General features: G+C 64.3%; 56 protein-coding genes and 1 pseudogene (1 of these 57 running past the window's edge). 24 read left to right on the top strand and 33 right to left on the bottom strand.

All coding sequences use genetic code 11. The features are described from left to right. Window positions 1-72, bottom strand: the 5' end (the start) of a protein-coding gene (locus tag G8O24_RS30495; RefSeq protein WP_188105856.1) for a hypothetical protein. The gene continues 1,500 nt to the left of window position 1, outside the view; 72 of the gene's 1,572 nt are visible here — the first part of the coding sequence; it begins with the start codon at window positions 70-72; its stop codon lies off the left edge, out of view. Between the two features lie 95 nt (window positions 73-167). Further along, window positions 168-1,613 (bottom strand): glycosyltransferase, encoded by a 1,446-nt coding sequence (locus G8O24_RS30490; protein WP_188105869.1) that lies wholly within the window; start codon window positions 1,611-1,613, stop codon window positions 168-170. A 782-nt stretch (window positions 1,614-2,395) separates the two neighbouring features. Between G8O24_RS30490 and G8O24_RS30485 the strand changes: the two genes are divergently transcribed. The 5 genes from G8O24_RS30485 (at window position 2,396) to G8O24_RS30465 (ending at window position 7,019) form a co-directional block, all read left to right on the top strand. Beyond that, a complete protein-coding gene (locus G8O24_RS30485; RefSeq protein WP_188105854.1) occupies window positions 2,396-3,022 on the top strand; it encodes a PilZ domain-containing protein in 627 nt (208 codons plus the stop codon). A 166-nt stretch (window positions 3,023-3,188) separates the two neighbouring features. Beyond that, window positions 3,189-3,431: a hypothetical protein gene (locus tag G8O24_RS30480; protein WP_188105852.1), complete on the top strand. Its 243-nt coding sequence runs from the start codon at window positions 3,189-3,191 to the stop codon at window positions 3,429-3,431. Between the two features lie 580 nt (window positions 3,432-4,011). Then, the gene (locus tag G8O24_RS30475) at window positions 4,012-5,052 is read left to right on the top strand and encodes a PrsW family glutamic-type intramembrane protease (RefSeq protein ID WP_188105850.1); all 1,041 of its coding nucleotides are present in this window, start codon (window positions 4,012-4,014) and stop codon (window positions 5,050-5,052) included. Window positions 5,053-5,121: 69 nt separating this feature from the next. Next, on the top strand, window positions 5,122-5,700 hold the full coding sequence (locus tag G8O24_RS30470; RefSeq protein WP_188105848.1) for an HdeD family acid-resistance protein: 579 nt from the start codon (window positions 5,122-5,124) through the stop codon (window positions 5,698-5,700). A 233-nt stretch (window positions 5,701-5,933) separates the two neighbouring features. Then, window positions 5,934-7,019, top strand: a complete 1,086-nt coding sequence (locus G8O24_RS30465; RefSeq protein ID WP_188105845.1) for a 3-deoxy-7-phosphoheptulonate synthase — start codon at window positions 5,934-5,936, stop codon at window positions 7,017-7,019. 57 nt (window positions 7,020-7,076) lie between these two features. On the opposite strand, the gene G8O24_RS30460 is transcribed toward G8O24_RS30465, so the two are convergent. From G8O24_RS30460 to epmA, 3 genes are read right to left on the bottom strand one after another with little or no spacing between them, the layout of a single operon-like run. Further along, entirely contained in the window at window positions 7,077-7,328 is a 252-nt protein-coding gene (locus G8O24_RS30460; RefSeq protein WP_188105843.1) for a hypothetical protein, read from the bottom strand. Between the two features lie 40 nt (window positions 7,329-7,368). After that, a complete protein-coding gene (locus tag G8O24_RS30455; protein WP_188105841.1) occupies window positions 7,369-8,463 on the bottom strand; it encodes a lysine-2,3-aminomutase-like protein in 1,095 nt (364 codons plus the stop codon). Continuing rightward, window positions 8,460-9,512: an EF-P lysine aminoacylase EpmA gene (gene epmA, locus G8O24_RS30450; RefSeq protein WP_188105839.1), complete on the bottom strand. Its 1,053-nt coding sequence runs from the start codon at window positions 9,510-9,512 to the stop codon at window positions 8,460-8,462. The genes G8O24_RS30455 and epmA overlap by 4 nt, the downstream gene beginning before the upstream one ends. Before the next feature lie 162 nt (window positions 9,513-9,674). Between epmA and efp the strand changes: the two genes are divergently transcribed. From efp to G8O24_RS30435, 3 genes are all read left to right on the top strand, one after another. Beyond that, window positions 9,675-10,241 carry an elongation factor P gene (gene efp / locus G8O24_RS30445; RefSeq protein WP_188105837.1) on the top strand — a complete coding sequence of 189 codons (567 nt, stop codon included), beginning with the start codon at window positions 9,675-9,677 and terminating at the stop codon, window positions 10,239-10,241. A gap of 16 nt (window positions 10,242-10,257) precedes the next feature. Continuing rightward, on the top strand, window positions 10,258-11,883 hold the full coding sequence (locus G8O24_RS30440; RefSeq protein ID WP_188105836.1) for a M23 family peptidase: 1,626 nt from the start codon (window positions 10,258-10,260) through the stop codon (window positions 11,881-11,883). Window positions 11,884-12,040: 157 nt separating this feature from the next. Further along, entirely contained in the window at window positions 12,041-12,949 is a 909-nt protein-coding gene (locus G8O24_RS30435) for an amino acid ABC transporter substrate-binding protein (RefSeq protein ID WP_188105834.1), read from the top strand. A 57-nt stretch (window positions 12,950-13,006) separates the two neighbouring features. On the opposite strand, the gene G8O24_RS30430 is transcribed toward G8O24_RS30435, so the two are convergent. Both G8O24_RS30430 and G8O24_RS30425 read right to left on the bottom strand, forming a co-directional pair. Continuing rightward, complete coding sequence (locus tag G8O24_RS30430; protein WP_188105832.1) at window positions 13,007-13,510, bottom strand: cupin domain-containing protein; 504 nt, start codon at window positions 13,508-13,510, stop codon at window positions 13,007-13,009. A 20-nt stretch (window positions 13,511-13,530) separates the two neighbouring features. Further along, window positions 13,531-14,010: a carboxymuconolactone decarboxylase family protein gene (locus G8O24_RS30425; RefSeq protein ID WP_188105830.1), complete on the bottom strand. Its 480-nt coding sequence runs from the start codon at window positions 14,008-14,010 to the stop codon at window positions 13,531-13,533. 54 nt (window positions 14,011-14,064) lie between these two features. On the opposite strand from G8O24_RS30425, the gene G8O24_RS30420 reads away from it, so the two are divergent. Next, window positions 14,065-14,589 (top strand): MarR family winged helix-turn-helix transcriptional regulator, encoded by a 525-nt coding sequence (locus tag G8O24_RS30420; RefSeq protein ID WP_188105867.1) that lies wholly within the window; start codon window positions 14,065-14,067, stop codon window positions 14,587-14,589. Between the two features lie 6 nt (window positions 14,590-14,595). Here the strand turns inward: G8O24_RS30420 and G8O24_RS30415 are convergent, their stop codons facing one another. The 3 genes from G8O24_RS30415 to G8O24_RS30405 all read right to left on the bottom strand — a co-directional run bounded on the left by G8O24_RS30415 (window position 14,596) and on the right by G8O24_RS30405 (window position 15,436). Then, complete coding sequence (locus tag G8O24_RS30415) at window positions 14,596-14,778, bottom strand: hypothetical protein (protein WP_188105828.1); 183 nt, start codon at window positions 14,776-14,778, stop codon at window positions 14,596-14,598. An 86-nt stretch (window positions 14,779-14,864) separates the two neighbouring features. Then, window positions 14,865-15,116 (bottom strand): hypothetical protein, encoded by a 252-nt coding sequence (locus G8O24_RS30410; protein ID WP_188105827.1) that lies wholly within the window; start codon window positions 15,114-15,116, stop codon window positions 14,865-14,867. A gap of 59 nt (window positions 15,117-15,175) precedes the next feature. Then, a complete protein-coding gene (locus tag G8O24_RS30405; RefSeq protein ID WP_188105825.1) occupies window positions 15,176-15,436 on the bottom strand; it encodes a hypothetical protein in 261 nt (86 codons plus the stop codon). A 125-nt stretch (window positions 15,437-15,561) separates the two neighbouring features. Between G8O24_RS30405 and G8O24_RS30400 the strand changes: the two genes are divergently transcribed. Further along, window positions 15,562-16,794 carry a lytic murein transglycosylase gene (locus tag G8O24_RS30400; protein WP_188105823.1) on the top strand — a complete coding sequence of 411 codons (1,233 nt, stop codon included), beginning with the start codon at window positions 15,562-15,564 and terminating at the stop codon, window positions 16,792-16,794. A 12-nt stretch (window positions 16,795-16,806) separates the two neighbouring features. Here the strand turns inward: G8O24_RS30400 and G8O24_RS30395 are convergent, their stop codons facing one another. From G8O24_RS30395 to recJ, 3 genes are all read right to left on the bottom strand, one after another. Beyond that, on the bottom strand, window positions 16,807-17,598 hold the full coding sequence (locus G8O24_RS30395) for an aldolase (RefSeq protein ID WP_188105821.1): 792 nt from the start codon (window positions 17,596-17,598) through the stop codon (window positions 16,807-16,809). Window positions 17,599-17,694: 96 nt separating this feature from the next. Next, the gene (locus G8O24_RS30390; protein ID WP_188105820.1) at window positions 17,695-18,504 is read right to left on the bottom strand and encodes an SDR family NAD(P)-dependent oxidoreductase; all 810 of its coding nucleotides are present in this window, start codon (window positions 18,502-18,504) and stop codon (window positions 17,695-17,697) included. Between the two features lie 101 nt (window positions 18,505-18,605). Beyond that, window positions 18,606-20,447: a single-stranded-DNA-specific exonuclease RecJ gene (gene recJ / locus G8O24_RS30385; protein WP_188105818.1), complete on the bottom strand. Its 1,842-nt coding sequence runs from the start codon at window positions 20,445-20,447 to the stop codon at window positions 18,606-18,608. A 277-nt stretch (window positions 20,448-20,724) separates the two neighbouring features. Between recJ and G8O24_RS30380 the strand changes: the two genes are divergently transcribed. Then, window positions 20,725-21,801 (top strand): methyl-accepting chemotaxis protein, encoded by a 1,077-nt coding sequence (locus tag G8O24_RS30380; protein ID WP_188105815.1) that lies wholly within the window; start codon window positions 20,725-20,727, stop codon window positions 21,799-21,801. Window positions 21,802-21,889: 88 nt separating this feature from the next. On the opposite strand, the gene G8O24_RS30375 is transcribed toward G8O24_RS30380, so the two are convergent. The 7 genes from G8O24_RS30375 to G8O24_RS30345 all read right to left on the bottom strand — a co-directional run bounded on the left by G8O24_RS30375 (window position 21,890) and on the right by G8O24_RS30345 (window position 29,371). Next, entirely contained in the window at window positions 21,890-22,903 is a 1,014-nt protein-coding gene (locus tag G8O24_RS30375; protein WP_188105813.1) for a L,D-transpeptidase family protein, read from the bottom strand. A 93-nt stretch (window positions 22,904-22,996) separates the two neighbouring features. Further along, on the bottom strand, window positions 22,997-24,004 hold the full coding sequence (locus tag G8O24_RS30370; RefSeq protein WP_188105811.1) for a 4-hydroxythreonine-4-phosphate dehydrogenase PdxA: 1,008 nt from the start codon (window positions 24,002-24,004) through the stop codon (window positions 22,997-22,999). Beyond that, complete coding sequence (locus tag G8O24_RS30365) at window positions 24,001-25,539, bottom strand: tripartite tricarboxylate transporter permease (RefSeq protein WP_188105809.1); 1,539 nt, start codon at window positions 25,537-25,539, stop codon at window positions 24,001-24,003. The genes G8O24_RS30370 and G8O24_RS30365 overlap by 4 nt, the downstream gene beginning before the upstream one ends. 11 nt (window positions 25,540-25,550) lie before the next feature. Then, a complete protein-coding gene (locus G8O24_RS30360; RefSeq protein ID WP_188105807.1) occupies window positions 25,551-26,033 on the bottom strand; it encodes a tripartite tricarboxylate transporter TctB family protein in 483 nt (160 codons plus the stop codon). A 229-nt stretch (window positions 26,034-26,262) separates the two neighbouring features. Beyond that, complete coding sequence (locus G8O24_RS30355) at window positions 26,263-27,252, bottom strand: Bug family tripartite tricarboxylate transporter substrate binding protein (protein ID WP_191093374.1); 990 nt, start codon at window positions 27,250-27,252, stop codon at window positions 26,263-26,265. 55 nt (window positions 27,253-27,307) lie between these two features. Beyond that, window positions 27,308-28,567: a CaiB/BaiF CoA transferase family protein gene (locus tag G8O24_RS30350; protein ID WP_188105806.1), complete on the bottom strand. Its 1,260-nt coding sequence runs from the start codon at window positions 28,565-28,567 to the stop codon at window positions 27,308-27,310. Window positions 28,568-28,576: 9 nt separating this feature from the next. Next, entirely contained in the window at window positions 28,577-29,371 is a 795-nt protein-coding gene (locus G8O24_RS30345; protein ID WP_188105863.1) for an enoyl-CoA hydratase/isomerase family protein, read from the bottom strand. Between the two features lie 117 nt (window positions 29,372-29,488). Between G8O24_RS30345 and G8O24_RS30340 the strand changes: the two genes are divergently transcribed. Continuing rightward, window positions 29,489-30,154 (top strand): GntR family transcriptional regulator, encoded by a 666-nt coding sequence (locus G8O24_RS30340; protein ID WP_188105805.1) that lies wholly within the window; start codon window positions 29,489-29,491, stop codon window positions 30,152-30,154. Window positions 30,155-30,167: 13 nt separating this feature from the next. Here G8O24_RS30340 and G8O24_RS30335 read toward each other — a convergent pair whose 3' ends face one another. The 5 genes from G8O24_RS30335 to G8O24_RS30315 form a co-directional block, all read right to left on the bottom strand. Then, on the bottom strand, window positions 30,168-30,887 hold the full coding sequence (locus G8O24_RS30335; protein ID WP_188105804.1) for a haloacid dehalogenase type II: 720 nt from the start codon (window positions 30,885-30,887) through the stop codon (window positions 30,168-30,170). Between the two features lie 135 nt (window positions 30,888-31,022). Then, entirely contained in the window at window positions 31,023-32,024 is a 1,002-nt protein-coding gene (glpX, locus tag G8O24_RS30330; protein ID WP_188105803.1) for a class II fructose-bisphosphatase, read from the bottom strand. Window positions 32,025-32,116: 92 nt separating this feature from the next. Beyond that, entirely contained in the window at window positions 32,117-33,433 is a 1,317-nt protein-coding gene (locus G8O24_RS30325; protein ID WP_188105802.1) for a homoserine dehydrogenase, read from the bottom strand. Between the two features lie 28 nt (window positions 33,434-33,461). Next, window positions 33,462-34,682 carry an LL-diaminopimelate aminotransferase gene (locus G8O24_RS30320; RefSeq protein WP_188105801.1) on the bottom strand — a complete coding sequence of 407 codons (1,221 nt, stop codon included), beginning with the start codon at window positions 34,680-34,682 and terminating at the stop codon, window positions 33,462-33,464. Window positions 34,683-34,926: 244 nt separating this feature from the next. Continuing rightward, window positions 34,927-35,199: a hypothetical protein gene (locus G8O24_RS30315; RefSeq protein WP_188105800.1), complete on the bottom strand. Its 273-nt coding sequence runs from the start codon at window positions 35,197-35,199 to the stop codon at window positions 34,927-34,929. 251 nt (window positions 35,200-35,450) lie between these two features. Between G8O24_RS30315 and G8O24_RS30310 the strand changes: the two genes are divergently transcribed. The 4 genes from G8O24_RS30310 to G8O24_RS30295 all read left to right on the top strand — a co-directional run bounded on the left by G8O24_RS30310 (window position 35,451) and on the right by G8O24_RS30295 (window position 39,159). Further along, window positions 35,451-37,280, top strand: a complete 1,830-nt coding sequence (locus G8O24_RS30310; RefSeq protein WP_188105798.1) for a PHA/PHB synthase family protein — start codon at window positions 35,451-35,453, stop codon at window positions 37,278-37,280. Window positions 37,281-37,338: 58 nt separating this feature from the next. Then, complete coding sequence (locus G8O24_RS30305; protein ID WP_188105796.1) at window positions 37,339-37,737, top strand: MAPEG family protein; 399 nt, start codon at window positions 37,339-37,341, stop codon at window positions 37,735-37,737. A 28-nt stretch (window positions 37,738-37,765) separates the two neighbouring features. Then, window positions 37,766-38,632, top strand: coding sequence for a Rossmann-fold NAD(P)-binding domain-containing protein (locus G8O24_RS30300; RefSeq protein ID WP_188105795.1), 867 nt, complete (start codon window positions 37,766-37,768; stop codon window positions 38,630-38,632). Between the two features lie 176 nt (window positions 38,633-38,808). Next, a complete protein-coding gene (locus G8O24_RS30295) occupies window positions 38,809-39,159 on the top strand; it encodes a hypothetical protein (protein WP_188105793.1) in 351 nt (116 codons plus the stop codon). A gap of 112 nt (window positions 39,160-39,271) precedes the next feature. On the opposite strand, the gene argC is transcribed toward G8O24_RS30295, so the two are convergent. The 3 genes from argC to G8O24_RS30280 form a co-directional block, all read right to left on the bottom strand. Continuing rightward, window positions 39,272-40,255: an N-acetyl-gamma-glutamyl-phosphate reductase gene (gene argC, locus G8O24_RS30290; protein WP_188105791.1), complete on the bottom strand. Its 984-nt coding sequence runs from the start codon at window positions 40,253-40,255 to the stop codon at window positions 39,272-39,274. Then, window positions 40,252-40,920 carry an FMN-binding negative transcriptional regulator gene (locus G8O24_RS30285; RefSeq protein ID WP_188105789.1) on the bottom strand — a complete coding sequence of 223 codons (669 nt, stop codon included), beginning with the start codon at window positions 40,918-40,920 and terminating at the stop codon, window positions 40,252-40,254. Before G8O24_RS30285 ends, argC begins: the two co-directional genes overlap by 4 nt. A gap of 225 nt (window positions 40,921-41,145) precedes the next feature. Further along, window positions 41,146-41,676: a DedA family protein gene (locus tag G8O24_RS30280; RefSeq protein ID WP_188105788.1), complete on the bottom strand. Its 531-nt coding sequence runs from the start codon at window positions 41,674-41,676 to the stop codon at window positions 41,146-41,148. Between the two features lie 273 nt (window positions 41,677-41,949). Here G8O24_RS30280 and parE point away from each other — a divergent pair, with 273 nt between their 5' ends. The 4 genes from parE to G8O24_RS30260 all read left to right on the top strand — a co-directional run bounded on the left by parE (window position 41,950) and on the right by G8O24_RS30260 (window position 46,516). Further along, window positions 41,950-43,998 carry a DNA topoisomerase IV subunit B gene (parE, locus tag G8O24_RS30275; RefSeq protein WP_188105786.1) on the top strand — a complete coding sequence of 683 codons (2,049 nt, stop codon included), beginning with the start codon at window positions 41,950-41,952 and terminating at the stop codon, window positions 43,996-43,998. Between the two features lie 430 nt (window positions 43,999-44,428). Continuing rightward, complete coding sequence (locus G8O24_RS30270) at window positions 44,429-45,217, top strand: outer membrane protein (RefSeq protein WP_188105784.1); 789 nt, start codon at window positions 44,429-44,431, stop codon at window positions 45,215-45,217. Window positions 45,218-45,539: 322 nt separating this feature from the next. Beyond that, window positions 45,540-45,725 (top strand): hypothetical protein, encoded by a 186-nt coding sequence (locus G8O24_RS30265; protein ID WP_027557870.1) that lies wholly within the window; start codon window positions 45,540-45,542, stop codon window positions 45,723-45,725. 20 nt (window positions 45,726-45,745) lie between these two features. Next, window positions 45,746-46,516, top strand: a complete 771-nt coding sequence (locus tag G8O24_RS30260; RefSeq protein ID WP_188105783.1) for an SDR family NAD(P)-dependent oxidoreductase — start codon at window positions 45,746-45,748, stop codon at window positions 46,514-46,516. Window positions 46,517-46,607: 91 nt separating this feature from the next. Here the strand turns inward: G8O24_RS30260 and G8O24_RS30255 are convergent, their stop codons facing one another. The 3 genes from G8O24_RS30255 to G8O24_RS30245 all read right to left on the bottom strand — a co-directional run bounded on the left by G8O24_RS30255 (window position 46,608) and on the right by G8O24_RS30245 (window position 50,418). Continuing rightward, on the bottom strand, window positions 46,608-47,375 hold the full coding sequence (locus tag G8O24_RS30255; RefSeq protein WP_188105781.1) for an outer membrane protein: 768 nt from the start codon (window positions 47,373-47,375) through the stop codon (window positions 46,608-46,610). A gap of 178 nt (window positions 47,376-47,553) precedes the next feature. After that, complete coding sequence (locus tag G8O24_RS30250; protein ID WP_188105780.1) at window positions 47,554-48,810, bottom strand: FAD-dependent oxidoreductase; 1,257 nt, start codon at window positions 48,808-48,810, stop codon at window positions 47,554-47,556. An 84-nt stretch (window positions 48,811-48,894) separates the two neighbouring features. Further along, entirely contained in the window at window positions 48,895-50,418 is a 1,524-nt protein-coding gene (locus G8O24_RS30245) for a caspase family protein (RefSeq protein ID WP_188105778.1), read from the bottom strand. Between the two features lie 186 nt (window positions 50,419-50,604). Here G8O24_RS30245 and G8O24_RS30240 point away from each other — a divergent pair, with 186 nt between their 5' ends. The 4 genes from G8O24_RS30240 (at window position 50,605) to fabA (ending at window position 55,158) form a co-directional block, all read left to right on the top strand. Then, window positions 50,605-51,567 carry a helix-turn-helix transcriptional regulator gene (locus G8O24_RS30240; RefSeq protein WP_188105777.1) on the top strand — a complete coding sequence of 321 codons (963 nt, stop codon included), beginning with the start codon at window positions 50,605-50,607 and terminating at the stop codon, window positions 51,565-51,567. A gap of 281 nt (window positions 51,568-51,848) precedes the next feature. Beyond that, on the top strand, window positions 51,849-53,345 hold the full coding sequence (locus tag G8O24_RS30235) for a DEAD/DEAH box helicase (protein ID WP_188105775.1): 1,497 nt from the start codon (window positions 51,849-51,851) through the stop codon (window positions 53,343-53,345). A gap of 129 nt (window positions 53,346-53,474) precedes the next feature. After that, window positions 53,475-54,542 carry a GGDEF domain-containing protein gene (locus tag G8O24_RS30230; protein WP_188105773.1) on the top strand — a complete coding sequence of 356 codons (1,068 nt, stop codon included), beginning with the start codon at window positions 53,475-53,477 and terminating at the stop codon, window positions 54,540-54,542. Between the two features lie 85 nt (window positions 54,543-54,627). Further along, the gene (gene fabA / locus G8O24_RS30225; RefSeq protein WP_188105771.1) at window positions 54,628-55,158 is read left to right on the top strand and encodes a bifunctional 3-hydroxydecanoyl-ACP dehydratase/trans-2-decenoyl-ACP isomerase; all 531 of its coding nucleotides are present in this window, start codon (window positions 54,628-54,630) and stop codon (window positions 55,156-55,158) included. A gap of 56 nt (window positions 55,159-55,214) precedes the next feature. Here the strand turns inward: fabA and G8O24_RS30220 are convergent, their stop codons facing one another. Beyond that, a complete protein-coding gene (locus G8O24_RS30220; RefSeq protein WP_188105769.1) occupies window positions 55,215-55,658 on the bottom strand; it encodes a TfoX/Sxy family protein in 444 nt (147 codons plus the stop codon). Window positions 55,659-55,841: 183 nt separating this feature from the next. Beyond that, window positions 55,842-55,913, bottom strand: a pseudogene (locus tag G8O24_RS44505) (Fe-S cluster assembly scaffold SufA); the annotation flags it as partial.

Below are 55,913 nucleotides of genomic sequence, written 5' to 3'. Positions count from 1 at the left end.
ATCGACCTGGACGCCCCAAACCGCTTGCTTCACCGAATAGAGCAGCGTCGCCGCCAGATACAGTGACGGCACGATGAGGATCAGCAGCGTTCTGATCCTAGCACTTGCGCCTGCGTCGGGAAAACACGAGGCAACCGGCATCATCGTCGAACCGCGACTGCCACGGCCTAGATCGCCTTGATCTTGAGGAAGGCGAAAGCCACCATCTTGAGCAGCATCCAGCCATGGCGAAATCTCGAGATCTGTGTTTCGCCATAGGTGCGTGCGGCGTAGCGGATCGGGAGATCCACTGATTTCAAGTTGAGCTTCGATGCGCCGAAGATCAGGTCGAAATCGCCGAACGGATCGAAATCGCCGAAATAGGCCTTGCCGGCCTTCAGGCGCTGATAGTCGCTGCGGCGCAGGACCTTCGTGCCGCACAGCGTGTCGGTGTAGCGCTGGTTGAGCAGCCAGGAGAACAGATAGGAGAAGATCTTGTTGGCGATCAGGTTGAGAAAGCGCATCGCGCCTTCGTCCATCGGATAGACCAGACGCGATCCATTGACGAACTCGCCCTTGCCCGACAGCAGCGCCTCGACGAACTTCGGAAGCTGCTCCGGCGGCATGGTCAAGTCGGCGTCGAGAATGATCAGCACGTCGCCACGCGCCGCGTCGAATGCGGTGAAGACGGCGTCGGCTTTGCCCTTGCCGGGTTGGCGCATCACCTTGATGTCCTTGGACGGATACGCCTGCTTGACGCGCTCCATTTCCTCGAAAGTCCCGTCCTGGCTGTGGCCTTCGATGAAGATGATCTCGATATCGCTGCAGAAGTCTGGAATGCGCGCGACCGCAGGCTCGATATTGCCGCGCTCGTTGCGCGCCGGGACGACGATGGTGACCGAAGCAAACTCTTCTCGTGCCCTGCGGCTCGAGCGTGCCACCAGATAGTGCCGCAGCGCCAGCTGCCGGATCCCCGGCAGCACGCTGACGAAGCGATTGAGAAAGCGGCCAAGCCCGAACATCGCGATCGGCGAAAGCACGCGTTGCTCCGATTTTACGGGATCGAAATCCGCGAGCCTGGCAAGGCTGCGCAAATCGGCCGGCGACAGCACGTTCTGCTCCGGCTGCGGCATCCGCAGGCCGACGAGTTCGGCGAATTTCAGCAGGGGATACCAGAGATGCGAGAAGTAACCGATCACCAGGCGCGTGTCCCGCGTACAGAACGGATGCAGCTGGGCGATGAACTTCTGACAGTCCTCCATCGACCCGATCGTATCGAGCACGAGGATGTAGTCGAACGGACCTTGCAGCGCCCCGAGTGTCACGACGTCCTCGGCATCGCCCTCGACGAAGGTAAGATCGGGGTGGCGCTGCCGCGCGATCGCGATTTGCCTGCCACAGAAATCGAGCCCGACGCCATGCGACGGCGCGAGGCTCGCAAGCGTATCGCCAATACCGCAGCCGATGTCGAGGACGCGACTTCCCGGTGGGATCAGAAAGCGGAGATAGCGCTCGTCCTCGTCGTGGAAAAAGCGGTTCTTCTCGCGCCATGCCACGCGATCCGGGGCGATACGGCCAGCGTGATCGAGAATGCCTGCTTTCCGCGGTGACAGGCAGCCGTCCGTCACGGTCATGTCCATGACAAGACACAGGCCACGTCGAGCCTGATCGCGCTGAAATTAACTGCAAAATCGAGCGCTGCGGCGCAAGACGCCGTAGCCATGAAAATAGACATCGATATGGTCCCCCCAGACCTTTTCGATACTCAAGCGCAACTGAGGAGCGAGATCAACAGGAAGATCGTCGACGAACGTCTGGCACATTCTCAGCGACCGACGGCTACGCCGTCCTGTCAGCCATCATCGCGTTCTTTTTTTCGATCGCCCGTGCCGATCTATGTCGGCGCATTCATCTTCCTGACTGATGGCGAGCGCATCGAAAGCGCGCTCGCCGTGATCGGGATCCGCTTTGATCCCGGAGCTGTTGGGCCCGATATCATCAGGGCTTCGTCTCGCTGTTCGGGTGGTTTGCTCTGCTTCTGGCGTTGCGAGGCTATCTTCCCACCTGGCTCGTGCCATGCATGCCTCCGGGCGACCCGCCCTGGTCTATCGTGGCCGGCTTGCCTTTGCATTTACCGTCCTCGAAACAGTGTCGGTCCGTGCGACCCGGCGCGTATTCTCAGGTTTCTCTGAGCATCGCCATTCAGGAAGCCTCGGTAGCGGCGCGCCACTGCAATGCCGTGCACGTGAACGCGCGCACCGGACACCAGGGACATTTTGCCGCCGGCCACCGGCACGCCACCGCGCCGTCCGTTTACCGGAAATTTACCCCTGCTCCTGAACGGCGGTATCATTTGCTTAGAGGTTGATTGGTACCGTGGAATTACGGAAACAATCAGAAACACGATTTGGCGCCCATGTCCGTCGCAGAGTTCCTCAGGCAGCGTGCAGTGGAAGTGAGCGTGACGGGCAGCTACTCTCTGCATCGCTGGTACGATTGTGAGGGCAAGCTGCGAAACTTCGCCTGCCGGACCAAGCGCGTGTCGCCGTTTCGCATGATCGTGGACGTGCCGGTCGTCGGCAAGATCGGCGAGCGCGTGACCTCCTATTTCCAGGACTTCGGCGAATTCCAGTGTACCATCAGCGCGACGATGAAGTCGGGTTTCCTGATGGAGCTCGACATGACGCGGGCACGTCGCGCCTGGATGTCGGAAAAGCTGACTTGGCTCGAAAAGAAGCAGAAGGACGACAGCATCAAGGAGCTGCGGCGCGACGCCCGCTTCGTCCCCCAGGCGTCGCACACAGTCCTGACCCTCGCCGACGGCAGCAGCCATCCCTGCTTCATCATCGACGTCTCCACGGCCGGCGTCGCCATCTCCTGCGAATACGACCCGGCGGTCGGAACCCCGCTTGCCGTCGGTGCGTGCGTCGGCCGCGTCATCCGCAAATTCGACAATGGCTTTGCGGTCAAATTCGCCGAAAAGCAGCAGCGGGACGATCTCGTCCGGCTGATCGTGCGCCAGGGCCTGCCGCAGCCGGCCTGAGGCCGGACCGGATCGCCCCGATGGCGGCCTGAAATGGGGACGCGGCACTAACGGGTCGTCTTGTCTCCGCATCGCTGCCCTATCGCCGCCCAATTGCCGGATCAGCTTTTGAATGTCCGTGCCTCAGGCCGGACATTGTTTTGCGGGCTTGCGATCGGGGGACCGGATGGCAGTCAACAAGATCACCTGGGACAGGGTTGGCCGGGTCACCGAGCCCGGGCGCTACATGTACACGTTCGGCTGGCTCACGATTACGGCCGGCGATCTCGATATCTGGAAGCAATATCCGCAAGCAGCATTCACGCTGCTCGCGCACCAGTCCGAGCCTGATCAGGCCGCCGGCGAGGAATTCCATCTCGGCGCATTCGACATCGCCCCCGACCGCCCGCCGCCGTTCACGACCCATTGAGGGCAAAGGGCGGCTGCCAGCCCTACGGTTGCAAGGCGCCATTGCGTGATGCAGAGGCCTTTTCGGGAACGCATGGCATGGGCGTTGCTTAATCAAGGGCATGATCCAGATGCCTCCCGCCGATCAGGCCTTTCTCCTGCTGCTCCTTGTCTCGTGCCTTGGCACGTGCCTTGTACGCGCCATCTGGGAGCTCGAGCAGTTGCGAGCCCGCCGGGGCGCGCTCTTGCCTCGCGAACGTATGACGAAGCGTGACTAGGCCATCCCGCCCGTCATGCGTTGTCCGAACGGGACCTGTCCCGTCTCTGGCCTCGCAGTCCGAGGATGCGCATCGTGAATTGAAGAAATCCGCACATCGCTCTGATCTAACTCATCAATCGCAGCCCGACGACACCTCGGAAACCGTTCTGATCGATGGCGAAATGATGCTGTCATGCAGTTGATTACACTCGCATTCTGCACGTTGCCGCCTTGATGAACGCCAGCTGTCGCGCTTGTTAAGCAACCAGACAGCGATCGCATGACAGAAGGTCGCATCGGGAAACGTGGATAAGCGGACCAAGGGAACCTATCTTCGGCGCGGATGTACCTGATTGAAGCGTTACCCACCGTCATCGGAACGGCTGCCATCGCTCCAGCGCTGCTGATGCTGTGGCTCGTCATAGCCGCCGAGGAACGCCCCGGACCTCCGGCCCAGGTCTGGACGGCCTTCCTGTTAGGGGCCGCCAGCATCTCACTGCTGGGTCTTGCCAGGGCCCCGTTCGCCAAGATGGTTGCTGCGCCTGACAATCCCTGGGCGGCGCTCGCCATGCATTCGGTCTTCAGCGTCGCGCTGCCCGAGGAGGCGGTGAAGGTGATCGCGATCGTGCTGGTGTCCTCGACCAAGCGGCGTACGTTCGCCAACCCCATGGACACCGTGGTCTATGGCGCTGCCGTCGGCCTCGGCTTCGCGGCGTACGAAAACCTCGCTTATCTGGTCCAGCATGCCGAGATGTGGCGGTCCCTTGCGGCGCTGCGCAGCGTGCTGACGGTACCGTTCCACGGTGCACTCGGCATCATCGCCGGCGCCTATCTGACGATCGCGCGGGCCGGTACGGCGCTTGGTGCAAACCGCCATCACCGCGACTGGGCCCGCCTCTCCAGCCGGCTGCTGATCTTCGCGGGCCCCCTGGCGCTGCACTCCGCCTTCGACTTCCCGCTGCTCACGCTGCAGCGCATGCCAGATCTCGATCCGACCTTGCGGATGTGGCTGGGCGGCGCGAGCCTGCTGGTCGGATTCAGTTCGATCGCCTTCGCAATTCGTCTGGTCCGCCGCGTCGCGCGTCACCACGCGCCCCGCACCGATATCGCGCGGGAACGGCTCAGTCAGTTGCGGCGGATGTGGGCGTTGCTGCTTGCCGGCGGCGGCGTCGGCTTCCTCGGCCTGGCGTTCGTGCTGACCTCGATCCACCACTGGCTCATCAACCCCGAGCGGAATCTGACGCTGGCCCTGATCCCGATCGGTTTCGTCTCGATCCTGCTCGGCCTCGCGCTTCTGATCGTCACAACCGCGATCTATATTCTCGGCCGCAACCGCATCCGCACCAGCGGCGACGGTTTTTCGTCTGCGCACGGCGGCGGTTGAGCCCCAGGATAGCAAGCGCGGTGTGGGCAGGCTAGATTGGGCGCATGCATTTCGATCCGGAGCCTGCCGATGACATCGCCTGAGGATTTTTCACAGCTGCAATCGGCGATGAGCCAGGCGGTGAAGGCACATTGGAAGGCCTTCCTGTTCGAAGGCATCTTGCTCGCCATTCTCGGCCTTGCGGCGCTGATCCTGCCACCGCTTGCAAGCCTCGCCACCGCGATCTTCCTCGGCTGGATGTTTTTGATCAGCGGTGTCGGCGGCTTGATTGCGACTTATTGGGCGCGCAGTTCGCCGGGCTTCTGGTGGTCGCTGATTTCGGCTGCGCTCGCAATCCTCGCCGGCATGATCCTGCTGGCGCGGCCGATGCAGGCCGTGCTGACACTCACCATCGTGCTCGGCGCCTATTTCCTCGCCGAGGGCGTCGCGACCATCATGTATGCATTGGAGCACCGCCGCGAGCTGAGCGGCCTCTGGTCCTGGCTCCTGATCTCGGGGCTCGTCGACATCGCGATTGCATTCATGGTGATCACGGGATTGCCGAGCTCGGCGGAATGGGCGATCGGCGTGCTCGTCGGCATCAACCTTCTGTTCGGCGGCGCGACCCTGATCGGCATGGCGCTGGCGGCGCGCAAAAGCAACAGTTGAGCCGCCTCGCAGCCTCGACGCCGATTGGGGGGTGACAATCCGCCATCGGCGCGCTATATCGCGTGCCATGATCACCGTCGCCACCAGCTATTTTTGGTACTTTAGCTACGACAGCTCGCTGGCGGCAGGAGGATCGCGCTCAATCTGAAATATTGAAGCAAACGTCCGAACAGCCGCCAGACCTGGCGGCTTTTTTATTGGCCGGCAGGTTCTGAAACAAACAGGAGCCCGCCGTGCTGAGCACGACTGACGATCTTCGTATCCGCGAACTGAAAGAGTTGAGCACGCCGGAAGAGGTGATGCGGGAGGTCCCGCGCACGCTCACAGCGACCCGTGTGGTCATGGCCGCGCGCAACGCCATCCACGCCATCCTCAACGGCCAGGACGACCGGCTTCTGGTCGTCGTCGGTCCCTGCTCGGTGCATGATCCCAAGGCCGCGCTCGACTATGCCGAGCGTCTCGCCAAACTTCGTGAGGACCTCGCCGATCAGCTCGAGATCGTGATGCGGGTCTATTTCGAGAAGCCGCGCACCACGGTCGGCTGGAAGGGCCTGATCAACGATCCCGATCTCGACGGCAGCTTCGACATCAACAAGGGCTTGCGGCTCGCACGCAACGTGCTCTCGGCCGTCAACAATCTCGGCCTGCCCGCCGGCACCGAATTCCTCGACATGACAACGCCCCAATACATCGCCGACCTCGTGTCCTGGGCCGCCATCGGCGCGCGCACGACCGAGAGCCAGATCCACCGCGAGCTGGCCTCGGGGCTGTCCTGCCCGGTCGGCTTCAAGAATGGCACCGATGGCAACGTACGCATCGCGGCAGACGCGGTGAAATCAGCGTCGCATCCGCATCATTTCATGGCGGTGACGAAGCTCGGCCGCTCAGCAATCGCCTCGACCGCGGGCAACGAGGATTGCCACATCATCCTGCGCGGCGGCACTCAGCCGAACTACGACGCGGCAAGCGTTGCGGCGGCCTGCAACGATCTGGCGAAGTCAGGCGTTGCCCCGCTGGTGATGGTGGACGCGAGCCACGCCAATTCGAGCAAGAAGCCGGAAAACCAGCCGCTGGTCACGGCCGACATCGCCGGCCAGATCGCCGGCGGCGAGAACCGCATCATGGGGGTGATGATCGAGAGCAATCTCGTGGCCGGTCGTCAGGATGTCGTGCCGGGCAAGCCGTTGACCTACGGCCAGAGCATCACCGACGGATGCATCGATTGGGCGACGACGGCAACCGTGCTCGAGCAACTCGCCGATGCGGTCGAGATCCGCCGCAACACCGCGCGGGCGGGACTGCACGAGCGCTCTGCGTAACGAGGGCCAGGGCGGGCGGGGCGATGCTGTTCGCGCCCTGCCCGCCGCAGTGAAGGCTCAGCAACCGCGGCAGATGCTCTTGATCTTCTTGTCGAGCAGAGCGTCTTCCTTGTTCACGGGATTGTTCGGATCGCTCAGATTCTTTTCGCTCGGCACGTCACCTGCGCGCGGCTGGCGATGGCCGACGGGCGCCTGCGGCAGAGATCCTGAGCTTGCGCCACCTGACGTCGATCCCTTGGTACCGGTCTGCGCGACCGCGGCGCCACCGAGCAAGACAACGAGCGACGCTGCCACCATGAGCTTCTTCATATCCGATCCTCCATTCCTCAAACCGGCGTCCCCTGACCGCTCACGTCTCGGGCGGATAAAGATGAACGTCGCCGCAATAGTCGACAATACGATAGCGCGTTTCTGTCTTCGCATCACGCGCATCGGCTGCGGTATTTTGCTCCGCCAATACATAATTCGGTCCGACCGGCGACTTGCCGGCGCCGCCGGGAATGTCGATCACGTATTCCGGTTGACATAGTCCTGACACCCGCCCACGCAGCTCACGCATCAAGTCCTGCCCCTGCACCAATGTGGTGCGCAGATGCGCCGTCCCCGGTGCGAGATCGCCATGGTGCAGATAGTACGGCTTGATCCGGCACTCAACGAAAGCCCGCATCAAATCCGACAGAGCAGCGACATTGTCATTGATCCCGCGCAAGAGCACCGACTGGCTCACCATGGGAATGCCGGCATCGACCAGCTTCGCGCAGGCGGCGCGGGCCGGTCCCGTCAGCTCGCGTGCATGGTTGGCATGCAGTGCGACCCAGGTCGTGGCGCCTTCGACCTTCAGCGCCGCGACCATCTCGTCGCTGATGCGCGCAGGATCAGCCACCGGCACGCGGGTGTGAAGACGGATGATTTTGACGTGATCGATCGCGGCGAGATCGGCCATGATCTCGCTCATTCGGCGCGGCGATAGCATCAAGGGATCGCCGCCGGTCAGAATCACCTCCCAGATCTCGCCATGCGCACGGATGTAGTCGATCGCGGCACGATAGGCGCCGTCGGAGAGCGCGTTCTCCTTGCCGGGACCGACCATCTCGCGGCGGAAACAGAAACGGCAGTAGACCGCGCAGACGTGAACGAGCTTGAACAGCACCCGGTCGGGATAGCGGTGCACGATGCCCGTCACCGGCGAATGCGGATGATCACCGATCGGATCGGCATTCTCGCCCGGCCGCATCTCGAGCTCCGCGGCCGTCGGAACGAACTGGCGCGCGATGGGATCGTCGGGATCGGAGCTATCGATCAGCTCGACCAGCGCCGGCGTGATCGCGACCGCGTAGCGCGCGGCGACCCGCTCAAGCGCCGGCAGCGCCGTAGCAGGCGCGAGGTCCGCCGCGACAAGTTCGGCCGGCTCGCGTAACGTCCGTGCAAGATTGGTCTTCGTCATGTCTCACCCGCAGGCGGTGTCCACACCACCTGATCAATCCGTGTTGCACCGCTCGCCAGCATCACCAGGCGGTCGAACCCGAGGGCAACGCCGCTCGCGTCAGGCATCTGGGCGACAGCAGCCAAAAAATCTTCGTCCAGCGGATAGGCCTCGCCGTAGCGGCGCTGCTTCTCCGCCATGGATTCGGTGAAGCGCTTGCGCTGCTCCGCGGCGTCGGTCAATTCGCCAAAGCCGTTGGCGAGCTCGACGCCGCAGGCATAGACCTCGAAGCGCTCCGCGACCCTGGGATCGTCGGCCTTCACCCGCGCCAGCGCCGCCTCGGGAGATGGGTATTCGAACAGAATGGTCAAACGTCCCTGCCCCAGATGCGGCTCCACGTGCTCGACCAGGACCTTGCTGAAGATGTCCGACCAGGTGTCGTCCTCGGCCACGCGAACCTTGCCAGCGGCCGCCCGGGCGAGCGCGGCACGGTTACCCTCGGCGCCCGCGATTGTCGACAGCAGGTCGATCCCCGCGTGGCGCTCGAAGGCGCCTGCCACGGTCAGCAGCTCCGGCTCAGCGAAAGGGTCGGCGGTCCGGCCCCGGAAGGCAAAGGTCCCGATTCCCGTCGCCTGCGCAGCGCGGGCAATGACCACAACCGTATCAGCCATGATGGCGTCGTAGGGGGCACCGGCCCGATACCATTCCAGCATGGTGAATTCGGGCAGATGCAGGTCGCCGCGTTCGCGGTCACGGAACACCCGGGCAAATTCGAAAATCTGCTCCTCGCCGGCGGCCAGCAGCTTCTTGCAGGCGAATTCGGGCGAAGTCCGCAAATATCGGCTGGCCCGGCTGCCATCGGGCCGGATGATCTCGGTCCGGGGGGCATGCAGGTGGGTCTCGTTGCCCGGGGAGACCTGGAGAATGGAGGTTTCGACCTCGACAAAGCCCTGCTCGGCGAAAAAGCCCCGTAAGGCTCCGGTAATGGCCCCCCTCGCCTGGAGGAACGGCCGCCGGTCGAGATGCCGGCTGGGTGTCCAGAACGGCGAAATCGGCTTGTCCCCAGCCATTAACCGACCGCCCCGCAGGTCAGCAAAGTGCTGGCATCCAACGGCAAAATCAGTATGTTGCGGCCCGAAACGGGCGCCGAGGTCCGATTTGAGGCCCCAAGTCCCCCATCGATTTGACCACGTCCTGGCCGGAGCCGGGCCAAGCAAGCAGGAAATATAGCTTTGAGAGTCATCGCCAGTTCTATTCGCAAGGGCAACGTGATCGAGCAAGACGGCAAGCTTTATGTCGTCGTGAGCGCCGAGAACATCCATCCCGGCAAGGGCACGCCGGTCAGCCAGATCGAAATGCGCCGAATCTCGGACGGGGTAAAGATCTCCGAGCGCTACAAGACCACCGACCAGGTCGAAAAGGCCACGATCGAAGAGCGCAACTACACCTTCCTGTATGAAGATGGCGACGGCTTCCACTTCATGAACCCCGAGACCTACGATCAGGTCCAGGTCCCCAAGGACGTCGTCGGCGACGCCGCCGCCTATCTTCAGCCGGACATGACCGTCAAGCTGTCGTTGCACGACGTCAACGTTGTCTCGCTCGCGCTGCCGCAGCGCGTGACGCTGGAAGTCGTCGAGACCGAGCCGGTGACCAAGGGCCAGACCGCCTCGTCGTCCTACAAGCCCGCGGTGCTCTCCAACGGCGTCCGCACGACCGTGCCGCCGCACATCTCGGTCGGCACCCGCATCGTGGTGATGACCGAAGACGGCTCCTACTCCGAGCGCGCAAAGGACTAAGCGAGGATCGAAACAAGTGCCGCCGGGGGGCGAGACAGTGGTTGGGAAGAGTTTCCGCTTCGTCTCGCTGCTTCTGGCGTCGCTCTCGCTCCTCACCGCCACGCCGGGCACCGCGGACGAGATCCGCAGCCCGTCGCTCACGGCCCTGCGCGTCGATTGGCGCGCGGCGCTTGACCAGTTCCGCACCGAGATCAACAGCCGACCACTGATCGCGGGCGATTTCATCTTCGTGCCGCGACGTTCGGTCTCGCGCTACGACCCTCGCGCCACGCCTGCGCTGGTGCAGCTCAACGCGGTCTCCTCGCAATTCTTCACCGGCATTGCCCGCAGCTCGGTTCCCGTGCTGCTGCCGTTCGATGCGGTCGCCTATCTCGAGGCGCAGCGCAACGGCGCGCCGGGCACGCCACTCGCGCTGTCGCGCTACCAGGCTGATTTCAATCCCGTCGACATGTTCGACGCCGGCCCTGCCGGCTACAGTGCGACGTTCTCACTCGAGCCCGGCGCCGGCGAGGGCATGCCCTCACGCACCTTCGCAAAGCCGGTCGAGGTCCAGATCACCGGCTCGGCGCTCGTTTACGACATCGCCGATCCCGCCAGCGGCAAGGGCGAGCCGGTCAAACCGCTTGCTACCATCTTTCCGGACCTGCGCAAGTTCATCCGCGAAGGCTATGTGCGCTACGCCTTCACGCGGTTCGGCGTCGCCTATGTGGTGTCGATCCCGTGCCTGGACAGCATCGCAAAGCCGCGGCGGCTTGCCTGTAAGGAGGCCTATCCCGTCGCCGAGCGATTCCTGAAGGCGCTGCGCGTCGCCGGCGGACAGCGCATGCGGCCCCTGATGGACGTTGCGTCCTACGTGACCGAACGTCCCGTCCCACGTTCGACGGATTTCAGCTACCGCCCAAGCGGCGACATCATCCCGAACACCGGCTATCGCAAACAGGGCGGCCATCCTGATGCGATGGCCTACGCACAGATCCGCTTCCCGCTCGAGAAGGCGCCGGCCTTCGTGCATTCGCAATCCTACGCCAAGCGCGACAAGGACGACGGGCCGACCGCCTATCCCTGGCGCGACAATTTCTGCGAGTCGCGCAGCTTCGAGGTCTGGCAGTGCGGTGGCGGCTACGGCCACCAGGGCGAGGACATCCGCGCCGCCAATTGCCCCTCGTCCGACGACAGCCACGAACCCTGCGATCCCAAGCAACGCGGGGTCGTTGCCGTGCGCGACGCCGTGGTGATCCGTGCGCCCAAGGACCAGGCGGTCACCCTCGAAGTGAACAGCCGCACCGAGCGCATCCGCTTCCGCTACATGCACATGAACCCGCAGGCCCTGAACGCCGACGGGGTGCTCAATGGCCGCATCGTCAGCGAAGGCGAAAAGATAGGCGTGATCTCCAATTTTCTTGACCATCCCGCGGGCACGTCGATGCATCTCCATTTCGACATCCAGGTGTTCACGCGCGATGGCTGGATCTGGGTCAGCCCCTACGTCACGCTGGTCTCGGCCTATGAGCGCCTGATCCGCGCCCGCGGCCGCGAGATCGGCCCGGAGATCGCAGGCACCCCGCAGCCTGTCGCACACGCGGCGCCCGAGGACGTGGTGAAGCCCGATCTGCGCGAGGGGACCAGCAGCGAGGAAAACTGATCCGCGGCCCGCGCCGCCAGCGGCTCCCCTTCGACCTTCGATTACAGCCAAATGACAGCGCTTCGGGTCTGGCTGGCCCTGGTCCGCCCAAGGCCTGACCTTCACTGGCCCCGGAATTGCTTTGCTTCCGGCAGGCAATCAGGATGAAGGGAAACACATGCGTCGTCTCACAATTGCGGCCGTTCTGGCGACAGCGCTCATCGTGCCGCTTCATGCGCAGGAATTGAGTGGCACGCTGAAAAAGATCAAGGATTCCGGCGCCATCACCCTCGGGATACGCGACAGCGCCGTGCCCTTCAGCTACATCGACGACAAGCAGAAGATCGTCGGCTACGCCGTCGACATTTGCATGAAGATCGTCGACGAGATCAAAACCGAGCTCAAGCTGGACAAGCTCGAAGTCAATGAGACGATCGTCACCTCATCCACCCGCATTCCGCTAATGGCGAACGGCACCGTCGATCTTGAATGCGGATCGACCACCAACAACGCCGACCGCCAGAAGCAGGTGTGGTTCACCAACACCCATTTCCTCACGGCGAGCCGTTTCGTGTCCAAGAAAGCGCTGAAGCTCGACCAGGTCGATGACCTCAAGGGCAAAGCCGTCGTCTCGGTCGCCGGCACGACCAACATCAACCAGCTCACCAAGGCCAATGTGGCCCGATCGCTCGGCATCACCATTATGAGCGCCAAGGATGTCCCAGAGGCTTTCCTGATGGTCGAAACCGACCGCGCGCAGGCCTTCGTCATGGATGACATCCAGCTTGCGGCCATGATCGCTTCCTCGAAGGATCCGTCGCTCTACGCCATCAGCAACGGCGCGTTCTCCGATCCGGAACCCTATGGCATCATGCTGCGCAAGGATGACACGCCCTTTAAAACGGTGGTGGATCGGGCGACCGCCAAGCTCTACCAAAGCCCCGAGATCGAAAAGATCTACAACAAATGGTTCAACGAGCCAGTGCCACCACGCGGCCTGAACTTCCACGTTCCAATGCCGGCCGCGCTGAAGAAGTCGTTCGAGCACCCGTCTGACAATCCCGATCCCGCCTCATACGCGGGCTGAGGGCAAATTGGGCTGCGTGGCTCCGGGTGAAGCATTAGGCATCATCCGAGCTGCGGATCAGTCCAGATATGTCGTCAGCGGCGCGCCCTCATCGGCTACGAACACGGCGATCAGTTCAGCCGGCTCCGCGATGCTGGCATTGGCCGAGACCAGATGCGTGGCGCCCGGCGGTTCGAAGAAGGACTGGCCGACGCCAAACGTCTCGACCGAACCGCCTCCAAGCTGCGAGCGGATCTCGCCCTTGGTAATATAAGCGGTCACCGAGCCGGCATGGCGGTGCGGCCGCGAAAACCCGCCCGGACCGTAGAATACGCGCACGATGGTGACACGCTTTCCCGGAACGTTGGGCAACGCGTAGGACCCGATCGGCTCCACCTTGTCGAGCGGCGAGCTCTCCGTCGCGGCGGCGCAGAGCGGCGCGAGTGCGCCCGATACCGTATCCATCGTGACCGGCAGTACTCTGCCAATCGCGAGCGCACAGGCAAGCCCGCCGACCACCGCCAGCCCCATCGAACGCAATGGCACGGGACGGTGCATGGTGGCCAGGTTCAGTGCAGTCATGACAACCTCCCCTCGCTCATTCAGGACGCCGCGGCATTAGCCGCGATCGGCCGCTTCGCTGGCGTCCATTGAAAGGCGGCGCCAAACCGGTTCCAGACATTGATCGACGCAATTGCCGATGTCAGGTACATCAGTTCGGTCTCGGAGAACTCGCGCTGCACTTCGGCATATACCTCGTCGCCAAAGCCGCCGGGCAGCAGGGTCAGAGCCTCGGCCCAAGCCAGCGCAGCGCGCTCGCGCGCCGAATAGATCGGCGCCTCGCGCCAGACGGCGACGAGATGCAGCTTGTCGACCGGCACCCCAAGCCGCTCCGAGAGCAGGACATGATGCTGCACGCAGAAGGCGCAGCCGTTGATCTGCGAGGCACGCAGCTTCACGAGCTCGAGCAGCTGCTTGTCGAGCCCGGCCTTGGCCGCGACCTGGCCCAGAGCCAGCACCAGATCATACGCATCCGGCGCAGTTCTCTTGAAATCCTCATATTCGCTGCGGGCGTGTGACATTGCCGTTCACCTCGTGCTATTATAAGACCGCTTACATATTATAAGGGCTCTTATATCATGCGCAAGCCGGCCGGCATCACGAAATCGAAACCGGCGCAGAGGGCCTCCAGTGGGGGCGCTGCGGTGCACGTCCCCGCCCCCGGCGAGGGCAAGCGAGGCGAGCAAGGCTATCTCGGCTATCTTCTGCGTCAGGCCCACGCCGCGGTCCGGCTAAAGATGGAACGCTCGCTGGCCGATCTCGGCGTAACCTCGCCGCAATTCGCCGTACTGACCATGCTGAATGCCTATCCGGGACTGTCAGGGGCCGACGTTGCCCGCCTCACCTTCCTGACGCCGCAGACCGTCGGCGTGATCATCCGCAACCTCGAGCGCGACGGTGCGATCGTGATGACGCCGCATCCCGTCCACGGCCGCATCCAGCAATGGACGCTGACGCCGCGCGGATCGACACTGCTGAAGGCCTGCAGGGAACGCGTGATCGAGTTGGAGAAGCGGCTGGCCAGTGGCCTCGATGCCAAGGCGGAGGCAAGCATTCGCCGCTGGCTCGCCAATGTCGCGAGGGAGTTGCAAGAGGACTAGGCAGAGTTAATCGCCGCCTCCTCCGTCGCCGCCATCGCACCCGCTGGCATCGAAGAAGTCGCCGCCCGCGGAGCCGTCACCCTGAATGCCGCGGCCAAAGTTCTCTGCGATGATCCCCAGGACCACCACGAGCAGCCCGGCGCCAAACGGCCAGGGATTGGCTCGGATGATATCGAACAGCTCGCGCATCGGCGCATTCTGCCCAGACGTAAGCAAACCGAGCGTAAAGCGACGCGCTCAAAAATGTGGATATCCCGCCCCGGCGCCGATGCGGCCTACTCGCCTTTCAACACTTTCTTAACTTCGCCGTCGGACCAGCTTTCGCCCGCGGCGATCACGCGGACGCGGCTATGATCGGTGCCGTTGACCAGCACATGTGAACTCACGCGGCTGCTGCTCGGCTCCAGGTGCAAGTTTGTTTCCGGTTTCCAGCTCAGTGTCGTCGCGAGATCGCCGGGGAAAATCTGCCAACACGATCCGTCGTCGAGTTCGACGATATGGCTTTCCGCATGCGCATGTATCTTCATTCCACCCCAAAGTCTCGTTGAAGAGGTTGGCCCCGGCGATCGGCCGGGGCCCTGCGCCGTCAATCGTTGTCGTGATGAATCACGGTCTTGCTACGGTTGCCGAACTCATCTTCCTTCTTGATGACAGTGGTGCGATCGGCGGGCTCTCGCTCCTTGATGACGGTGGTCCGATCACGATCGCGATCGCGGTCACGATATTCGTGGGACTCGCCGACCGTCACACCTGCGCCGACCGGCCCAACGTGAACGCCGACGTCATCCGCGAACGCAGGAGCCGCGATGGCCGTCACCATGGCGGCGGCAAACAGATATTTCCTCATCATGTCCTCCTCAATTGTGGTGCGAAAGGAATGCGGGAATGCGACATTTTGTTCCGGGGGAACGCGCTATTCCCGGCGTTCTGGAACCGGCTCGCAGGAGCTCGGTTTCCCGCTACAATGGCGCCATGAAACAAGCTGATTCCTCGACCATTCGCATCGCCCGCCGCGCCCTGCTCAGATCCGCATTCGGCGCAGCCACGCTGATCGCAACTCCGGCGCACGTCCTTGCCTCGCCCCCGGGCTTCGACGAATGGCGCGAAGAATTTCGCGCGCGCGCCATGGCGAAGGGCATTACGCCCGCGACCTGGCAGCGCGCGATGGCGCGGGTCGAGCCCGACATGAGCGTGTTCAAGCAGATGCGCAACCAACCGGAGTTTCACGAGCAGGTCTGGCAATACATCAACCGCCGCGTCTCCGATTGGCGCATCATCAACGGCAAGATCGCGCTCAAGAACAATGAAGCGTTGTTCGCGCGCATCGAGCGCGATTTCGGCGTCGAGCGCGGCACATTGCTGGCGCTGTGGGGCGTCGAATCCGCTTACGGTGATCCGCTGGTGCAACAGAACCACATGACGCCGGTGTTTCCCTCGCTCGCCGCGCTGGCCTGGAACGAGCCGCGGCGAAAGGCCTATTGGGAGGCCGAGCTGATCAATGCGCTGCGCATTGTCGACAAGGGCTGGAGCACGCCCGAGGAAATGCGTGGCTCATGGGCCGGTGCGATGGGGAATTCGCAATGGATGCCGGAGGTCTGGCTCAATGTCGGCATCGACTATGACGGCGACGGCAAAGTCTCGCCGTTCGGCAAGCCCGACGACGCGCTGGGATCGACCGCAAAATATCTCGTCAATCGCGGCAAGTGGCGCCGCGGCGAGCATTGGGGCTATGAGGTGCGGGCGTCCAGCGAGATGAGCGGCAGCCGCACCTATGCGGCGTGGCAGGCGGCAGGCGTCGCCCGCGTCGATGGCCAGCCGTTTCCACAGCCGAGTGCCTCCGCGCAGATGTGGACGCCTGTTGCGGGCGGACCAACGTTCCTGCTGGGGCCCAACTTCTACTCGGTGAAGAGCTACAACCCTTCCATGAACTATGCGCTGGCGATCTGCCATCTTGGCGATCGTTGCCTGGGCGCGCCGCCCTTTATCCAGCCCTTCCCTGGGTCTGAGCGCATCTTGACGCTCGCCGAGGTGCAGGAGATGCAGACTCGGCTGACCAAGGCCGGTTTCGATACCGGCGGCACCGACGGCCGCGTCGGCAACGACACGATGAAGGCGATCAAGGATTTTCAGCTGCGTGCCGGCATCACGCCCGCCGATGGGTATGGCGGGCTGAAGGTGCTGGCGAAGCTGCGGCAAGGACTGTAGTCGTAGACGGCCTCAGTGCCGGTACTGCGGCTCTTCGGCGTCGAGCTGCCGACGGATTGCAGCGAGATGGAGCCGTGCGGATTCGGAATCGCCTTCGCGCATCTGCTTGTAGGTCGCGGCCGCAATCGCGGGATCGACCGGCAGCACCTTGCGCCCGGTCGACATCGCCAGCACCTGCACCTCGGCGGCGCGTTCGAGGTAATAGAGATCGTCCCAGGCTTCCGCAATGGTCGGCGCCAGCACCATCACGCCGTGATGCTTCATGAAGATGATATCGGCGTCACCTACGGCGGACGCGATGCGCGCGCCCTCGCGGCTGTCGAGCGCGAGGCCGTTGTAGTCACGGTCGACCGCCGTGCGGCCGTAAAATTTCAGCGCGGTCTGGCCGGCCCAGATCAACGGATCGCCCTCGGTCATCGACAAGGCGGTGGCATAGGGCATGTGGGTGTGGAAGGCGACCTTGGCGCGCGGCAAGCGCTTGTGCATCTCGGCGTGGATGTAGAACGCCGTCGCCTCGGGCTCACCGTCACCGTCGAGCACATGGCCGTGGAAATCGCAGATCAGGAGCTTTGACGCCGTCAGCTCGCGGAAGGCATAGCCGTAGGGGTTGACCAGGAAGAGATCGTCATGGCCAGGCACGACAGCCGAGAAATGGTTGCAGATGCCCTCCTCGAAGCCGTTGCGTGCAGCCATGCGGAAGCAAGCGGCAAGGTCCTCGCGCGCGGTGCGGATCGCATCGGTCGCAAGATCCGGCCGGTTCGAGCGGACCGGTGCGGGTGAGGAAGCGTGAAGGCTGTGCGCCATGGCGAAGGAGACCTCTTTCGGGCAATAGACGACTGCGTTCTACAGGGCCCACGCCCGCGCGTCAGCCCCTGCGACCGCCGCCCTGCCCTGCGCGTCTCACGCCCGCCGCGGCACCCCGCCGGCATTCATGCCACCATCGATGACGAGCTCACTGCCGGTAACATAGCGCGAGGCGTCCGAGGCCAGATACAACACGCCCGAGGCAATCTCCGCGGCCTGGCCGGCGCGGCCGAGCGGCGTTGCGACCTTGGCACGCTCCTCTGGATCGATCGGCGCGTTCTGGCCTGCGCCGGCAGCACCGGTCGGGATCTTGCCCCAGATCGGCGTGTCGATGATCCCTGGGTGGACGGAGTTGACGCGAATACCGTCGCCGGCCGCGGCGCACTCCATCGCGATCGATTTCGCGAACAGCCGCACGCCGCCTTTGGTCGCCGAATAGGCCGAGAGCCCCGGCGCGCCGCGCAGTCCCGCGAGCGAGGACATCATGACGATCGAGCCGCCGCCATGCTGGCGCATCAAGGGCAGGCAATGCTTGACCGAGAGAAAGACGCCGTCGAGATTGATCGCGTTCTGCTTGCGCCAATCAGAGAGCGACATGTCGACGATCGAAGGCACGGCAATGCCGATGCCGGCGTTGGAAACCAGGATGTCGAGGCGGCCGTATCGCTTGGCGATCTCGGCTGTGATCTCGATCCAGCGCTCCTCGCTGGTGACGTCCTGCTCGAGAAAGATTGCCTTGCCGCCAGCCTTCGTTACGCGCTTGGCGAGTTCGGGCCCGCGCAGCTCATCGATATCGGTGATGACGACCGCCGCGCCTTCGCGCGCAAATAATTCGACGATCGCCTCGCCAATTCCGGAGGCGCCGCCCGTCACCAGTGCGACCTTGCCCTCAACCTGCCCTGCCATGTTCACTCCCTTTCTTTTTGTTGTTTGAGTTTCTTGTCTGAGACGATTCTTTTGCGCATGATCTTGTCGGAAAACCGCTGCGCACTTTTCCGGATCATGCGCTACCTAATCACGGAAGGCCCCTGATCCGGAAGTGCGATATCGATGACCCGAAACTGCACGCGCTCGGCGCCCTGGTAGCGATCGACCGACAGCGATCCCGCGACATGGAGTTGCTGGCCGCGATTGGCGAGAAGCGCATTGCCGAGCTTTTGCCCGACCGAACGGAACGCGATGCCGTTGACGATGGCGCCGTCGCCGGACTTGAAGCGCAGGCGCAAATGCGCCTGCCCGACCTCGTCGGCAAACACCAGCTGATGTGCCGGCAGCGCCAGCACGGGCTCCGGATTGCCGCTGCCGAAGGGCCCTGCGCGATTGAGCGTGGTCGCAAGCTCCGTCGTCACCGCGCGCGCCGAGACCGCGCCGTCGATATAAAGTTCGTTGACGTGGCGCGCCTCGGCGACGTCCTGTGCCAGCGCGTTCTCCAGATACGCGCGGAATTCGGCGAGCTTCTCCTTCCGCAGCGTAACGCCCGCCGCCATGGCATGGCCGCCGCCCTTGAGCAGAACGCCATCAGCGACCGCCTGCCGCACCGCCTTGCCGAGATCGACGCCGGCGATCGAGCGGCCCGAGCCGGTGCCGATGCCGCCGGGCTCGAGCGCAATCGCGAAAGCCGGCCGCGAAAACTTCTCCTTCAGGCGGGAGGCGACGAGGCCGACCACGCCGGGATGCCAGCCTTCGGACGCGGTGACGATGACGCTGAGCTTGTCCTCGAGACCGATCGAGGCCAGCGCCTCGGCTTCGGCCTGCGCTTCGGCCGCCTGCTCGATCACACGGCGCTCGCTGTTGAGGCGATCGAGCTCGGCAGCGATCCGCGCGGCCTCGACGCTGTCGCCTTCCAGCAAGAGCCGCACGCCGAGATCGGCGCGGCCGATGCGGCCGCCGGCGTTGACGCGCGGGCCCAGCATGAATCCGAGATGCCAGGCCTCCGGCGGGCCATTGAGCCGCGCCACGTCCATCAGCGCGGTGTGGCCGACATGGTCGCGCCGCCGCATCGCGATAAGCCCTTTCGCGACGAAGGCACGGTTCAGGCCGATCAATGGCGCGACGTCCGCGACCGTGCCGAGCGCGACGTGATGCAGCATGCCGAGCAGATCGGGCTCGGGCATCTCCGCGCTCCAGAACCCGCGCTGGCGCAGCTCCCTGTTGACCGCGACCAGCGTCACCAGCACGAGGCCGACGGCCGCAAGGTGGCCGAGGCCCGAGAGATCGTCGAGCCGGTTCGGATTGACCAGCGCATCGACCTCGGGGAGCACATCGCCGGCCTGGTGATGGTCGATCACGACCACGGACTGGCCGAGCCGTTTCGCCTCCGCCAGCGGCTCGATGCTGGTGGTGCCGCAATCGACGGTGACGAGCAGCGTGGCGCCCTTGGCCGAAAGTCCGCGCACGGCTTCGACGTTGGGGCCATAGCCCTCGAAGATGCGGTCGGGAATATGGATCAGCGGATCGAGCCCGCAATGGCGCAAGTGCCAGGCCAGCAGCGCTGCCGAGGTCGCGCCGTCGACATCGTAGTCGCCGAAGATCGCAACCTGTTCGCCCTTCTCCGCCGCATCCGCGATGCGCTTGGCGGCGGCTTCCATCTCCGTCACCGTGAACGGATCGGGCATCAGCTTCCGGATGGTCGGATCGAGGAAGTCGGGCACGGCGTCGATATCGACGCCGCGGCCGGCCAGCACCCGCGCCAGCAATTCCGGCAGCTGGTGGCGTTGCACAATGGCGAGCGCCGTGGCGGCACCGCGGGCATCAAGCCGGCTCCGCCAGAGCTTGTCGGTGAGCGAACGCGCCACGCCCAGGAACGCCTGGGGCATTTCGACGGGTAAGGCGGTGGCGGGCGGCGTCATGATGCGGGGGGTTCGAGTGGGCCGAGCATAGTCGGCGGCGGATTGGCCGCGTCCGACCGGGGGATTCGGCGGCAATCCACGGCCATTTGCAATGTCAGCGGCCCACAAAGCGGTGGATTGCTGACATGCCCTGCCGACTGGCTATCATTTAGGCATTCCGCAAAACAGCAAATTAAGCAGGCGTTAGGCGGAATCTTCGAAAAAGAGTCTTATTCGATCTGTATGCATTGTTCCGGGTTCATTGCAGATCAGGCCTCATTGCCAAGGGAAGCCCCCGATGTCTGCTGCGCTGGGTCTGGAAACCAAGCCTGATACCACCGACCCCACCGATGACGATTCCGACATCTCCGCGCTGATCAATCGCCTGACCGCGGAGGTCAACCAGATCGCGGTCGACAAGACCAAGTCGATCCAGCAGATCACCAACCAGATGAAGATGCTGGCGCTGAACGCGCTGATCGAGAGTTCCCGCGCGGGGGCACAAGGTGCGGGCTTCGCGGTGGTGGCCCAGGAGGTGCGCGGCGTCGGCCAGCAGGTCGAGACCATCGCCCGCGAGCTCGAGACCCAGCTGACCAAACGGACCGGTGACCTCGTCTCCTCGATCGAGCGCATGAGCCAGCGCTCGCGTGGCGAGCGCATGATGGATCTGTCGCTGAATGCCGTGGAGCTGATCGACCGCAATCTCTATGAGCGCACCTGCGACGTGCGCTGGTGGGCGACCGATTCCGCCGTGGTGGACTGCGCCGCCTCGCCGGCGCCGGCGGCGGTCAGCTATGCCTCGCAGCGGCTCGGCGTCATCCTCGGGGCCTACACCGTCTATCTCGACCTCTGGCTCTGCGATCTCGACGGCAACGTGATCGCCAACGGCCGCGCCGACCGCTTTCGCGTCGTCGGCCAGAACGTCGCCCACACCAAATGGTTTCGCGAGGCGAAGAGCTTGCGCTCCGGCGACGACTACGTCGCCGGTGACATCGAGAACCAGGCACTGCTAGGCAACGCCCAGGTTGCGACCTATTGCGCCAGCGTCCGCGCCGGCGGCCAGGCCAACGGCGCGCCGATCGGCGTGCTCGCCATCCATTTCGACTGGGAGCCGCAGGCGCGCGCCATCGTGCAGGGCGTGCGCGTCGGCGACAGCGACAAGGCGCGCGTGCTGCTGGTCGATTCGAATTTCCGCGTCATCGCCGCCTCCGACGGCCAGGGCATCCTCAGCGAGCGGATCTCGCTGTCGCTCAACGGCCAGCGCTCCGGCTTCTACCAGGACCGGACGGGCACGATGATCGCCTTCCATGCGACGCCGGGCTACGAGACCTATCGCGGGCTCGGCTGGTACGGGGTGATCGTCTGCGGCGCGTAACGCCGGGGCCACTCCCCAGAGGGCGAAAACAACCCCATGCACAGTAGCGGGTGGGCTGTTTTCTCAAGGATTTTACGCCCCGCCCCCGTCATGCGCCGCCCTCCCCGAATACGACAGGCGTACCTTTCGCGACGCTGGCTGCGACGCGTTCAGCGTCCCAATTGGTCAGCCGCACGCAGCCGTGCGACTGTCCCTTGGAGATGTTTTGCGGCGACGGCGTGCCATGGATGCCGTAGCCGTCGGCGGACAAATTGATCCACATCGTGCCGACCGGATTGTTCGGGCCGGGCCCGATCTTGAAGGGTTTGCGAGCATGCACGCCCTTGAAATGATAGGCGGGATTGTAGCGGTAGGTGGGGTTTGGATCGATCTCGGTGACCTTCAGCGTGCCGGAAGGCGACGGCTTTTCTTCGCTGCCGACGCTCGCGGGGTAGAATCCGATCAGCGCATTCGCCTTGTCGAACAGTTTGACGGTTTGCCTGACCTTGTCGATCTCCACCCTGTCGGCCTTGGCAGGTGCGACGCCCGCCCCGTCACTGGTATCGACGACGGCAATGGTTTCGCCGGCGTGGTCGAAATGGCGGCCGGGGTTCAGCATCGCCAGCAGCTGCTCGCTCATGTGAAACTTCTCGGCCAATTCCTCGCGTGGGCTGGTGTAGCCCAGCTTCGGAATGTCTTTCATGTCTTCCATCTTGGCGGGAAGCTTGCGCAGGAAGGGTCCCGCGACGTCCTTGTCAGTAATGGTGTAGGTGGTCGTCGGCGGCCGATCGTCTGCCTGCAGAGCCTTCCAGACATCATCCGTCAGTTCATCCGACGCAGGCAATTGCCGCGCTTCCGCGTAGGCGCGCAGCGCCTTCCTGGCGTTCTCTCCGAACTTGCCGTCAATCTCACCGGGCGAGAAGTGGGCCCGGTCGAGCAGAACCTGGAGCCGCACGCCTGCCGGGCTCGGCTTGTCGTTCGAGAGGGTCTTCTTCGAAGGCTGAGCGGAGGCAATGGCGGTGGGATCCATCCCGGCGGCGCGCGTCGGCGTCGCCGCCAGGGCCAGCAGAGTGGCCGCAAATGCGATCTGCACGGCCGCGCGCAGCGGCCTCGCCTCGACCATGGTCCAGCTCCGACGTGGGCAGGTTCGTCGCGTTGGCAACGCGGCTCGGCGCTGGAAGTTTCCGGTTTTTCCTGATGGGCGAAAGGCAGCCGACTACCAGACGGCGCGCCGCGCGGCCATCTCCGCCGCGAGCAGCACCGCAGCGCGACTGGCGCCAATCGAAGCGATCCCTTGCCCTGCGATATCGTAGGCGGTGCCGTGCGCCGGCGTGCAGATCGGGAACGGGAAGCCACCGAGCAAGGTGACGCCGCGATCGAACCCCATCAGCTTCATCGCAATCTGCCCCTGGTCGTGATACATGGTCAGCACCGCATCGAAGGCACCGGCCTTGGCGCGCAGGAACACGGTGTCGGCGGGAAACGGGCCGTCCACGGCAATGCCGTCTCGCTTGCCAGCTTCGACGACGGGAGCGATGACGTCGATCTCCTCGCGGCCGAAATTGCCACCATCACCGGCGTGGGGATTGAGGCCTGCCACCGCAATGCGAGGCCGCGCAAAGCCCGCTTTGCGCATGCAGGCATCGGTCAGCATGAGCGCGCGCTGGATGCGCTCGCCGGACAGTTTTGCAGCGACGTCCCGCAGCGGAATGTGCGAGGTCACCCGCGCGTTCCAGAGTTCTCCGAGCACGTTGAACTCACTGGCCGGCGTCCTCAGTCCCGCGACCTCCGCGGAAAATGCAATCTCATCGTCATAGTCGGCGCGCGCCAGGCGCATCGCCTGCTTGTTGAAAGGCGTGAAGCAGACGGCATCGACGCGCCGGTCGCGTGCGAGCTCGAGCGCGTTCCCATAGTTCGTCAGGGCGAACTTGCCGCCGGCGAGGCTTGCAGTCTTCGGTTCGACGTCCCTGGGATCGAGATGGCCGAGATCGAGGAACAGCGCATCGCCCTGCGCTGCGTGGAAGTCGGCGCCCTGCTCCACCCTCGTCAGTCCCGGCGCGACGCCGGCGACACGTGCTCCCTCGCCGAAAATACGGCGGTCGCCGATCACGACCAGGCGGCACCGCGCACGGATCTCGTCGAGCGCCACAAGCTTTGCGGTCAGCTCGGGGCTGATGCCGGCGGGGTCTCCCATCGCCAGCGCAATGAGCGGCTTTGCGGTCATATGATCACCTTTTCCTGGGCTGGCGTCTCGGTGGCCGGCGCGGCGTTCTTGCGGAAGGGGCGCGCCAGCTGCAACACCAGCGGAAGCAGCAGCAGCGCGATTCCAGCGACCACGAGGCACGTCACCAATTTGTTGGCAAAGAAGATGCCGAGCGATCCTTTCGACATCAGCATCGATTGCCGGAACGCATCCTCGGCCTTGTCGCCGATCACGATCGCGAGCACCAGCGGCGCCAGCGGATAGAACAGCTTCTTGAAGAGATAGCCGACGATGCCGAAGCCGAGCATTATGACGACGTCGAGATAGGAGTTCGAGACCGAATAGGCGCCGACGACGCAGATGATCACGATCAGCGGTGCGATGACCACGAAGGGAATCCGCATCAGGGCGGCGAAGACAGGAACGGTCAGCAGCACCAGCGCGACCGCGACGATATTGCCCACATACATCGAGGCGATCAGGCCCCAGACGAAGTCTTTCTGGTCGACGAACAGCATCGGTCCGGGATTGAGGCCCCAGATCATCAGCCCGCCCATCATGACGGCAGCGGTCGCGGAGCCGGGAATGCCGAGCGAGAGCATCGGCAGCAATGCGCTGGTCCCGGCAGCGTGATCGGCCGTCTCCGGTGAGATGATGCCTTCGACCTCACCCGTGCCGAAATAGCGGCCGCGGCGCGAAAAGCGGCGCGCGATGCCATAGCTCATGAAGGACGCCGCGGTCGGGCCGCCCGGCGTGATCCCCATCCAGCAACCGATCGCCGCGCTTCGCAGCAGCGCAACGCCATGGCGCGGCAGGCGGCCGACCGCGCGGAACACCTCGCGCCAGTCGATCTTCGACGACACGGCACGGGCGTGAAACTCCTCCTCGACCGCAACCAGCAGCTCGCCGATGCCGAACAGGCCCATGACAGCGACGACGAAATTGACGCCCTTGACCAGCTCGTCGATCCCCATGGTGAGGCGGACGCTGCCGGAGACGGTATCGATGCCGATCGCCGCGATGGCAAAGCCGATCGCGAGCGCCACCACGGTCTTGATCGGCGCCGCACCGCCCATGCCGACAAAGCTCGCGAAGGCCAGGAAATAGACCGCGAAATACTCGGGCGGGCCGAAGGCCAGCGCGACCTGCGCCACCCAGGACGCCAGGAAGGTGATCAGGATGACGCCGACAAGCGCGCCGAACGCGGCCGAGCCGAAGGCGGTGGCAAGCGCCGTGGTCGGCCTTCCGTCGCGCGCCATCGGATAGCCGTCGAAGGTGGTCGCGACCGAGGACGGCTCGCCCGGAATGTTGAACAGGATCGACGTCACCGAGCCGCCGAACAGCGCGCCCCAATACATGCTGGAAAGCAGGATGATCGCCGATACCGGCTGCATGCCGAAGGTCAGCGGCAGCAACAGCGACACCCCGTTCGGTGCGCCCAACCCCGGCAACACGCCGACGAGAATGCCGAGCAGCACGCCTGTCGCCATCAAGGCCAGATGCGGCACGGTGACCGCGATGGTGAAGCCGTGCAGGAGTTCCGAGAGGTTGTCCATCGCGCTCTCCCTCAGAAGCCGAGGGCTGCGGCGAGCGCGCCGTGCGGCAGGCTGACCTGGAACATGCGCTCGAACACCACATAGAGCGCGAGCGCCGTTGCCGCCGCCGTCACCGCTGAATGCAGCAGGGATTGATGCCGGGGGATCGCGAGCACGGCGAAGACGTAAGCTGCGGAGGCGACATACATCCCCAGTAGCGGAATCGCCGCGACGAAGATCGCAGCCGGCACAAACAGGCCCGCCAGCCGCCGCAGTTCAATCGACGTGATAGCGACGGGAACGTTCGCCAGCGAGGCGGTCGGCACGACGCCACGGACCAGATTGTAGAGGCTTCCGGCGACGATGATGACGCCGGTCAGGAACGGAAACGTGCCTGCCTCGACGCCCGCGCTCGACCAGCCGATGCCGTTGTCCAGGCTCTGGACGACGACCGCGACACCGAAGCTGCCGGTGAGGATTGCAGTCGCAAGTTCGAGGGCGCGGCGCGAGATCATGAGAGGCTCCGGTCACGGGCCACATTCAGTGGCCGGTTATCACGCACGCAAGATCCCCGCGTCTGGTGTCGTCCCGGCGAAGGTCGGGACCCATAACCCCAGGGAGAAGTTTGGCGAAGACCCGAAATTAAACCTGCCTCGGTACGACGACTGCCGACCATCGAGAGATCACGCGGTATGGGTCCCGACCTTCGCCGGGACGACGGCGAGCATTGAGGCCCGTGCTGCCTCACTTGACCAGCCAGCCCTGCTCGCTTGCGACCTGCCTGACGTGATCGAGATCCTCCTTGATGAACTTGTCGAACTCGGCGCCGGTCAGGAACGTGTCCACCTGGGAGGTCTTCTCGATGTAGTCCTTCCATTCCGGTGTCGCCTGCACCTTCTTCATGAGGTCGACATAGTAGGCGGCCTGCTCGGGCGAGACCTTGCCGGGCAGCCAGACCGTGCGCGGCTGCTCGTATTGCTTGATGTCGAGGCCCTGCTCGACGCAGGTCGGAACGTCGCTCCAGCCCTCGGTTGCCGTGATCTTTGGACCTTGCGGCAGGTGCTTCGGGCTGAACACGCAGAGCGGGCGCTGCGTGCCGCCGCGCCACTGCCCGAGGCTTTCACTGGGATTGTTGACGTGGGAATCGAGATGCCCGCCGGCGAGCTGCACGGCCGCCTCGGCGCCGCTCTTGAAGGGGATGTAGGTCAGCTTGACGTGGCCGACCTTCTCGATCATGCGGGTCAGCACCTCGTCGGTGTCCTTGGACTGCGCGCCGCCCATCTTGAACTCGCCTGATGCGGCCGCTTTCAGGTAGTCGCCCGCGGTCTTGTAGGGCGCGTCCTGCTTGACCCAGAGCAGGAACTCGTCCTGCGCCATCGCCGCGATCGGGGTGAGATCGGTGTAGTTGAAGGCGACCTTGGAAACGAGCGGCTGCTGCCAGGCGTTCGAGGTGCCGAAGATCACCTTGTAGGGATCGCCGGCGGAAGCCTTGCCGTAGACATAGCCTTCCGCGCCGCTGCCGCCGCCCTTGTTGACGACGACGATCGGCTGCTCGGTCAGCTTGTACTTGGTGATGATGTTCTGCACCGCGCGGGCGAGATTGTCGGTGCCGCCGCCGGGGCCTGCGGTCGCGACGAACTCGATCGGCTTCTGTGGCTGCCAGGCAGCATACGCCGGCGCGCTGCCTGCGAGCACGGCTGCACCGACAGACAACAAGAGAGACATCCCACGCATGATTTCCTCCAACTGATTTTTTCTGTTTTGTTAGATCAGTCGTCTCGACGTCCGCTCAGGCGACGCGTTCCCTGCGCTCCCTTGCTGCCGAAACAATCGCGCCTTCTTGCTCCAGCGCTTCGATTTGCGCCCTGTCGAACCCGTGCTCGGCCAGCACCTCGCGCGTATGCTCGCCATAGACGGGCGCGCCTGATGCGACCTTGCCCGGTGTCTCCGAGAATTTGACAGGCAGGCCGATGGTCTTGACCGGGCCGAGGGTGGAATGCTCGACCTCGACGACCATCTTGCGCGCCAGCGTCTGCGGATCGCTCAGCGCCTCCAGCATGTCGTGGACGGGACCGCAGGGCACGCCCTTCTCGTCGAGCGCTGCGAGCCAATGCGCGCGCGTCCGGGTGCGGAAGCGCTCGCTCAGGACGACTTCGAGCTCCTTCAGATTCGCCATGCGATCGGCGCCTGTGACAAAGCGCGGATCGGCCGCAAGCTCGCTGGCGCCAAGCGCCTCCAGCATCAGCAGCCAGTGTTTCTTGTTGGCGCCGCCGACCACGAGCCAGCCGTCAGAGGCCTCGAAGGCCTGGTACGGCGCATTGAGCGGATGCGCCGAGCCCATCGCACGCGGCGCGGTGCCGGCGGCGAGTGCGATGGTGGATTGCCAATAGGTCTGCACCAGCGCCGCCTCGTAAAGCGAGGTCTCGACCCACTGCCCTTCGCCAGTCTTGAGGCGATGGGTGTAGGCGGCGAGGATGCCCATGCTCGCAAGCAAGCCTGCGGTGATGTCAGACAGCGGCGGGCCGCATTTCACCGGCGGGCCATCAGGACGCTCGCCCGTGAAGCTCATGATGCCGCTCATGGCCTGCGCGACGAGGTCAAAACCGCGGCGGTGCTTGTATGGGCCGGTGCGGCCGAAGCCCGATAGCGAGCAATAGATCAGCGCCGGGAATTTCTTGTGCAGCTCCTCGTAGCCAAACCCTAGGCGTTCCATGGCGCCCGGCGCGAAATTCTCGACCAGCACGTCGGCACCAGCGATCAGCCGCCGCAGCACCTCCTTGCCGCCCTCGGTCTTCAGATCCAGCACGATGCCGCGCTTGTTGCGGTTCATCATCAGGAACGAGGCGGCCTCGTCGCCGATCTTCGGCGGGACCGAATGGCGGGTGTCGTCGCCGCCAGGCGATTTCTCGATCTTGATGACGTCGGCGCCCATGTCGGCGAGCATCAGGGTGCAGGTCGGCCCCGCCATGACATGGGTGAGGTCGATGACCTTGAGGCCGGCGAGCGGACCTGCACGATTTGAGGTGGATTGCGATTGATCGCTTGGCATCGGGGCGTCCTATTGACCGCGCCACTGCGGGGCGCGCTTGCTGAGGAAAGCATCGAGCCCTTCGCGAAAATCCTGGCTCGTGTAGCACATCAGGATGAGGTCTTCGCCCTCGTCCCGGGTCAGCCGCCGCTGCAGGCGGGCGACCGCCTGCTTGGTCGCATTCAGCGTCAGCGGCGCATGGCTGGCAACGAGGCGCGCGACCTCGTCCGCGCGGTTATCGAGCGCGGCGAGGTCCTCGACGACCTCGCCCAGCAGCCCTACGCTCGCCGCTTCCGCGGCGTCGACGAGGCGCGCGGTGAAGATCAGATCCTTGACCCGGGCTGCACCGATCAGCGCGGTGAGACGGCTGACATTGGACATCGACAGGCAATTGCCGAGCGTCCGCGCGATGGGAAAGCCGATCTTGGTACTGCGGGTCCCGATGCGCAGGTCGCAGGCCGCGGCGATACCCGCGCCGCCGCCGGTGCAGAAGCCGTTGATCGCGGCGATGGTCGGCACGCGGCATTGCTCGAGCGTGGTCAGCACCCGATCGATGCGGTTCTCGTAGTCGATGGCGTCCTGCGGCGTCTTGAATTCGCGGAACTGGTTGATGTCGGTGCCCGAGGCGAAGGCCTTGTCGCCGGCCCCGCGAAGCACCAGCACCTTGATGGACCTGTCGTCATTGGCCAACTCGCAAATGGCGGCGAGGCGCTCATACATGGCGAAGGTGAAAGCGTTCCGCGCCTGCGGACGGTTGAAGGTGATCCGCCCGATCCCATCCTTGCATTCAAACACGAGGTCGTCCGCCGCTACGGCCTGGTCCATTTCCGCGATCCCCCGATTGTTTTTTGCATTTTTGAATGCAAAATGCGCAATTTTCAAGATATAATTACCTAACTTTCGTCTACTGTCGCTATTTTGCATTCAAATTTGAGGGCGCCCATGCTGCATGAGGAGGTCGTCGGCCGCATCCGCGACATTCTGCTCGACGGCGAAATCCCGCCGGGCGCGCGAATCCCAGAGCGCGAGCTGTGCGAACGGCTCGAGATTTCACGCACACCGCTGCGCGAGGCGCTCAAGGTGCTGGCCGCCGAGGGCCTGGTGCAGCTCCTGCCGCATCGCGGCTCGCGTGCGGCAAAGCTGACCGACAAGGACATGCGCGACCTGTTCGAGGTCTGCCAGGGCCTCGAAGCGCTGGCGGGCGAGCTCGCCTGCGAGCGCATCAGCGACGCTGGCATCGCTGACATCGCGGCGGCCCACGCCGCGATGGTGCAGCATTATCGCGAAGGCGATCTGATCCAGTATTATCGCGGCAACCGCGCCATTCACGAGGGAATCGTCAACGCGGCCGGCAACCCCGCGCTGTCAGCGCTGTACGCCTCCGTCACCGCGCGCATCCGCCGCGCCCGCTACGTCACGCCGATGACGCCGCAGCGCTGGGCGCTCGCCGTGAAAGAGCACGAGGCGATCCTGAACGCGCTCGAGCGCCGCGACGGCGCCGGCCTCTCCCACATCCTGCGTGCGCATCTGCGCCACAAGCGCGAGGAGGTGCTGCAGGCGGGCTTTGCGGAGACGGAGACGAGCGAGCTCACGCTGAAGATCGCGTGAGGCGGCAGCTCGGTTAGCAGCCGAGCTTGTCGGCGATCCCGCCAAAATCCTTCGCGACGATGTCCCAGGCGCCGGTGGCTTCGAAATCGACTTTCTGGTGCGGCCCATACTCGGTCGGCCGCGCCACGAAGGCGGTCTTCAAGCCGTTCTTCTGCGCGGCGGCGAGATCGCCATTGTGGGCGGCGACCATCATCACTTCACCGGGCTTGAGACAAAGCAGCTTTGCGGCGCCGAGATAGGTTTCGGGATCGGGCTTATAGTGCTCGAACAGTTCGGCCGACATGATGAGGTCCCAGGGCAGGCCGGCGAACTTCGCCATGTTGGTGAGCAGCGCGACGTTGCCGTTCGACAGCGGCGAGATCACGAACTTCGTCTTCAGCCGGGTCAGGCCGGCGACGCTGTCGGGCCAGGGATTGAGGCGGTGCCAGCCCTTGGTCAGGTAGTCGAGATCGGCATCGGTGAGGCCCTTGATCGCGAACTGCTCGACCAGCTTCTCGAGCGAGCGGCGATGCAGATCGTCGAGCATGACATAGCCGCGCTCGGGATGCTTGCGCACATCGTCCATCGAGGCCGAGTACACCGCGCGCCAGCCGTCGACGAGCGCGGTCCAGTCGGCGCTGATGCCGCGCTGTCTGCTCCACCACATGAAGTCGGTGATCAGGCTGGTGCGCCAGTCGACGACCGTGCCGAACACGTCGAAGATGAGGGCTTTGACGGCGGAGAGATCGGACATGGCGCGTCCCCTGTTGTTCTTGTTGTCATTCCGGGGCGATGCGCAGCATCGAGCCCGGAATCCATTTCGCCTCAGACTTTGCCGCCCGACGGATTTCCGGGCTCTCGCTTCGCGAGACCCGGAATGACGGGCGCGTCAATCCAGGTGGAACTTGGCGAGCTCGCGGTGCTCGGCCTTGATGTAGCGCACGGTGCCGGTAACGGAGCGCATCACCACCGTCTCGGTCTCGATCACGCCGTCCTTGCGGAATTTGACGCCTGACAGCAGTGACCCGGTCGTAACGCCGGTGGCGGCGAACAGGCAGTCGCCGCGCGCCATGTCCTCGATGCCGTAAATCATCTTGGGATCGTTGACGCCCATCTTGGCGGCGCGCTCGATCTTCTCGCCGGAATCGAGGATCAGCCGGCACTGCATCTGGCCGCCGATGCAGCGCAGCGCCACGGCCGCGAGCACGCCTTCCGGCGCGCCGCCGGTGCCGAGATACATGTCGACGCCAGTGTTGTCGGGGTCGGCGGTGTGGATCACGCCGGCGACGTCGCCGTCGGTGATGAGACGCACCGCAGCGCCGGTCGAGCGCACGCTCTCGATGATGCTGGCATGGCGCGGACGATCGAGCACCAGCACGGTGATGCCCTCGGGCTTGACGCCCTTGGCCTTGGCGAGGCGGCGGACGTTGTCGGCGGGAGAAGCATCGAGATCGACGACGCCCTTGTCGTAGCCGGGGCCGATTGCGAGCTTCTGCATGTAGACGTCGGGCGCGTGCAGCAGCGTGCCGCCATCGGCCATCGCCATGGTGGCGATCGAGCCCGGCATGTTCTTGGCGCACAGCGTGGTGCCTTCGAGCGGATCGACCGCGATATCGACCTCGGGACCGGCGTTCACGCCGACCTTCTCGCCGATGAAGAGCATCGGCGCCTCGTCACGCTCGCCCTCGCCGATCACGATGGTGCCCTGGATCGGCAGCTTGTTGAGCTCGCGCCGCATGGCATCGACGGCGGCCTGGTCGGCGGCCTTCTCCTGCCCGTGGCCGCGCAGCCGCGCCGACGACACCGCCGCCCGCTCCGTCACGCGCACGATCTCCAGCGTGAGGATACGCTCGAGCAAGGCATGCGGGGGGACTTCAATATGGGTCGACATCGGCTAACTCCTTCGAAACGGTTTGGGCGGAAGTCTCCGCTCGCATCAACTCGTAACACCCACAGTTCGTTCGAACCGTGTCATTGCATGCCCTAGTTCTTTTCAATCCTGATGACCTGCGGCCGTCCGCTGATCACCTTGTCCTTCTGCACGGCGGCGAGCGCGCGGCGCACCGCGTCCTCATGCGTGGCATAGGTGATCAGGATTACGGGCACCGGCACCGCCTTGCCATTGGCCGCTGCGGCGCCGCCATTGGGATGGCGCTGCACGATCGACTCGATCGAAATCTTCTGCTCCGCGAGCCGGGTCGCGATCGCAGCCGCGGTGCCCGGAAAATCGCGCGCCAAGAGGCGGATGTAATAGCCGCCTTCGTGACGCTCCATCGGCGCCTTCGTGGTGTCGCGCAACTGCGCGATCGGCCGGCCGAACGGATTGGCGCGGATGCCGCGCGCGACGTCGGCGATGTCGGCGACGACGGCGGATGCGGTCGCCGCACCGCCGGCGCCCGGGCCGACCAGCGTGATCGGCGGAATGCCCTCGCCATCAATCGTGACCGCATTGGTGACACCCATCACCTGCGCGATCGAGGATGTCTTGGGAACCATGGTCGGGTGCACGCGCTGCTCGATGCCCTTGGCGGTGCGCACGGCGACGCCGAGCAGCTTGACGCGGTAGCCGAGATCGGCGGCGGCGCGAAGATCTTCCGGCGCAATGGAGGAGATGCCTTCGACATACACCGCGCTTTGAGCAACTTTCGTGCCGAAAGCGAGGCTGGCGAGAATGGCGAGCTTCTGCGCGGTGTCGTGGCCATCGACGTCGAAGGACGGATCGGCCTCGGCATAGCCGAGCCGCTGTGCATCCTTGAGGCACTCGGCGAACGACAGGCCTTCCTGCTCCATCCGCGTCAGGATGTAATTGCAGGTGCCGTTGAGAATACCGTAGACGCGATCGATTCCGGTTCCCGCAAGACCTTCACGCAGCGTCTTGATGACGGGGATCGCGGCGCCGACGGCTGCCTCGAAATTCAGCGCGCCGCCATGCTTTTCGGCGGCCTTTGCCAGCTTGATGCCGTGCTTGGCGAGCAGCGCCTTGTTCGCGGTGACGACCGACTTGCCGGCGTCGAGCGCGGCTTCGACCGCCGACAGCGCGGGATCGCCGGCGCCGCCCATCAGTTCGACGAAGCAATCGACCTCGGGATGCGTTGCGAGCGCAACCGGATCCTTGACCCATTCGACGCCGCGCAGATCGATGTCGCGCTTCTTGGCTTTCGACCGTGCCGTGACCGCAACGACGCGAATACCGCGGCCGCTGCGGCCGGCGAGCACGCGCGCCTGCGTTTCAATCAGACGGACGACTTCGGCACCCACGGTGCCGAGCCCCGCTATGCCCACTTTCAGGGGTGCAACCATGATGCTTGAGTGAACCTGCAGAAGAGAATTAGCGCCTGTTGGCGAGCGGAACGACGTTGTGCAACGTTTCGATGCCGCTTTCAAGGAAGCGACGCACGCCGCGCGCGGCCTGCCTGATCCGTTGCTCGTTTTCCACCATGGCGATGCGGACATATCCTTCACCATGCTCGCCGAAGCCGACGCCGGGCGAGACGGCGACGCCTGACTTCTCCACCATCAGGGTCGCGAACTGCATGCTGCCGACGCTGCGGAAAGCCTCCGGCAGCGGCACCCAGGCAAACATCGAGGCCTCCGGCGGCGGGATCTCCCACCCCGCACGGCCGAATGATTCCACCAGCGCATCGCGGCGCTTGCGGTAGGTGTCGCGCATCTCCTTGATGCAATCGTCGGGGCCGTTCAGCGCCGCGGTCGCCGCGACCTGCACCGGCGTGAACGCGCCGTAGTCGAGATAGGATTTGACGCGGGCGAGCGCTGCGATCACGCGCTCATTGCCGACCGCAAAGCCCATGCGCCAGCCGGCCATCGAATAGGTCTTCGACATCGAGGTGAATTCGACGGTGACGTCCATCGCGCCGGGCACCTGGAGCACCGAGGGCGGCGGGCTGTTCTCGTCGAAATAGACCTCGGCATAAGCGAGATCCGACAGGATCAGGATCTCGTGCTTCTTCGCAAACGCCACGAGGTCCTTGTAGAAGTCGAGGCTCGCGACATAGGCGGTCGGGTTGGAGGGATAGCAGACCACGAGCGCCAGCGGCTTCGGGATCGAATGCACGATGGCGCGCTCCACCGCTTCGAAGAATTGCGGCGTCGGCTCCGAGGGCACCGAGCGGATCACGCCGCCCGCCATCAAAAAGCCGAAGGCGTGAATCGGATAGCTCGGGTTCGGGCAGAGGATGACGTCGCCCGGCGCGGTGATCGCCTGCGCCACGTTGGCAAAGCCCTCCTTCGAGCCGAGCGTCGCCACCACCTGGGTGTCGGGGTTGAGCTTCACGCCGAAGCGGCGGGCGTAGTAGCCGGCCTGGGCCCGGCGCAGGCCCGGAATGCCGCGGGACGCCGAATAGCGGTCGGTGCGCGGCTTGCCCAGCGTCTCCTTCAGCTTCTCCAGGACATGCGGCGGAGCCGGCAGATCCGGATTGCCCATGCCGAGATCGATGATGTCGGCGCCGGCATTCCGCGCGGCCGCCTTGGCCCGGTTGACCTGCTCGAACACGTAAGGCGGAAGGCGGCGGATGCGGTAAAATTCTTCCATGGCTCTCTGGGCTCCGGGCAACCGGTCAGGACAGAATCGAGGGGCGCTGGCCAGCCTTCGAAAGAACCCCGCCCCGCGCGCAAAAATCACTCAAGATCAAAGACTTGGAGTGAATTTTGGCGACAAGGACTAAACTCCTTCGCCCTGACTCTCGGCTGAATTGAAGTCTTTTTAGCACGGCGCGGCGGGGGCGCCAGCGATACCTTGCGCCCCGCGATGGCCGTCCTCTCCCACTTCAGCGCGGCTACTTGGCGTCCTTGGCGGCGACGGCCTGGCGATCGCGCGCGGCCGCCAGCTCCGCCTCGATCTTGGCGCGCTGGTCGGGGGGGATGACGGCCTGATCACGGTCTGGCGGCAAATCGTGAACCGGGAGATAGCTGCCGGGCTCCTTGGGATGGGCCGGCGTGTCCGCGGCCGACATATCCGCGAGCTGGCTGGAGCAGCCGCCGAGCGCGAACGCCATCAGGAGCGCGCAGCAAGCGAGCCGCGTCTTTTGCAGGTCCCACAACGCCAACACCTGGGAAATCCCCTACTCGTCCCATGCAAGGCTGCCGATAGCTTAACCAACAACCTGCCCAAGCTCAAACCATTGCTGCCCACAAATGGTACGAGCGAGAAATCATCCAAGGCCCACACGACAAGACGTGCACCGTGATTGTGACAAAAGCAAGAAGCCTTGTCGCAGTGCAGCACATCTTCGCCCCTGTTTAGCGTGAAACCAGCGAGCTTCGCGGTGACGAATACGGAATGAATCGTTACTGTTGCCTCATGAGTATCGCCACGACCGACACGCCCAAGCCCGGCTCAACGTCAGGGACAAAGTCCGAAACGAAGTTCGATGCGGAAGCCTTCGCGATGAATGTCGCGCGGGCGATGGAGAGCGGCGGCAAGGCGCTTGCCGCATATCTGAAGCCGCGCGAAAGCGGTGAGGTTCAAGACCGTCCGCCGGCCGAGCTTGCGGAGGTCGTCAAGACCTTCACGTCGGTCGCCGAGTACTGGCTGTCGGACCAGTCGCGTTCGTCGGACCTCCAGACCAAACTTGCCAAGGACTATCTCGATCTCTGGGGCTCGGCGGCGCGGCGGATGGCCGGCCAGGACGCCCAGCCCGCGATTGCGCCCTCGCCGCGCGACAAGCGCTTTGCCGATCCGGAATGGAAGTCGAACCAGTTTTTCGACTTCGTGATGCAGCTCTATCTGCTCACCAGCAAATGGGCGCAGGACCTCGTGCAAGATGCCGAACTCGATCCGGCGACCCGCCGCAAGGCCGAGTTCTACGTGCAGCAGGTCACCAACGCGATCTCGCCGTCGAATTTCGTGCTGACAAATCCCGAGGTGCTGCGCGAGACCGTTGCCAGCAGCGGCGAGAACCTCGCGCGCGGGCTGACCATGCTGGCCGAGGACATCGCCGCCGGCAAGGGCATGCTGAAGATCCGCCAGTCCAACCCGGACAACCTCGTCGTCGGCGTCAACATGGCGACGACGCCAGGCAAGGTGATCTACCAGAACGAGATGATGCAGCTGATCCAGTATGCGCCGACCACGGAGAAGGTGCTGCGCACGCCGCTTCTGATCGTGCCGCCCTGGATCAACAAGTTCTACATCCTCGATCTCAAGCCGGAGAAATCCTACATCAAGTGGTGCGTCGACCAGGGCATCACCGTGTTCGTGATCTCATGGGTCAATCCAGACAAGCGCCTGGGCGCCAAGAGCTGGGAAGACTACATGAAGGAGGGCCCGCTCACGGCGATGGACGTGATCGAGAAGATCACCGGCGAGATGAAGGTGCACACCGCCGGCTATTGCGTCGGCGGCACCATGCTCGCGACCACGCTGGCCTGGCTCGCCGAGAAGCGGCGACAGCGCGTGACGTCGGCGACGTTCTTTGCCGCCCAGGTCGATTTCACCCATGCTGGCGATCTCCTCGTCTTCGTCGACGAGGAGCAGATCGCAGCGCTCGAGCAGGACATGAAGGCGTCAGGCGTGCTCGAAGGCTCCAAGATGGCGATGGCGTTCAACATGCTGCGCTCCAACGACCTGATCTGGTCCTACGTGGTCAGCAACTATCTGAAGGGCCAGCAGCCGAGCGCGTTCGACCTGTTGCACTGGAATTCCGACGCGACGCGGATGACCCAGGCCAACCATTCCTACTATCTGCGCAACTGCTATCTGGAGAACCGCCTCTCGACCGGCACCATGGTGCTCGACAACACCCTGCTCGACCTGTCCAAGGTCAAGGTGCCCGTCTACAACCTCGCCACGCGCGAGGATCACATTGCGCCGGCGGAATCGGTGCTGTACGGCTCGCAGTTCTTCGGCGGGCCGGTGAAGTACGTGCTGTCAGGCTCCGGCCATATCGCCGGCGTCGTCAATCCGCCGGCCGCGGGCAAGTACCAGTACTGGACCAACGACAACATCAAGGCTGCCAACGTCGCCGAGTGGATGAAGGGCGCGGTGGAGCACAAGGGCTCGTGGTGGCCGGACTGGCGCGAATGGCTTGGCGGGCTCGACCCGGAGGAAGTGCCGGCGCGCAGTGTCGGCACCGAGGCGTTCCCGCCCATCGAGGACGCTCCCGGCAGCTATGTCAGGGTTCGCGCATAGCGCAGGGCCGCGCGTTTTCGTATAAGCTCACGGCATCGATTTTGGAGGGGACCGGGTTATGACGCGTGAATTGTTCTGGCTGACCTGCACGGTGATCCTGACCGGGATCCTCTGGATTCCCTACACCATCAACCGCTGCCAGATTCGCGGGCTCAGCGGCGCCATGGCCAACCCCTCGCGCGGCGACAAGCCTCAGGCCGAATGGGCGAACCGGCTGATGTTCGCGCACGACAATGCCGTCGAGAACCTCGTGCTGTTCGCGCCGCTGGTGCTGATCCTGAACGCGATCGACTATTCGTCAAAATGGACCGTGCTCGCCTGCGTGGTCTATTTCTGGGCGCGGGTCGCGCATCTGATCGTCTACGCGCTCGGCATCCCGGTGTTCCGCACCCTCGCCTTCACCGTCGGCTTCCTGGCACAGGCCGTGCTGGCGCTGGCGATCTTCAAGGTGCTTTGATCAGACGTCCGGACGTGTCGCTTGCGCAATGCATAACGAGTCCAGCCGGGATTTCCTCCAGTTCCACGATCTGCGGCCGGATGTGCTTCTGTCGATCATCGATCGCGCGCTGATCCTGGCGGCGGCGTGGAACAGCCGTTCCATGCCTCAGAGCCTCGCTGGAAAGCGCGTGGCCGTCATCGCGGACGATAGTGGATGGCGGAATACGACGGCTTTCGAACTTGGCGTCCAGGCCATGGGTGGCTTGAGCATACAACCACCGATACGGTTCGATGTCCGAGAGACGACGGCTGATCTGGCAAAATATCTCGACAATTGGTTCGACATCCTGGTTGTGCGCAGTCGGGAATTGTCGACCTTGCGCGAGCTTGCCTCGTATGCCGATGCACCGGTCGTCAACGCGAGAACGCGCTCAAATCACCCTTGCGAGACGCTGGGCGATCTCGCTTATGTCAGAGGCAGACGCGGAACGCTCGAAGGCCTCAAGGTGGCCGGCGTAGCCCCCGATGCCAACATCCTCCGCTCCTGGGTTGAAGCGTCCCTTGTCCTGCCGATCGAGGTCACCCAGGCCTATCCGGCAGATTGGCATATCAGGGATATCGGAAGTCCGAGATTCACGGCAACCACCGACCTGTCCGCGCTGTACGATGCGGACGTGATCCTCTCGGACTGTTGGCCGGAGGAGGCACATGACCATCAGCTCGTAAGCTATCGGATATCCGCCGATCTCCTCGCCAAATGCCGCCCTGACGCGATTTTCCTGCCCTGCCCACCGGTGACTCGGGGCCAGGAGGTCTCGAACGATGCGATGGCCCACGCCACGTGCCAGAGCCCGCCGGCAAAGGCCTATCTCCTGCACGCGCAGAATGCGCTGCTCGAATGGATTGTCGCATAGCCGTTCGAGCGAGGCTCTCAGCCTTGCACGTTCACGACGAAGCTTATCCCGGGTAACGATGCCGTCGATCCGAGCGAGGGGTGCGTTGAGGCGTCCGCCGCCAAGGACCGGCTGTACGTTTCAGCAGTCCCAAAGTATCGTGACGTGCTGGTGGCAACCAAAGCGAGGAGGCTGTGATGCGAGTCCTTTTGCCTGTTGTCGCAATGATCGCGCTTGCCGGAACATGCGGTGCGGCCGGCGCGCAGGCGCAATGCCCCGAATTGACGCGCCTGCGCAGCGAGGCTGTGGAGGCATCAAAGCCCGCGGCGCGCTCTTTGATGGCCGGCCGCTGCGAGACCTATGTCCGGGCATCGCGCGCCTGGAACTCCGTCCTCGACTACGCAGCCGAGCACCAGGACGTCTGCAACGTCTCTGACCGCTTGCTCGACGATCTCGACACCTATCGCCGCGAAGCCGCGACGGCCCGCAGCAATGTCTGCGCCGGCCGCCCCGTTCGACCGTTTCCGGCCGATATTGTCTTGCAATGAACGAAGTCTTGCAATGAACGAAGCCCGGACTTGTGACCGTCCGGGCTCCGATCTGCAGCGCATCACGCTGGACGATGTTTCAGAACGTGCTGCGCCGCGCGGGCGCAGTGCCCTACTGCTCCGGCAAGCCCAGCATCAGCCGCATGTTCTGCACGGCCGCGCCCGAGGCGCCCTTGCCGAGATTGTCCAGCCGCGCGACCAGCACCGCCTGGTGGTACTTGTCGCTGGCAAAGACGTAGAGCTCGAGCATGTTGGTCTCGTTCAGCGCTTCCGGCTCGAGCTTGCCGCTCTTGGTTGCGTCGTTCTGGAGCGGCATGGCCGAAACATATTTCGAGCCGGCGTAGCGCTTCGCCAGCGCGGCTTGCAGGTCGGCGCCCGTCGGCTTGCCCGGCAAGGTGTCGAGCTGGAGCGGCACCGAGACAAGCATGCCCTGCCGGTAGTTGCTGACTGACGGAACGAAGATCGGCCGCCGCGTCAGGTTCGAGTAGAGCTGCATCTCCGGCAGATGCTTGTGCTCGAAGCCGAGACCATAGAGCTCGAAGGACGGGGCACTGCCGTCCTCGAAGCTCGCGATCATCGACTTGCCGCCGCCGGAATAGCCGCTCACCGCGTTGATGGTGACGGGATAATCTGACGGCAGCAGGCCGGCATCGACGATCGGCCGCAGCAGCGCGATCGCGCCGGTCGGATAGCAGCCGGGATTGGAGACCTTCTTGGCGGCCTTGATCTTGGCGGCCTGGTCCGGCGCCAGCTCGGGGAAGCCGTAGGCCCAGTCGGGCGCAACCCTGTAGGCGGTGGAGGCGTCCAGCACCTTCGGGCCCGAGGCGCCCATGCTGTCGATCAGCGCAACGGTTTCCCTGGCGGCATCGTCGGGCAGACAGAGGATGACGAGATCGACCTCCTCCATCAGCGCCTTCTTGGCCGCGGGGTCCTTGCGCTTGTCGTCGGCAATCGTCTTCACGACGACGTCGCTCTGCAGCTTCAGCCGCTCGTTGATGCCGAGCCCCGTGGTGCCGGAGCCGCCGTCGACGAAGACGGTGGCAGGCTTGCTGACGCCACCCGAGGTCGGCGCGCTCTTGGTATCGACGAGGCTCATGGGATGCTCCTTTCGAGCTTGTTGGTTTCGTCCGCGAAGGCTTCCGGCCTCACGTCCTGCATCAGTTGCGAAATCTCCCTTGCGTCGGCGTGGGCTTGCGCGCCGAGCGCATTGGCGATCGCGACATAGTCGGCGTCGGACTTGTGCTGGTTGAGCTTGAAGCTGCCTTCGACCTCTTCAATCGTCATCACCAGACCCACGATCCCCTTCTTCATCGCCTCGAGCCGGCCTGCCGTCATCTTGTCCGACGTCCAGGGCTTCTTCGGCAGGAGCCAGTTCTCGAAGATGTCGCTGAGCGTGTCGACCTGCACCGACAGCTCATGGTCCGACAACAGCCGCACCGGCCCGCACAGATGCACCGACTGATAGAGCCAAGTCGGCACCTGATCCGGCGAGACGTACCAGTCCGGCGAAACATAGGCATCCGGGCCGTTGACCGCGAGCAGCCAGGACGTCGTGCCGTCCGCCAGCTTTACCAGCGGATTGTGACGGGCGACATGAAAGGCGGCCTGCGGCGTGCCGTCGGCCGCATAGGTCAAATAGAACGGCAGCGGCGAGGCGACCGGCTTGTGGCCGTCGAAGGCGCACATGGTGCCAAAACCGCGCTCGCCTGCAAATTTCAGGCTCGCGGCGCGATCCTGTTTGAAATGGGGTGGCGTGTACATCGTGGTCTCCTGCTGGGCCTCCTTGGGGGGCCGCCGGATCAGATCGCGCTGACAGGAGAGAGAATGCCGCGGATCGGATCCAGCGGCAAAGACGATGATCTCAAACGCGATCGACCGCCCAAACCGCAAGACTGCGGCGGCGGCGACGGGCGAACAGAATGGTCGCGGCGTTGATCATGGCGCGCGGCTATAAGGCGAGATGCGGTTCCCGTCAAGATCTCCGCCTCAAATCACCCGCCAGATCCATTCCATGATCTTCGCGATCACGTCGCCGAACAGCAGCAGCGCCGCCGACCAGACCAGGGCCGAGACGAAATTGGCCGCCTGGAAGCTCCAGTAAGGCATCTCGAAGATGCCGGCCGCGAGCGGCACCGAGGCCCGCAAGGGACCGAAGAAGCGACCGATGAAGATGCTCGGCACGCCCCAGCTGCGCACGAACGCCTCGCCCTTGGGCAGGAGTTCCGGATAGCGCGAGAGTGGCCACATCTGGGCGACCTGTTCCTTGTAGCGATAGCCGAACCAGTACGAGACCCAGTCGCCGAGTGCAGCGCCGAGGCCGCCCGCGATCCAGACCGGATAGAAGCTGATGCCGCTTGCCCCGATCAAGGCGCCGATCGCCACCAGCGCACCCCAGGCCGGGATCAGCAGCGAGATGAACGCGAGCGACTCGCCGAAGGCGAGCAGGAATACGATCGGAGCCGCCCACACCTGATGAACCCGCACGAAATCGGCCAGCGCGTGCGCAAACTGCTCCATTCCAGATTAGCCTTCCCGCCCGCCTCAAGGTGCTGCTCGATGAAAAGGACTGGTAAGCCAAGCACTTGTGTGACATCAAGTCACAAAGTCCTGCCCGGACCGGACCGGCACGTCAAATTGACGGGAATGGTTAGGCCTGCGGCGCAAAATCGCCGGGATTACCTCCCAATCGACCACCACCTTCGACCCGGCGGTGACCTTTCCGGGCTGGCCGTGGCATAGTCAGCCCAACCGATTCGCCGCCTGCGCGGCCCTCAAAACACATCAAGATATATGTCCAAGCAGTTGAAAACAAAAGCCAAAGACGATTTGTTCGAAGGCAACGAGCCGAAGGGACGCGCCAGCACCGCGAAGGCCGCTCCGCGCGCCAGCGGCGGCGAGGCCGATTACACGGCCGCCGACATTGAAGTCCTCGAGGGCCTGGAACCGGTGCGGCGCCGGCCCGGCATGTATATCGGCGGCACCGACGAAAAGGCGCTGCATCACCTGTTCGCCGAAGTCATCGACAACTCCATGGACGAGGCGCTGGCGGGGCACGCGACCTTCATCGGCGTCGAGCTCAGCGCCGACGGGTTCCTCACCGTCACCGACAACGGCCGCGGCATCCCTGTGGACCCGCATCCGAAGTTCCCGAAGAAGTCGGCGCTTGAAGTCATCATGTGCACGCTGCATTCGGGCGGCAAGTTCGACAGCAAGGTCTACGAGACCTCGGGCGGTCTGCACGGCGTCGGCATCTCGGTGGTGAACGCCCTCTCCTCGCGGCTCGAGGTCGAGGTCGCGCGCAGCCAGAAGCTCTACCGCATGTCGTTCGAGCGCGGGCACCCGAAGGGCAAGCTCGAGGATCTCGGCAAGATCAACAACCGCCGCGGCACGCGCGTGCGCTTCAAGCCCGACACCGACATCTTCGGGCCCAAGGCCGCGTTCAAGCCGCAGCGCCTGTTCAAGATGACGCGCTCGAAGGCCTATCTGTTCGGCGGCGTCGAGATCCGCTGGAACTGTGCGCCCGAGCTGCTCAAGGGCGTCGAGGACGTGCCGGCGGAAGCGACCTTCCACTTCCCCGGCGGCCTCAAGGATTACCTGGCGGCCGCGATCCACGCCGACACGCTGGTGCACCCTGATATCTTCTCCGGCAAGTCGGGCCGCAACGGCGCACACGGCGCCTGCGAATGGGCGGTGGCCTGGACCGCCGACGCCGACGGCTTCCTCTCCTCCTACACCAACACCGTGCCGACGCCCGATGGCGGCACGCATGAATCGGGATTGCGCAGCGCTCTGCTACGCGGCCTGAAGGATCACGCCGAGCGCGTCGGCCAGGGCAAGCGCGCATCGTCCATCACCTCGGAAGACGTCATGGTTGGCGCCGCGGTGATGCTCTCGGTGTTCGTGCGCGAGCCTGAATTCCAGGGCCAGACCAAGGATCGTCTCGCCACGGCGGAGGCGCAGCGCATCGTCGAACAGGCGATGAAGGATCCGTTCGACCATTGGCTCTCGGGCAATCCGAACATGGCCAACCGGCTGCTCGACTTCGTCATCGACCGCGCCGAAGAGCGGCTGCGGCGGCGGCAGGAGAAAGAGACCGCGCGGAAAACCGCCGGCAAGAAGTTGCGCCTGCCCGGCAAGCTCGCCGACTGCACCGATGCCGGTACGGAAGGCTCCGAACTCTTCATCGTCGAGGGCGACTCGGCCGGCGGCAGCGCCAAGCAGGCGCGCGACCGCAAGACGCAAGCCGTGCTGCCCTTGCGCGGCAAGATCCTCAACGTCGCCTCCGCCGGCAAGGACAAGCTGACCGCGAACGCGCAGCTCTCCGATCTCGTGCAGGCGATCGGCTGCGGCCAGCTCGCCCAGTATCGCGAAGAGGATCTGCGCTACCAGCGCATCATCATCATGACCGACGCCGACGTCGACGGCGCCCACATCGCGTCGCTCCTGATCACCTTCTTCTACCGGCAGATGCCGCGCCTGATCGACGAGGGGCACCTCTTCCTGGCGGTGCCGCCGCTCTACAAGCTGACCCACGGCACCAAATCGGTCTATGCGCGCGACGACAAGCACAAGGACGAACTGATCAGAAGCGCGTTCAACGCCAACGCCAAGGTCGAGGTGAACCGCTTCAAAGGTCTCGGCGAGATGATGCCGGCGCAGCTGAAGGAAACCACCATGGACCCGGCCAAGCGGACGCTGCTCAAGGTGGTGCTGCTTGCCGACGATCGCGACACGACGGCCGATTCGGTGGAACGCCTGATGGGCACCAAGGCCGAGGCACGCTTTGCCTTCATCTCCGACAAGGCCGAATTCGCCAGCGACGAGCTGCTCGACGTCTGACGCGGCGTTTTCCGCTCAAAAGCCCCGGCCCGCGGCCGGGGCTTTTTGTTTCTGGCGACAGCGATAGTCCTGTCCGACCATTTTACCGGTAGCGAACGACGCCAGAAGAAGCGACTCGGTCAGCGACTCACAGGGTGCCCCGCAAGAGCCCTGACCTGAGGCAGAATTGCCTCCATTTCGAACAAGGGCGAATTCCTAACGAAAACCTACCGCGCAGATACAGTCGTAAAAATCACTCAACAGCCTGAAAGTACGGCGCTTTTTTGAATTCATCGCGACCAGCTCCGGGAACCTTTCCGTGGGGTGTTTTCCGGCGACTGTGCCTGCCCTGCAACAGCATTTCGGCGAGAACCGTCTATAGTCCGGGCATCAGATCACACGGACTTCAGTGCGCTCGCGCCTGCTAAGAACCAAGGTTGGGGATTTCATCATGAAGAAGATTGTACTGGCTCTGACCGCGGTTGCCGCGATGACCGGTTCGGCCTCGGCGGCCGACCTCGCGGCTCGCCCCTACGTGAAGGCTCCGATTGCCGCTCCGGTTGCCAACTGGACCGGCTTCTACATCTTCGGCGGTGGCGGCGGCGGCCTCTCGAATGCCGACCAGCACGTTCAGACCACTGTCGGCGCGGTCCCGCTCACCATCGACCAGCGCCAGGGTGGCTCGGGCTGGTTCGGCACCGTCGGTCTCGGCTACGACTGGCAGTTCAACAGCACCTGGGTCGCCGGCGTGTTCGCTGACGGTCAGTTCGGCAGCATCCGCGCCACCATCCAGGACCCGACCGTCGCTGGCGGCCTCACTGGCAGCCAGAAGCTGGAAGACTCCTGGGCCGCTGGTGTCCGCCTCGGCTGGCTGGTCGCTCCGAACGTTCTCTCCTATGTCAACGGCGGTTACTCCGGCGCTCACTTCGGCCAGACCAACTTCCTGACCCTGGCTGGCGCTCCGGCCGGCATCCACCTCAACAGCTACAACCGCAACGGCTGGTTCGTCGGCGGCGGCGTCGAGAACAGCCTGAACATCTTCGGCATCACTTCGCCCGGCTGGTTCATGAAGACCGAATATCGTTCGGCCTTCTACAACGCCAAGACTTCGAACGAGCTGTTCGACGGTACCAACGCTCTCGTCGGTCGCGACATCCGCGCCAACAGCTGGAACCAGACGATCTCGACCTCGCTGGTCTACCGCTTCAACTGGACCGGTCCGGTCGTCGCGAAGTACTGATCTGAACGAAAGTCTAGACGTCAAAGCCCCGGCTTCGCCGGGGCTTTTTCGTTGCGCGGTGCTGTTGCCGCCGGTGCACGGCCATGCCCTCGCCTAGAGCCTTTTCCGTTCCGATTGAATCGGAACGGGGCTCTAGATTCTTGTTTGACGCGTTTTCTTAACGCGAACCGGTAGCCACTTCGCTCGAAAACGCTCTAGCCCGCATCCGCTGCCCATTGTCTCCGAACCGAAGCTACGGCTAGTCTGGCGGGAAGTTTTCGTAGGCCACGGCAATCGTTTATGCCGTGAGCCGCGACAGAATCAGACCGACAGGGAGGAATGCATGCGCAGATTTCTGCTTGTCGCAGGCCTGTTTGCCCTCGCCGTCGGGCTGCTCTGGATCGGACAGGGCACGGGCACGGTTCCCTGGCCGCGATCGAGCTTCATGGTCAACCAGCTGCAATGGGCCGGCTATGGCGCCGCCATGGCCGGCTTCGGGCTGGTCCTGATCTGGCAGAGCAACCAATAGAAGAAACCAGGACGTACAGCATGACATCCAACCGGTTCGATCTCCGCGGCAAGGTCGCGATCGTCACAGGAGGCAATGGCGGCATCGGGCTCGGATTGGCCCACGGGCTCGCCGACGCCGGCGCCGATATCGCCGTGGTCGGACGCAACGAAACCAAGTCGGCCGCGGCCGTCGCCGACCTGAGGGCGCGCGGGGTGAAGGCGATATCGGTCACCACCGACGTGACCGACAAGGCGCAGGTCGCGGCGATGATCGACCGCGTCGTCGGCGAGTTCGGCCGGATCGACATCCTGATCAACAATGCCGGCATGAGCATCCGCAAGCCGCCGCACGAGCTCGAGCTCGACGAGTGGAACAAGGTGATCGACACCAACCTCACCAGCGCCTTCGTTTGCTCCAAGCTCGCCTATCCGCACCTGAAAGCATCGGGCAACGGCAAGGTGATCAACATCGGCTCGATGATGTCGATCTTCGGCGCCAGCTTCGCGACCGCCTATGCGGCGAGCAAGGGCGGCATCGTGCAGTACACGCGCGCCTGCGCCAATGCGTGGGCGCCTGACAACATCCAGGTCAATGCCATCCTGCCCGGCTGGATCGACACTGATCTCACCCGCGGCGCACGCAAGCAGGTCTCGGGCCTGCACGAGCGCGTGCTGGCGCGCACGCCCGCCGGGCGGTGGGGCGACATCGACGATTTCGCCGGCATCGCCGTGTTCCTCGCCTCGCCGGCATCGCACTTCGTCACGGGCACCGCGATCCCCGTCGACGGCGGTTTCTCGATCATGGCTTGAGCCATCATCGCGCGACACGCAAAAAAGAAGCCCCGGACGAAGCCGGGGCTTTTAATTTGGTCGTGATCTTTTTTTGTCGGTCGTTTGTTGCTCAGTAGCGCGCGATCACAGGCGCGTCGAACTTGTAGCTGGCCCGGACCACAGCCCATTGGATGTCGCGCGGCTTGGCATCGAAGGTGTAATTGCCGGACGTGCCGCCAAGCTGATAGGTCTGGCTGCCGAACGCGGCGTAATTGTATTCGAGGCCGACGATCCAGTTGCGGGTGATGCCGTATTCCCAACCGGCGCCCACGGTCCAGCCATTGGCCCAATGAGTCTGCCCGCCCGAGCCTTGAGCAACGCCAACGGTGTCAGTGACGCTCAGACGGTTGTTCACGCCGGCATAGCCGCCCTTGATGTAGAACAGGTTGTTCTGCACGGCGAAGCCGGCGCGGCCGACGACGGTCGCGAGCACGTTCGCACGCCAGGTGAAGACGTCATCGCCTGCACCGAACGCGTTGTTGACGACGGTGCCCTTGTTGTCGAGGCCGGAGATCGTGCCCTCCATGCCGAACACGTAATTGTTGGCCTGCCAGTTGTAGCCGATCTGGGCGCCGCCCATGACGCCGGAATTGCGCTGACGATAGCCCTGGCCCGGCGTCAGATCGCCGAACGGCGCGCCGGTCCCGTTGTTGATGAACTGCTCGTTGGTCCAGGCGCCGCCGATATGGCCGCCGACATAGAAGCCGGTCCAGTTGAACAGCGGCTCGACATAGGCCGGAGCCTTCGTATAGCGCGCACCGAGATCGGCGGCGGACGCAGCGCCGGTCGAAACCAGAGCCGTCGTGCAGGCGAAGGCGGCAATCAATTTGTTACGCATGGTACACCCCGTGTCCTTTGATGGGCGCACGCTCACACGCAGTTCTTACTCAAATTTGAATCAAGAAAGTTAAGGCGCCGGATTGGCCATGGCGGCTTTTGAATCCGCGCGCGCTGTTGCATGGGCGCAACGCAATCCGCTCGATTTAACGCCACGTTATCCCTACCAAATCCCTGTCCTAGGAGAGCGGCGCGGCTTTCGAAAGCACGTGCTCGGGCCGCACGCCGATGGCGATGAAGCGCGCCGGAATGCCCTGGAGCCATGGCAGCGCCGAGATCAGGCGCAGGATCAGCGGGATCTTGAGCGGCCGATCGCCGCCCTTCAATGCGGCCTTGATGATGTTGTTTTGCACGACCACCTGCATGGCCTGGGTCATCCGCACCGGAAACTCGCGACGCCGTCTTACCGCATCGAGCTCGTCCTCGGACGGACAGCCGCGCGCCAGCGTCTCCGCGAGCAGGTTGGCGGTCGCGACAGCATCCTGGATGGCGAGGTTGACGCCGACGCCGCCGACCGGCGACATCGCATGCGCGGCATCGCCGATGAGAAGCAGGCCGGGCCGCGTCCAACGCTTCAGGCGGTTGATCGCGACCGTCAGCAATTTGACATCGTCGAAGCTCTTGACGTCGGCAATGCCGCGTTTGAGCACCGGCGCCATCCGCACGACATCGTCGAGCAGCGCCGGCAGGCCCCTCGCCTTCACCGTATCGTACTGCCCCTTCGCGATGACATAGGCGCATTGCCAATAGTCGCCGCGATCGAAGGTCACCATCATCTTGCCCGGCTCGACCCGGGCGAACAAATTCTCGGTCTCGTCGGGCGTTCGCCCGGCGCGGAACCACAGTATGTCCATTGGCGCGCCGATCTCCTCGGCGCTGAGGCCGGCGCGCTCGCGCAGCGTCGAGTGCCGGCCGTCGCAGGCGATGGTGAGATCGGCCTCGATGTCGAGGATGCCGTCGGGAGTCCTGGCGCGCACGCCGGCGATGGTCTCGCCGTTGCGGATCAGGTCGACCGCCTCGGTCTTCATGAGCACCTCGAGCGAGCCGAAGCGCGTGCCGGCCTCGCGCAGGAAGTTCAGAAAATCCCATTGCGGCATGAAGGCGATGAAGGGGTACTTGGTCTTCAGCCGGCTGAGATCGGCGATCCGCACCTTGGTGCCGCCGATCAGGCCGTCCATGGTCTGCAGGCGCTGATGCGGCAGCTTCAGGAAGCCGTCGATGAGACCGAGCTCGTCCATCACCTGCAGCGTCGAGGGATGCACGGTATCGCCGCGAAAGTCGCGGAAGAAATCGGCATGCTTCTCCAGCACCACGACCTCGATGCCGGCCCGTCCCAAGAGATAACCGAGCATCATGCCCGCAGGTCCGCCGCCGACGATGCAGCAGCGGACTTTCATGGAACGCGAGGGAGATTGTCGAGGCGTGGTTGCATCCATGATCTGGCCTCCCGGCGCTTCAATCTAGCAAGAGATTGTAACGCCCGGCCGCGTCGAAGGCTCAGTTCGATCGAGAAGATCCGTTCAATTGTTGCTGCGGTTCGAGGTACGGAAAGTCTTGATTTCCGAGACGCTGCCGTCCCGATAGGTGAGCTCGACCGACATGAATTGGGTCGAGGGCGGCAGCTTCTGATAGAGCAGGCTGCGGCTGGAGTCCGCCAGGGGATCACGCATGTCGCAAGGCGGCATCTTCAGAACCTGGTTCGGCACCGCCGTGTCGATCCCGATCCGCGCCTCGCGGATGGCGCAGCGATACGAGATCAGGTGGCTGTAATACACCAGAAGGCCGTTGAACTCGCGGAACGACAGCCAGCTCGTCGAGGTCATGTCGAGGATCTTGCGATAATCGCGGATCAACGCCGCCTCGGGATCGAACTTGATCGGGAACGGCCCCTGCATGTCGCCGGACGCATCGACATAGCGGACCTCGATGGTGCCGGCCTGCGCGTCCGGCGGCAGCTCGATTGACGGGTTCGGCATCCGCTTGCGGGTGCGCGGATCGAGCGCGTCCATGAATCCGGTCTCGCGAAAATCACCGCTGCCGGCCATGCGCCAGGACACACCGAGCGTCGGATCGGCGAAGGAGAAGGTCACGCTCCAGCCGCCATTGTGCCGGGAGAAGCTCGCGATCGGCGCGTTGGTGGTCTCTTCCTTCGGCACGCGCGGAACGGAGACCGGCGGCAGGGCCGCGACCTTCTGCGGTGGCGGATCGGCCGGCCGCGCTGCAGCGGCCGCGGCGTCCTTTGCGGCACCGCTGAGGAAGACGTCGTCGACCATCTGGTCGAAATAGACGGGCACCTGCTTGTGCTTGACGGTGTCGGCCATCTCGCTGACCAGGCGGCGCGTGTGCTGCGCGACCTGCACGAGGTTTTCGCCGGGCTGGAGCAGCTCCCTGGCGAAGGTGCGCGTGAACACTGAATTCGGATTGGCATCGTCATTGGAGAGACGATCGAGCGCGGTCTGGCGCGGGCCTGCCGAGAACACCGAGAACACGCCTTCGGGCAGCTGCGTCATCGGCGCTAGGCCCCCGCCGCCGGCGACCGCGCGCGTGCCTGATCGTTCGAACGGATTGTTGCGGCAGGCGTCGAACACCAGGATCGAGGTCCGCGCCTTCTTGTTCTGGAGACGCTCGACCACGCGGTCGGCGAGGATCGAGGCATCGCGCACCAGTTCCTCCTGGCCTTCGGTCGCGGCCGGCACGTCGGTCGGCAGCAGGTAGTTCTGGCCGGCGATCTCGAAACCGTGGCCGGCGTAGAAGAAGAACGCGGTATCGCCCGGCTCGATCGCCCGGTCGAAGGCAAGCAGCGTCTCGGTGAATTGCTGACGGTTCTGGTTTTCGGCGACCATCACCTGGAAGCCGAGCTGCTTCAGCGTGTCGCCCATGGTGCGGGCGTCATTGACGGCCTTGAGGAGTTTCGGAACGTTCTTGTAGTCGTTGTTGCCGACGACGAGCGCGACGCGCTTTTCGGCATGGGCAACGCTCGCGAAACCACTGAGGCCGGCCACAAGGCCAAGCGCCGCCAGAATCCTGAACATGCGACGGATCATCGTGTCTTCCCGCTTCAAGGCTCCCCGTTGGCTCCCAGAGGGAGCCTACGCCATCGATGTGATAGTCGGTGCAGCCGCAACGGCGGTTCAACCGGCCTGCCTCGGCGGTTCCATCATCTGGCCTATGGCAGTGACCGCCGGAATCTGCTCTTTCTTGGGCGGAATTCCTGGTGACGAGGGACAGCCGTGTATCGCTGGTGCACCGACGAGGTCGAGCCGCATGACCGGTTCGACTATTGGCGCGAGGTGCGTGCCAAGGGCCTGTTCGGGGTCACGGCAGAGCTCGAGCGCGAACAGCGCGCAGATTTCTACGGGGAATTCTCGCTAGGCCAGGTCGGCAACGCCGCCCTGGTGGAGCTGAAAGCCTCCCCCTATGCGGTCGAGCGCAGTCAGAGCGACATCGGCCATGCGCCGGGTGACAGCATCTGTGTCTACCAGCAGCTCGGCGGCGGCGGCTGGTTCGGCGGCATGCGCGCCAGCGATTTCGCGATCGCCAATGGCAGCTTCGCAACCAGCCATACCGACCTGCCCTATCGTACCAGGCCGCTGGGCGTTTCAGGTTTTCATCTGCGGATTCTGAAGATTCCCGTCAGCGGCCTCGCCACCCAGGACAGACGCATGCGGGAGCTTGCGCCGAAGCCCTTCAACGATCCAGCTCTGCACGCCCTGCTCGATGCCGGTTTTGCCGATCTCGGCGAAGCCGCCGCAAATGAGGGTGCGGCTGATGCCGTTGCGCTGGTGCAGGCGCTCGGACATCTGGCGCTGATCGAGCGCGGCCTCACAAGGCCAGGCAGCCGCCGCGGTCAGGCCGCGCTCCGGACGGCGCGCCTGTCGCTGGCGCGGCGCCTGATCGGCCGTCATTTGCACGACCCTGATCTGGCGCCATCGCGGGTGGCCGACCTGCTTGGCGTCTCCGTGCGGCACCTGCATATGCTGTTCGAACTCGCCGAGCGCAGCTTCTCGCAGACCGTCACGGAAGAGCGGCTGAAGAAGAGCCGCCATTTGATGCGCGAAGCCCCGGATCGGCTGATCGCGGATATCGCCGCCGCCTGCGGTTTCGAGAGCCTGGCGACCTATTACCGGGTCTTCAACGCCGCCTACGGCATGGCGCCCGGCGACTTTCGGGAGCAGGCAGCAAGGGCGCGTTAACCCTTCGGCTGGCCACTGCAACCGAAAAGCCGAGCCGCGCCCGCTATTTGGGCAAAAACCTGAGGGTTTTTAGGACCTTCCCGCGCCTGCTCCATTGACTTTGGCCGATTCCGCCCTATGTTCCGGGTCGACGCGGTCCAGATCGAAAAGCGATTCCTGGGCCTTGCGCTTTGTTCGCGTGAGTCAGCACCCCCAGCTTCTTTGAGAGCGCGCCGTTTCGGGGTGGAACGCGACAGCCTTTTTACTCTCGATTCCGAACGGCGGTTTCGACCAGAGGCTCAATGTCCTTTTCCAATCTCGGACTATCCGAAAAAGTCCTCGCCGCAGTGGCGGCCACCGGTTACACCACCCCCACCCCCATCCAGGAACAGGCGATTCCCCACGTCCTCGCACGCAAAGACGTGCTCGGCATCGCCCAGACCGGCACCGGCAAGACCGCGGCCTTCGTGCTGCCGATGCTCACCATCCTCGAAAAGGGTCGCGCCCGCGCACGCATGCCGCGCACGCTGATCCTGGAGCCGACCCGCGAGCTCGCAGCCCAGGTGAAGGAAAACTTCGACCGCTACGGCGCCGGCCAGAAACTCAACGTCGCCCTCTTGATCGGCGGCGTCTCCTTCGGCGACCAGGATGCCAAGCTGACGCGCGGCGTCGACGTGCTGATCGCAACTCCCGGCCGCCTGCTCGACCATACCGAGCGCGGCGGCCTTCTGCTCACCGGCGTCGAGCTGCTCGTCATCGACGAGGCCGACCGCATGCTGGACATGGGCTTCATTCCTGACATCGAGCGCATCTGCAAGCTCGTCCCCTTCACGCGGCAGACCCTGTTCTTCACCGCGACCATGCCGCCGGAGATCCGGCGCATCACCGAGGCCTTCCTGCACAATCCGCAGAAGGTCGAGGTCTCCAAACCCGCCACCACCGCCGTGACCGTCACGCAGGTCCAGGTCCCCGCCGGGCGCGAGGCCCACGAGAAGCGCGAATTGCTCCGCCGTCTGCTGCGCGAGGCCAAGGACCTCAAGAACGCGATCATCTTCTGCAATCGCAAGCGCGAAGTCGCGATCGTTCACAAATCGCTGCAAAAGCACGGCTTCAGCGTCGGTGCGCTGCATGGCGACATGGACCAGTCGGCCCGCACGGCCGCACTCGAACAATTCCGCAAGGGCGAACTGCCGCTGCTCGTCGCCTCCGACGTCGCCGCCCGCGGCCTCGACATTCCCGAGGTCAGCCACGTCTTCAATTTCGACGTTCCCCACCACGCCGACGACTACGTTCATCGCATCGGCCGCACCGGCCGCGCCGGCCGCACCGGCACCGCGATCTCGATCGTCACGCCGCTCGACCAGAAGTCGATGGTGGCAATCGAGAAGCTGATCGGCCAGAGCATCCCCCGCGCCGAGGGCAACTACGACGTCCACACCGAAGCCGGCGACGCCGCCGAGCGCCCGCGCGAGCAGCACGGCCGAGAGCGTTCCCGGGGCGGACGCGGCAAGCCGCAGCGCGGCCGTGACCGCGAGCGCAGCCATGAACCGCGGGAGGCACGGGGCGAGGCACGGCATGCGGCCGAAGCCCGGCCCGCACGCGAGGCAAGGCCTCCGCGGGAAGCCAGGCCATCCTCCGAACCGCGTCACGGGGCGCGTCAGCAGGCCAATCCGTCGCACGTGCCGTCGATCGGCCGTCCCGAGCCGCGCCGCCAGCGCGAGGTCGACACCGAGCCCGGCGATCACTCGCACCTCCCGGCCTTTCTGCTCCGGCCGGTCCGCTCCCCCGCCGGAGCATGACACCGCGATACACGCGCAAGTTGAACGGCCGAACGTTTACCGACCGTTCATGATCGTCCGTTAGCCTACGAACATAATTTAAGCATTGCTGCGGTCGATGGGGGCATCGGCCGCCGTGGGGAATGTTCTGTGGTCAAAGTGCTCGATGAACACGAACGCACGTTGGCGTTCGCCGAGGTGGCGCTCGGTCAGATCCGGTCGCTGAAGCAGACCGCAATTCCCCGCAATTACGAGATCTGGTACGTCTACGCGACCGGTTACAACGCGCCGCTCAACAAGATCATCAACGAGACGCTGGCACGCAACGGCAAGCTGTCCGAAGCCGATCTCGAGCAGATCTACGACACCTACCTCTCCCACATCAAGACGACCGACCGCATCGACAAGGTGGGCGCGCGCGTCATCGGCGAGATCGACGACGTGATGAAGGTCTTGAGCGACGCGCTCGGGATGACGGGCTCTTACGATGCAAGCCTGGCGGGCGCGACCGAAAATCTCTCCTCGGCCAAGAGCGCGGCGCAGATCCAGGCAATCGTCGAGGCGCTGCTGCGCTCGACCGGCGAGATGCGCGAGACCAACAAGGCGCTCGAAGACCGGCTGACGTTGTCGAAGAACGAGATCAGCAACCTCCAGCTCAGCCTCGAGGCGATCCGCGCCGAGAGCCTCACCGATCCGCTCACCGGCCTCGGCAACCGCAAATATTTCGACCGCATGATCGGCATGGCCGTGCAGAGCGCGCTTGCAAGCGGCGAGCCGCTGTCGCTCCTGCTGTTCGACATCGACCATTTCAAGTCGTTCAACGATTCCTACGGCCATCTCACCGGCGACCAGGTGCTTCGGCTCGTCGGCCTGTCCCTCAAGCAGACCATCAAGGGCCAGGACATCACCGCGCGCTATGGCGGCGAGGAATTCGCGGTGGTGCTGCCCAACACCGGCATTCGCCAGGCCCTCACCGTCGCCGACCATATTCGCCGCGCGGTCATGGCGAAGGAATTGAAGAAGAAGTCCACCGGCGAGATCCTCGGCCGGGTCACCATTTCGGTCGGCGTCTCGCTGCTGAAAGAGGGCGACGACACCGACGCGCTGATCGAGCGCGCCGATGCTTGCCTCTACGCCGCCAAGCGCAATGGCCGCAACCGCGTGATCTGCGAGGTCGACCCGGAATACGCGGTCGAGACGCACAACCGGGTGGCGTGATGCCGGCCGCGCGATCCGGCCCGCTTGACATTGCAACCTGACGAACGACATCTTCCTCGCCAATTCGCATCGAGGACTTGTCGCCTTGCCCAATCCTCACGACTTTCACACGCCGCAACCGTCCTACAGCAGGGACGAACTGCTGAGATCGAGCGAAGGCGGGTATTTCGGCCCCGGCAACGCGCAATTGCCGGCGCCGCCGATGCTGATGATGGACCGCATCACGGAGATCAGCCTGGACGGCGGCGAGTTCGGCAAAGGCCATATCGTGGGCGAGCTCGACATCACAAAAGGCCACTGGTTCTTCGACTGCCACTATCGCAGCGACGCAGTGATGCCGCCCACGCTGGGACTCGATGCCATGTGGCAGATGGTCGGCTACTGGCTCGGCTGGTCGGGCTCGCCGGGCAAGGGCCGCGCCATCGGCGTCGGCGAGGTCGCATGCACCGGCGAAATCACGCCCAACGCACAGCGCGTGCGCTATGAGGTTGCCATGCGGATGGTCCGGCGCGGCAAGCTCGTGCTCGGCATCGCGGACGGGCGCGTGGTTGCTGATGGCGTCTGCGTGTTCGTGGCCAAGGATATGCGGGTCGGACTGACGAAGGCCGTGGATTGATCCTCTGCTATCGTGGGCAAAGGCGCGGAAGCGCCGTGCCCACGATCTCGACATGATTATTTCGACCGGTAGGCACGCTTCGCTTTGCCCTCCCGACGCGCCGTTTTCTTGGCAGCCTTCTTGGCTAAGGACTGCTTCGGCGCAACCTTCTTCGTCGCAGCTTTCTTCTTCGGCCGCTTCTTCACCTTGGCGCGCTGGGCGGCGGCGAGCGCCGCCCTTGCCCATTGCGCCAGCTCGGCGGAATCGTCGAACAAGCGCGCCGGCAGTTCCCAATAGGAATTCACCAGCACGGTCTTGGCGCGGGTGGAGTACTGGAACGGCTTTGAGCCTTCCGCCTCAAAGTCCGGGATGGTCACCTCGTCGGCGCGAAAGAACAGCCCGGCGCGCAGGGACAAAGCGAAATTGACCCCGTCGACGGAGATGCCGTGGCCGGAAAACATCTTGCGGATGGTGACGGGGCCGAAATCGGCGAACAGGTCGGTCAGGAATTCGCGGTCCATGGCCCGAGCAGCCTCCCCATCGTCGTCCCGGCGCAGGCCGGGACCCATACTCCGCGGCAGGAGTTTAGCGAAGACTGGCAGCCGCTACAGCATGGTATTGATACCGCGCATCGTCGAGAGATCTCGCGGTATGGGTCCCGGCCTGCGCCGGCACGACGGCGGTGTGATTGGAGAAAGCCGGGCCTACCCGTCGATCTTGGCCGGGCGCAGCTCGACCGATTCGCCGCAGCCGCAGGCGGAGATCTGGTTGGGGTT

This window comes from Bradyrhizobium campsiandrae, from assembly GCF_014529705.1.
GTDB classification, from domain to species: Bacteria; Pseudomonadota; Alphaproteobacteria; order Rhizobiales; family Xanthobacteraceae; genus Bradyrhizobium; species Bradyrhizobium campsiandrae.
Note: the sequence above shows the minus strand (reverse complement) of the source record. Positions and strands in the feature narration are given on the sequence as shown.

Coding starts and splice junctions, on each gene's coding strand:
- G8O24_RS30345 (WP_188105863.1), bottom strand. CDS start 29,371: ATGGACCAGGCCGTAGCGGCGGACGACCTCGTGTTTGAATGCAAGGAT.
- G8O24_RS30320 (WP_188105801.1), bottom strand. CDS start 34,682: ATGGAAGAATTTTACCGCATCCGCCGCCTTCCGCCTTACGTGTTCGAG.
- G8O24_RS30255 (WP_188105781.1), bottom strand. CDS start 47,375: ATGCGTAACAAATTGATTGCCGCCTTCGCCTGCACGACGGCTCTGGTT.
- G8O24_RS30410 (WP_188105827.1), bottom strand. CDS start 15,116: ATGAAGATACATGCGCATGCGGAAAGCCATATCGTCGAACTCGACGAC.
- G8O24_RS30380 (WP_188105815.1), top strand. CDS start 20,725: ATGTCTGCTGCGCTGGGTCTGGAAACCAAGCCTGATACCACCGACCCC.
- recJ (WP_188105818.1), bottom strand. CDS start 20,447: ATGACGCCGCCCGCCACCGCCTTACCCGTCGAAATGCCCCAGGCGTTC.
- G8O24_RS30325 (WP_188105802.1), bottom strand. CDS start 33,433: ATGGTTGCACCCCTGAAAGTGGGCATAGCGGGGCTCGGCACCGTGGGT.
- parE (WP_188105786.1), top strand. CDS start 41,950: ATGTCCAAGCAGTTGAAAACAAAAGCCAAAGACGATTTGTTCGAAGGC.
- G8O24_RS30265 (WP_027557870.1), top strand. CDS start 45,540: ATGCGCAGATTTCTGCTTGTCGCAGGCCTGTTTGCCCTCGCCGTCGGG.
- G8O24_RS30335 (WP_188105804.1), bottom strand. CDS start 30,887: ATGTCCGATCTCTCCGCCGTCAAAGCCCTCATCTTCGACGTGTTCGGC.
- G8O24_RS30435 (WP_188105834.1), top strand. CDS start 12,041: ATGCGTCGTCTCACAATTGCGGCCGTTCTGGCGACAGCGCTCATCGTG.
- G8O24_RS30485 (WP_188105854.1), top strand. CDS start 2,396: ATGTCCGTCGCAGAGTTCCTCAGGCAGCGTGCAGTGGAAGTGAGCGTG.
- G8O24_RS30300 (WP_188105795.1), top strand. CDS start 37,766: ATGCATAACGAGTCCAGCCGGGATTTCCTCCAGTTCCACGATCTGCGG.
- G8O24_RS30295 (WP_188105793.1), top strand. CDS start 38,809: ATGCGAGTCCTTTTGCCTGTTGTCGCAATGATCGCGCTTGCCGGAACA.
- G8O24_RS30305 (WP_188105796.1), top strand. CDS start 37,339: ATGACGCGTGAATTGTTCTGGCTGACCTGCACGGTGATCCTGACCGGG.
- G8O24_RS30355 (WP_191093374.1), bottom strand. CDS start 27,252: ATGCGTGGGATGTCTCTCTTGTTGTCTGTCGGTGCAGCCGTGCTCGCA.
- G8O24_RS30245 (WP_188105778.1), bottom strand. CDS start 50,418: ATGATCCGTCGCATGTTCAGGATTCTGGCGGCGCTTGGCCTTGTGGCC.
- G8O24_RS30280 (WP_188105788.1), bottom strand. CDS start 41,676: ATGGAGCAGTTTGCGCACGCGCTGGCCGATTTCGTGCGGGTTCATCAG.
- G8O24_RS30400 (WP_188105823.1), top strand. CDS start 15,562: ATGAAACAAGCTGATTCCTCGACCATTCGCATCGCCCGCCGCGCCCTG.
- G8O24_RS30375 (WP_188105813.1), bottom strand. CDS start 22,903: ATGGTCGAGGCGAGGCCGCTGCGCGCGGCCGTGCAGATCGCATTTGCG.
- G8O24_RS30220 (WP_188105769.1), bottom strand. CDS start 55,658: ATGGACCGCGAATTCCTGACCGACCTGTTCGCCGATTTCGGCCCCGTC.
- G8O24_RS30405 (WP_188105825.1), bottom strand. CDS start 15,436: ATGAGGAAATATCTGTTTGCCGCCGCCATGGTGACGGCCATCGCGGCT.
- G8O24_RS30480 (WP_188105852.1), top strand. CDS start 3,189: ATGGCAGTCAACAAGATCACCTGGGACAGGGTTGGCCGGGTCACCGAG.
- G8O24_RS30470 (WP_188105848.1), top strand. CDS start 5,122: ATGACATCGCCTGAGGATTTTTCACAGCTGCAATCGGCGATGAGCCAG.
- G8O24_RS30415 (WP_188105828.1), bottom strand. CDS start 14,778: ATGCGCGAGCTGTTCGATATCATCCGAGCCAATCCCTGGCCGTTTGGC.
- G8O24_RS30235 (WP_188105775.1), top strand. CDS start 51,849: ATGTCCTTTTCCAATCTCGGACTATCCGAAAAAGTCCTCGCCGCAGTG.
- G8O24_RS30490 (WP_188105869.1), bottom strand. CDS start 1,613: ATGACCGTGACGGACGGCTGCCTGTCACCGCGGAAAGCAGGCATTCTC.
- epmA (WP_188105839.1), bottom strand. CDS start 9,512: ATGGCTGGGGACAAGCCGATTTCGCCGTTCTGGACACCCAGCCGGCAT.
- G8O24_RS30260 (WP_188105783.1), top strand. CDS start 45,746: ATGACATCCAACCGGTTCGATCTCCGCGGCAAGGTCGCGATCGTCACA.
- argC (WP_188105791.1), bottom strand. CDS start 40,255: ATGAGCCTCGTCGATACCAAGAGCGCGCCGACCTCGGGTGGCGTCAGC.
- glpX (WP_188105803.1), bottom strand. CDS start 32,024: ATGTCGACCCATATTGAAGTCCCCCCGCATGCCTTGCTCGAGCGTATC.
- G8O24_RS30310 (WP_188105798.1), top strand. CDS start 35,451: ATGAGTATCGCCACGACCGACACGCCCAAGCCCGGCTCAACGTCAGGG.
- G8O24_RS30455 (WP_188105841.1), bottom strand. CDS start 8,463: ATGACGAAGACCAATCTTGCACGGACGTTACGCGAGCCGGCCGAACTT.
- G8O24_RS30430 (WP_188105832.1), bottom strand. CDS start 13,510: ATGACTGCACTGAACCTGGCCACCATGCACCGTCCCGTGCCATTGCGT.
- G8O24_RS30285 (WP_188105789.1), bottom strand. CDS start 40,920: ATGTACACGCCACCCCATTTCAAACAGGATCGCGCCGCGAGCCTGAAA.
- G8O24_RS30370 (WP_188105811.1), bottom strand. CDS start 24,004: ATGACCGCAAAGCCGCTCATTGCGCTGGCGATGGGAGACCCCGCCGGC.
- G8O24_RS30340 (WP_188105805.1), top strand. CDS start 29,489: ATGCTGCATGAGGAGGTCGTCGGCCGCATCCGCGACATTCTGCTCGAC.
- G8O24_RS30395 (WP_188105821.1), bottom strand. CDS start 17,598: ATGGCGCACAGCCTTCACGCTTCCTCACCCGCACCGGTCCGCTCGAAC.
- G8O24_RS30250 (WP_188105780.1), bottom strand. CDS start 48,810: ATGGATGCAACCACGCCTCGACAATCTCCCTCGCGTTCCATGAAAGTC.
- G8O24_RS30350 (WP_188105806.1), bottom strand. CDS start 28,567: ATGCCAAGCGATCAATCGCAATCCACCTCAAATCGTGCAGGTCCGCTC.
- G8O24_RS30360 (WP_188105807.1), bottom strand. CDS start 26,033: ATGATCTCGCGCCGCGCCCTCGAACTTGCGACTGCAATCCTCACCGGC.
- G8O24_RS30425 (WP_188105830.1), bottom strand. CDS start 14,010: ATGTCACACGCCCGCAGCGAATATGAGGATTTCAAGAGAACTGCGCCG.
- G8O24_RS30390 (WP_188105820.1), bottom strand. CDS start 18,504: ATGGCAGGGCAGGTTGAGGGCAAGGTCGCACTGGTGACGGGCGGCGCC.
- G8O24_RS30365 (WP_188105809.1), bottom strand. CDS start 25,539: ATGGACAACCTCTCGGAACTCCTGCACGGCTTCACCATCGCGGTCACC.
- G8O24_RS30475 (WP_188105850.1), top strand. CDS start 4,012: ATGTACCTGATTGAAGCGTTACCCACCGTCATCGGAACGGCTGCCATC.
- G8O24_RS30270 (WP_188105784.1), top strand. CDS start 44,429: ATGAAGAAGATTGTACTGGCTCTGACCGCGGTTGCCGCGATGACCGGT.
- G8O24_RS30460 (WP_188105843.1), bottom strand. CDS start 7,328: ATGAAGAAGCTCATGGTGGCAGCGTCGCTCGTTGTCTTGCTCGGTGGC.